Consider the following 40,630-nt stretch of genomic DNA (forward strand, 5'->3'; position numbering starts at 1 on the left):
AAACTCGACCCAAAAATATCGCTGGCGACGGTTTATCGGACGGTGAAACTGTTCGAGGATTTTGATCTTCTGGAAAAGCATGAATTTGGTGATGGGCGTGCGCGGTATGAATCTTCGGACCGCGACCATCATGATCATCTGATCGATATCAACTCAGGTCAGGTCATTGAGTTTGTGGACAAGGAAATCGAAGAATTACAGGAAAAGATAGCCCGCAAACTGGGTTATCGACTGAAAGGGCACCGGCTGGAACTGTTTGGTGTACCGCTTGAAAAGGACGAAAAATGAGCACTATCATCGACATTATTGGCCGTGAAATTCTGGACAGCCGGGGCAACCCTACGGTCGAGGTCGACGTACTGCTGGAAGACGGCACCATGGGCCGCGCCGCCGTGCCCTCGGGCGCCTCTACCGGTGCTCACGAGGCGGTGGAACGTCGCGACGGCGACAAGGACCGCTACCTTGGCAAAGGCGTGCTGGAAGCTGTTGCCGCCGTCAACGGTGAAATCGCCGAAGAGCTGGTTGGCTTTGACGCCACCGAGCAGGTTGCGGTTGACGGGGCGATGATTGAGCTGGACGGGACGCCAAACAAGGCGCGTCTGGGGGCGAATGCGATCCTCGGTGTTTCCATGGCCGTGGCCAAGGCCGCCGCTGATTTCACCACCCAGCCGCTGTTTCGCTATGTGGGGGGCACCTCTGCCCGTGTTCTGCCAGTGCCGATGATGAACATCATCAATGGTGGGGAACATGCCGACAACCCCATCGACATTCAGGAGTTCATGATCATGCCAGTGGCTGCGGACAATATCCGCGAGGCCGTGCGCATGGGCGCCGAGGTGTTCCACACCCTGAAGAAAGAGCTGTCCGCTGCAGGTCTGTCCACCGGAATCGGGGATGAGGGTGGCTTTGCCCCCAACATTGCTTCCACCCGTGAGGCGCTTGATTTTGTTCTGAAATCCATCGAAAAGGCAGGCTACCGCCCCGGCGAGGAAATCTATCTGGCGCTGGATTGCGCCGCCACTGAATACTATAAGGACGGCAAATATGTGTTGTCCGGTGAGGGCAAGGTTCTGTCCTCAGCCGAGAACGTCGACTATCTGGCGGCGCTGGTGAATGACTACCCGATCATCTCGATCGAGGATGGCATGGGCGAAGACGACTGGGACGGCTGGAAGGCGCTGACCGACGCCATCGGTGACAAGGTGCAGCTGGTTGGCGACGATCTTTTTGTCACCAACCCGGCGCGTCTGGCCGAAGGCATCCAGCGCGGCAGCGCCAACTCCATGCTGGTCAAAGTGAACCAGATCGGCACGCTGACCGAGACGCTGAAGGCTGTAGATATGGCCCACCGTGCAGGCTTCACCAATGTGATGTCCCACCGCTCGGGGGAGACCGAGGACGCCACCATTGCAGACCTCGCGGTTGCCACCAACTGTGGCCAGATCAAAACCGGCTCGCTGGCGCGTTCTGACCGGCTGGCGAAATACAACCAGCTGATCCGTATCGAAGAAGTGCTGGGCGAAGTGGCAGAATACGCAGGCCGCTCGATCCTGAAGGGGTGATTATTCTACGATCCGGCTAAAGCTTTCTGCATAGCCCGGCTGAGTTCAATGAAAATAGCCAAGCCCTGTGTCTCGTGACACAGGGCTTTTTTGTTGAGAAAGCTTCACGAAACTCGCCGCAGGTACTGGTGCGTTATGGCCGACATTTTGAATGCCAGGGGGCCGACGGCTAAGGATAAAACAAAGGCGATAGGCATTGCGGTCATGAATCGGTTCATCCAGAGCCCTATCCATCCAGAGGTAAAGTGCATTGGAAAGGCCGTGAAAATTCCGGTCATAAGGAGCGCCATCATAAAGGCGATAAAGAACTGCGCCAGAACTATGACGGACTTGGATTGGGGAGGCTGGGGCGATTGAAGTTGGCTCATGCTTGGCATTCCTGTTTTCTGTATAAAGCGGGATGCAACGGGATGGCCTTGGCGCAGTTCCGCAGCACCCCGAAGAGGGAGCTGCTGCGGGTTTGGGCCTATGGCCCAACTAACTCTGACATTGTTGGCCCTGTATAGACCCTATCAATGCAAGGGCTGGGATAACCGAACCAGCCACACGTTTTTCAGCCTGAGCTCGGTAACACTGGTCAAACGTCGGGGTCAACATACAATTCGTTTATGATTACAAGCACTTCCTGAAAGATTTTGCTCTGACAGATTTGCGCAGGGTCATAAGACCTTGGTCATCAACATGTATCTGTCACGGGGCTGGAACCGGGTGCGCTGGTACAGTCTCTGGGCCTGCTCATTCTCCCGGTCCACCTCCAGGTGCAACGCCTTGATCCCGGCCTGGGCCAGGGTCTTGGGCAGTTCGATCAGCACCTCAGAGGCGAGCCCCCGGCCGCGCACCGGCGGGCGGATATAGATCTCATCGACAAAGCCATCCATGCCACCAAACTCCACCGACCAGCCAAAGGTGACTACGATATAGCCGATGGGGGCACGGGTGGGGCCGATGATATAAACCGCACCATAGGGGATGCCCTCCAGCAGCGGTTCAATCCCGGCACGGCGCTGTTCTGGGCTGGTGTCCAGGCCTTCTTCCACATGGAAGGCCTCCACCATGGTGAGCAGCTTTTCCAGATGCTCAGGGCGGGCCAGATGCAGGGCGGCGCTCACAACCGGGCCAGACGGTCAGTGATGAGGGTAAAGAACCCTTCGGCGTCCAGATCACCGATGAACAGCGCATTGGGCGGGCGCGTGGTGACGCCCCACCAGTCGGCGACGGTCATACCAAGAGTGAGCTCTGACTGGGTTTCAATCTCGACGTTGATCTGGCGGCCTGAAAACAATTCGGGCTGGATCAGATAGGCAATCACGCAGGGGTCATGCAGCGGGCCACCGTCAGAGCCATATTTCTCCATGTCGAACCGCTCAAAGAAATCGAGCATTTCTGCAGTGAAAGACCCCGCACGATTACCCAGGGCCCGCAGCGCCTCAATACGGGGGCGGGTGGTCAGGGCCTTGTGGGTGACATCCAGTGGCATCATGGTGATTTGAATGCCGGATTTCAGCACAATGTCAGCAGCTTCCGGGTCGACATAGATGTTGAACTCAGCCGCGGGCGTGACATTGCCGACCTCAAAATAGGCGCCCCCCATCAGAACCACTTCTTGCACGCGCTCAATGATATCCGGCGCGGCCTGAAAGGCGGCGGCAATATTGCTGAGCGGTCCCAGCGGACAAAGCGTCACCGAGCCAGCCGGTTCACGTCGCAGGGTGTCGATGATGAATGCCACGCCATCCTGATCCTGCAGCGGCAGTGTTGGTTCAAACAGTTCGGGGCCATCCAGCCCTGTTTTGCCATGCACCTCTTCGGCGGTGACCAGGGGGCGCGACAGCGGCGCCGCACGACCGGCAAAGACCGGGACATCGGTGCGGCCTGCGACCTCGCAGATGATGCGGGCATTTTTATGGGTCAGCGGCAGCGGCACATTGCCGGCAACGCAGGTAATGCCCAGCACATTAACGTCATCAGGGCTGGCCAGGGCCAGCAGCAGCGCGACGGCATCGTCCTGTCCGGGGTCGGTGTCGATTATTACTTTGCGGGCAGTCATATGCGGGGTCCTGTGGTAAAAGGTGAGCGTTGCAGTGGCGACTGGAAATGTCCAGCCGCGCGCTGGTGAGGCGCGCGGATTTTGATTGTTTTGGGAAAGATGACGCGGCGGTCAGTCTGACGTTCTCTCGTCAGCCTTTACGGCATCCCACAGCGCATCCATTTCCGCCAGGTCGCTGTCTTCGGGGCGTTTTCCCAGTAGGGCCAGTTTGGCCTCGACGCCTTCAAAGCGGCGGATGAATTTGGCATTGGCTTTGCGCAGGGCTGCTTCGGGCTCAACCCCCAGGTGGCGGCCAAGATTGGCCATGACAAACATCAGATCGCCAAATTCCTCTTCGACCTCCACCTGGCTCAACTCGGCGCGGGCCTCAGCCAGTTCGCCGCTTTCTTCGGCGATTTTGGCGATGACCTGGTCAACCGCGGGCCAGTCAAAACCAACGCGGGCGGCGCGCTTTTGCAACTTGTAGGCCCGCAGCAGGGCCGGCAGACCCACGGCGACACCGTCCAAAGTGCCGGTTTCCTGCTTGCCTGCCCGTTCGGCCGCCTTGATGGCCTCCCAGTCGGCGGTTTGTTGGTCTGCGCTTTTGTCGCGGGTTTCATTGCCAAAGACATGCGGGTGCCGCGAAACCATTTTGTTGGACATGGTGGTGACCACATCCTGAAAGGTAAAATGCCCGGCCTCAGTAGCCATTTGGGCATGAAAGACGGATTGGAACAACAAATCGCCCAACTCGCCCTTCAGCTCATCCCAGGCCTGGCGCTCAATTGCGTCGGCGACCTCGTAGGCTTCCTCGATGGTATAGGGGGCGATGGAGGCAAAATCCTGCTCCAGATCCCAAGGGCAGCCGTGGCTGGGGTCGCGCAGGGCCTGCATGATTGCAAGCAGCCGCTCGATCCCAGCGGTTTTGTTTTGTATCAATGCCATGTCGAAAGGCGGTGGTGGCGGTGTTTCGGGCATTGCAGCCTCTCTTGTTCCTGTGTCAGATGCATCAATCCCGATCCTCGCACAGGAGTCCACCCCATGGCCGTCGTGAACCGCATTGCTGATTTTGCCCCCGAGATGAAGACCTGGCGTCAGCATCTGCATCAGATCCCCGAATTGGCGTTGGATCTGCCCAAGACAGCTGCCTATGTGGCGGAGCGTCTGCGCGAGATTGGCGTGGATGAGCTGCACGAAGGTATTGCCACCTCTGGCATGGTGGCCATCATCAATGGCCAGGGCAACACGGCGGGGCAGGGGCCGACAATTGGATTGCGCGCCGATATGGACGCGCTGCCCATCCCCGAAGAAACCGGCGTTGACTATGCTTCGCAGCATGCGGGCAACATGCATGCCTGTGGCCATGACGGTCATACGACCATGCTGCTGGGGGCGGCCAAATATCTGGCGGAGACGCGCAACTTCTCTGGCCGGGTGGCGTTGATTTTTCAACCCGCCGAAGAGGCCATTGGCGGCGCCCGGATCATGGTCGAGGAAGGCATCATGGAGCGCTTTGATATTGGCGAAGTCTATGCCCTGCACAATGCGCCGGGATTGCCTGTGGGCAGCTTTGTGACCACGCCCGGTGCGTTGATGGCGGCCGTGGATACGTTTCACATTCATATTCAAGGCGTTGGTGGCCACGGGGCGATGCCGCATGAGACCCGCGATCCGGTGATGGCGGCCTGTGGCATTGCCCAGGCGCTGCAAACCATCATCAGCCGCAACCATCACACGCTTGAGGATCTGGTGGTCTCGGTGACGCAAATTCATACCGGAACCGTGGACAATGTGATCCCGGATACCGCCTATATCAATGGCACGGTGCGCACTTTCAATCCGCAGGTGCAGGCCATGGTCATGCGCCGCATGGAGGAGATCGTTGCGGGGCAGGCGGCGAGCTATGGTGTGACAGCTGAATTGAACTATGAGGTCGGATATCCGGCGACCATCAATGACGCCGCCAAGGCGGGGTTTGCAGCCGAGGTCGCGGGGGAGGTATCAGGGCCAGAAAACGTTGAGGCTGATGGCGGCCGTGAAATGGGCGCCGAGGATTTCTCATATATGCTGAACGCGCGTCCCGGTGCCTATCTTTTCCTGGGCCAGGGCGAAAGCGCAGGCCTGCATCACCCGAAGTACAATTTCAACGATGATATCGCCCCAATTGGGGCCTCCTTCTTTGCACGTGTGGTGGAGCGGGCGCAGCCTCTGGGATAGGCGCAAAGCCGGTCCGTAGTTGGCTGGAGCCAGGCTTTGCGGCGGTCGGAGCAGGTGCTGAGGTGACAGGAGCTCTAAAAATGGCTATCCCGGCTTTGCAATATGATCAAAATTGACCGTTCTGGTCTGGGCGTCTCGGTTTCACTTGCTTGGCGCCGCCGGGGCGGGAAATGCAAAGGGGGTGGGTAAATGGCACTGGAAGATGCAAAAACACAGGTCGATCAGGCCTTCACGCGCGAGGAGCTGACGGGGCTTAGCTTTGAAAATACCTTTGGCGGGGCGCTGTCTTTTGCGCGTCGTCGCTATAGCAAAGACCTGAGTGTTGCGGATATCGCGGTAACCGGTGTGCCCTTTGATCAGGCCGTCACCAATCGCCCGGGCACCCGTTTGGGGCCACGGGCAATCCGCGAGGCGTCGGCATTGCAAAGCCCGGATGCCCCCTATGGCTGGGGCTATGATCCGCTGAGTGAACTGGCCATTGTCGACTATGGCGATCTGGCCTTTGACTATGCGAATGTGGCGGCTTTCCCGGATACGCTGCGCAATCACATGCGCGGTATTCTTGCGAGCGATACCGCCTCAGTGACGCTGGGCGGAGATCACTACATCAGTTTTCCGATCCTCAAGGCCTATGCCGAGAAATACGGCCCTATCTCTCTATTGCAGTTTGATGCCCATACAGACACCTGGCCGGATGATGATTTTACCCGCGTCGATCATGGCACCATGTTCTACAAGGCGGTGAAATCAGGCATCGTTGATCCGGCCACCTCGGTGCAGGTGGGCATCCGCACCACCAATGAGGACAGTCTGGGGGTCAATATCATTGATGCGGCAACCGTGCATGAAATTGGCCCGGTTGAAACCGCGGCCCGGATCAAAACCATCCTCGGGGATCGGCCCTGTTACCTCAGCTTTGATATCGACGGCTTGGACCCTGCCTATGCACCGGGCACTGGCACCCCTGTCTGGGGCGGTCTTACCTCTGCGCAGGCGGCTCGCATCTTGCGCGAGATCGCCGGGATCAATATCAAAGGCGGTGACGTGGTGGAGGTCTCGCCTCCGTTTGACACCACCGGGGCGACTGCAATTGCCGGGGCCCATGTTGCAATGGAAATTATCTGCCTCCTGGGCTGGAATATGAGAGAAAATGGCTGAGTTTAATCAACCGATTAGTGGCAATGATCTGGCGCGGTTTTCCGGGCCAAGCACCTTTATGCGCCTGCCGCAGGCGACCTCGCTCGAAGGTCTGGACGTGGCCTTTCTGGGGGTGCCGATGGATATCGGAACCTCCTGGCGGTCCGGCACCCGTTTTGGCCCCAAACAAATTCGCAGCGAGAGCGCCATGCTGCGTCCCTATAACATGGCCACAGGAGCGGCACCCTTTGACAGCCTGAATGCGGGGGACATTGGCGATCTGGCGATCAATACCTTTTCTCTGAAAGAATCCCTGCGCATCATCGAGGAAAGCTATCAGGCGATCCTGTCGGGCAGTGTGATTCCGATGGCGATGGGCGGCGATCATTCGATTACCCTGCCAATTCTGCGGGCGATTGCCGCCAAATATGGTCCTGTCGCGCTGGTCCATGTGGATGCCCATGCGGATGTGAATGATGATATGTTTGGCGAACGCGAAACCCACGGCACGGTGTTTCGTCGTGCCTATGAGGAAGGCTTGATCGTCGCAGATAAGACCTACCAGATTGGCATTCGTGGCACCGGCTACGGCGCGAATGACTTCACCGAGGCACAGGGCTGGGGCTTTCAACAGTTTCCCGCCCAGGAGCTCTGGGGGCGGCAACTGCACAATATGGGCGCTGAGATCCGCCGCGATATTGGCGCCCGCCCGGTTTATATCACCTATGACATCGACAGTCTGGACCCAGCCTATGCGCCTGGCACCGGCACACCGGAAATTGGCGGCTTGACCACTCCGCAGGCGCTGGAGTTGATCCGCGCCATGAAGGGGTTGAACATCGTGGGCTGTGATCTGGTGGAGGTTTCGCCGCCCTATGACACCTCAGGCAATACAGCCCTGACTGCGGCTAATTTGCTTTACGAGATGATGTGCGTTCTTCCAGGGGTCAAGTCGCGCTAAGCTCTTCTCTGACGATCTCTCACTTTGGGGGTAGGCGCAAAGAAGAGGGCGGGGCGACCATGGGAAAGATAATGATGTTGATTTGGATTGTGCTGGCAGCTGCCGTGGTGGTTGTCGGCTTTATCCGATTGGCACCGGTTGATCCCTTTGATTGGAACACCCAGCCGGAACTGTCAGAGGACAAGGAGTTTCGGGGCGGCGTTTTTAAGGTTGTGCGCACCGGGCCTGAGGGCCTGCACGACTTTGACCGCATCGCCAGCGCAGCCCCGCGGACAAAACTTTTGACAGGATCTGTCGAAGAAGGGATGGCCACCTATGTGACCCGCACCAAGGTCATTGGATTTCCCGATTACACCACCGCCCGTCAGGACGGTGATTTGCTAAAGGTCTACGCGCGCTTGCGGTTTGGTCGCTCTGACCTTGGTGCTAACAAGTCACGCATTGATGGCTGGTTATCGCTGATGCCCAGACCCCAGGACTAGCCCACAACGACAGCGAGGCCAGGGGCCATCCACACGATCATAGTGGGGCATGTCGCAAGTGCTAGATCAGAGATCAGGCAGCTGGGCCTGTGCCAGGGAATAGGACGTCGGCAAAGGCCTTTGCTGGTCAGGCTGCTGTAGTTTGGCTGACAGGCAATTGGCCTGCACTTCCCGCCACATCGGCACGTTGAGCGACATTTGGCATTGGGCCAGAAACTGCCGCCCATCGACATCCAGGCAGCGCATTTCACCCAGATCGACCCGCGCGCCGCTTTTGTCGGTGCAATAACAGTCGATCACCTTGCCGCCGGGACCAACCACATCTGCCAGTCCCGGGCTTGCCGCCAGGATTAGTGCGAATGTGATAAGGGCTCTGGCATGTTGCATGTAGCTAGCATATCACAGAAACAACAGGCTGCCAAAGCGGCAGCACAGCACCCCGAATGAGAATGAGGCACGGATGATCCCCGAAGAGCGGCTAGAGCAGATCCTGCAACGGTTTCAGTATCTTGAAGCCGCAATGGCAGAGGGTGTCAGCGGTGCTGAGATCGCAGATCTGGCGCGTGAGTATTCCGAGATCAAACCGGTTGCAGAACAAATTACCGCCTATCGCCAGCTGCTGACAGATCTGGATGATGCTGAGGCCATGCTGTCAGACCCGGATATGAAGGAGCTGGCGGAGGATGAAATCCCCCAGCTCAAGGCGGCTCTGCCCGTTGCGGAGGAGGCCTTGCAACTGGCGCTCCTGCCCAAAGATGCCGCAGATGCGCGCCCTGCGATGCTGGAGATCCGTCCCGGCACCGGCGGCGATGAGGCGGCGCTTTTTGCGGGCGACCTGCTGCGCATGTATCAGCGCTATGCCGAGGCGCGCGGCTGGAAGTTCGAGATCATTGAAGAACAGGCCACCGAGCTGGGCGGCATCAAAGAGGTCGTGGCGCATATCAAGGGCGAAAACGTCTTTGCGCGGATGAAATATGAAAGCGGCGTGCACCGGGTGCAACGTGTCCCAGTGACCGAAAGCGGTGGCCGTATCCACACCTCTGCGGCGACGGTGGCAGTGCTGCCGGAAGCGCAGGAGGTCGATGTGCAGATCGACCCAGGCGATATCCGCATTGATACCATGCGGGCCTCTGGTGCCGGTGGGCAGCACGTTAACACCACCGATTCCGCCGTGCGCATTACCCATATTCCCACCGGGGTCATGGTGGTCAGCGCCGAAAAATCGCAGCACCGAAACCGCGAGATTGCCATGCAGGTGCTGCGGGCGCGGCTTTATGATCTGGAACGTCAGCGCATAGATGGCGAACGCTCTGCGGATCGGGCCAGCCAGGTAGGGTCGGGGGATCGCTCGGAACGGATCCGCACCTATAATTTCCCACAGGGGCGCATGTCTGACCATCGTATCAACCTGACGCTTTATAAGCTGGATCAGATCCTGCAGGGGGATTTGGATGAAATCATCGACGCGCTTACCGCTGATAATCAGGCGCGTCTATTGGCTGAAATGGGACAGTGAATGAACAGGCCAGTTCAATGAGTTCGGTTCAGGTCCTGACGGCGGCTCAGGCCATGGCCTTTGCCGCAGCCCGGTTGCGGGCTGCTGGGGTCGATGATCCGGCCCGGGATGCGCGCCTTCTGCTGGCCCACGCCGCCCGGATCGAAGCCAGCCGGGTGACACTGATTGCCCCTGAAGAACTCGATCCCGATGTGGCAGAGCGCTACGAGCAGCTTATTGCGTTGCGGGCGGTCCGGGTGCCGGTGTCGCATTTGCTGGGCGAGCGGGAGTTCTACGGCCGCCGGTTCAAAGTCTCAAAGGATGTGCTGGACCCGCGCCCGGAAACCGAAACCCTGATCGAGGTCGCTCTGGCGCAGCCTTTTGAGCGGGTGCTGGATCTGGGGCTTGGCTCTGGCTGTATTCTGGTGACGCTGCTGGCAGAGACCCCGCAGGCCACCGGGCTGGGGGTAGACCTGAGCGAGGCCGCCTGCCTGCAGGCCAGTGCCAATGCGCTTCTGCACCGGGTCGAGGCCCGCATCGACATCCAACAATCGGACTGGTTTTCAAATGTCACCGGCAGCTTTGATTTGATCGTCTCGAACCCGCCCTATATCGCGCTGGATGAGATGGCAGATCTGTCGCCAGAGGTGCGCGAGCATGAGCCAGATCTTGCCCTGACGGATGGCGGTGACGGCTTGGCATCCTACCGCGCGCTTGCCGCTGGGGTGGGGGCACATCTGCGCCCCGGCGGGCGGTTGTGTTTGGAAATTGGCCCAACACAGGGGCCGGCCGTCGCCGCAATGCTGCAGCAGGCCGGATTGACGCATATCGCAATCCTCCCGGATCTTGACGGACGCGACCGGGTTGTTTTTGCCCGAAATGGAGCCTGATCTGGCTTTTTTGTGCGAAAATTTGTGTTTTTGAAAGAAACTTCACGAAATATGAGGTGCGCCCCTTGTCTGGGGCCATAGAAAGTGGTTACTCAAAGTGTCGCTCAAAAACGGTGAGGTTACTCTACCTCCCAGCGACACCAAGCCCAAAATAGTCGATCATCCGGCGTAATGAAGCGCTGAAGTAGATCCAGGACACATGTAATTTAAGGCTGACGTTAGGCATATGAGATCGTCAAAATCACGTTCGCGTTCCAAGTCGAACCGGAACCGCCCCAATGGGGTCAATGTTGTAAATCGCGTCTTCGACAGCTCCGGCCCAGAGGGCAAGGTGCGCGGGACTCCGCAGCAGATCATTGATAAATACAACCAGCTGACACGCGATGCGCAGCTCAGCAATGACCGGGTCGCCGCTGAGAACTTCCAGCAGCATGCGGAGCATTACCTGCGTCTTCTGAACGAAGCACAGCGCGAAATTGATGCCCGCCGGGAAGATCAGGAACGCCAGAACCGCGAACGGCAAGCTGACCGTGACCGCGAGCGGGCTGAACGGCTTGAGCGTCAGGAGCGGGAAGCAACCGCCAATCAGGCGCAACAGCAGCCCCAATCCCAGCCCCAATCCCAGCCCCAGTCTGCGCGTCATCAACAGCCTCAATCTGGTCAGCCCAGTGCTGAGAACCAGAGCGATGCCGCTACACGGCAGGATGCGCCCCGTCAGGATCCGGCCAATGCGCCGCAGCCTGATGTGATTGACCCGCGTGATGCGGGCGCAGGCAGCGGTCAGGACAGCGGCCTGGTGGACACACCAGAAAGCAAAGGGCAGTCGCCCGCTGACGCGCCGAAAAAACCAGCGCCCCGCAAGCCGCGCGGACGCAAACCAGCGGCTGCAAAACCCAGCGGTGATGCAACGGCAGCGCCAGCCGCCGAGGGCGAGGCCCCTGCTGCAGCAGAGACTGACAAAGAAGCCAAACCAAAGCGTGCACCCCGGGCCAGAAAGCCCAAGCCAAAGCCCGAGGATGCACCGGAAGCGGCCGAATAATTCCAGTTAATATTCTTGACCACTGGATCGAAATAAAAAACCGGCCTTCATCTGAAGGCCGGTTTTTTGTGAGCTATAAGAGCAGCTGTGGGGCAGTGGCCGTGCCGGTCAGTCCAGCGGTTTGATGCTGCGGGCCAGGGCGCAGAACTCTTCCAGGCTGACCTGTTCGGCCCGTTCGGTTGGGGCAATACCTGCGGCTTTTAGGTGGTCCTCAATTCCCGGTGCCACGCTTTTGAGGCTGGCGCGCAGCATTTTGCGGCGCTGATTAAAGCCCGCTGCGACTACCCGGGACAGGGTGGCGGCATCCGCAGGAAAGCGCGGCTGTTCCAGCGCGGTGAGATGCACAACCGCGCTATGGACCTTGGGAGGCGGGCTGAAGGCTTCGGGGGGCAGTGAGAGGACAATCTGCGCATCCGCGCGCCACTGCGCCAAGAGCGCCAGACGGCCATAGGCCTTGGTGCCGGGTTGGGCGACGATCCGTTCGGCGACCTCGCGTTGAAACATCAGGGTGAGGCTTTGCCAGAAGGGCGGCCAGTCCTTGGGGGTGAGCCAGCGCACCAGCAGTTCGGTGCCGACATTATAGGGAAGATTGGCTGCAATCCGAACCGGCGGGGTGAGATGCGCCAGCGGATCCACGTCAAGTGCGTCACCATTGATCAGCTCCAGCCTGCCTGGATAGGCCTCGGCTATTTCTGCCAGTGCAGGCATGCAACGGCTGTCTTTTTCTACCGCCAGAACCCGGCGGGCGCCTTCGGCAAGCAACCCACGGGTCAAGCCACCGGGACCGGGGCCAATCTCCAGCACGTCACATTCGCTGAGATCGCCGGCTTGGCGGGCGATTTTTGAGGTGAGGTTGAGATCCAGCAGAAAGTTCTGCCCCAGCGATTTACGCGCCAGCAGCTGATGGGTGTCGATGACCTCACGCAGGGGAGGCAGGGAGTCGATGGCGCTCATTGCGGTATGTCCAGGGCGCGCGGCCTTGCGGGGCGCCAGTCAAAGAAAGGGTGGGGGAGGGATAGGCAGTCGGCTGAGAGCCGTCAAGGGGATGACGCCTTTGTCACCCCCTGTTGGGTGCTGCGCTGTGCCATGCTCTGAGCCAGTTTCAGCGCCTCGATGAGACTGGATGGATTAGCCTGGCCCGTGCCTGCAATATCAAAGGCGGTGCCATGATCTGGTGAGGTACGGATAAAAGGCAGGCCCAGGGTGACATTGACGCCGCGATCAAAATCCAGCGTTTTGATCGGGATCAGCGCCTGATCGTGATACATGCAGATGGCCGCATCATAGCGGGCGCGGGCGCGGGCATGAAACAGGGTATCCGCCGGATGGGGCCCGGTAAGCGTAAGCTGATCCGAGTTCAATTCGCTGACAAGATCATTGATCCACGCCAGCTCTTCCTGGCCCATGGCGCCACCTTCACCCGCATGGGGGTTCAACCCCGCAACCGCAATTCGGGGATGGGCAATGCCAAACTGGGTTTGCAGGCCCTGGGCAGTGATAGCGATCACCTCACGCAGCAGCTCTGGGGTGAGGGTGCGTGGGACCTCGCTCAGGGCGATATGGATGGTGGCGGGAACCACCCGCAGGGCCGGGCTGGCCAGCATCATCACCACGCGGCTGCGGCCTGCCAGATGAGCCAGAAACTCGGTATGGCCGGGAAAGGCAAACTGCGCTCCATCAATCAGCGCCTTTTTGTGTATCGGCGCGGTACACAGCGCTGAGGCCGCACCCGATTGAACCAGTTCAACACCGCGTTCAATGGACTGCACCACCCCTGGCGCATTTTTGGGATCAGCTTCGCCCTTGGTGGCGGATCCTGCAAACTGCAAAGGCAAAACCGGTAGCGCCTGTGCGCAGAGGTCCGTGGCCTCATCAGGCGTTTTGATCAGCGCAACAGGGGTGTCGTCTGGCAGGTGGCGTGGATCCCCAATCCAAAAAAACGGGCAGCTCTTTTTCAAGAGCTGCCAGGCTTTAACGGTGATCTCAGGACCAATCCCGGCGGGCTCCCCGCAGCTGAGTGCGATTGGGCGCGGCAGGAGACCGGAACAGATCATTTTTCGATGATCAGGGCGTCCGCCCGAAGCTGTTCCAGAAAGCTGTCCGCCAAAGAGGTCAGCCGTTGGTTCGTCAGGGCGTTGGCGACGGTTTCACGAGATTCGCCTTCGCCCAGCTGTGCAGTGCGACCGCAAAGCATCAACAAAACCAGTGTTTGGCCCTGGTTGCGGGTGAGAGACAGGGAAATCTCATTTGGGTCCAGCTTGGCCAGCTCAATCCCGATATCCTGAGGAATTTCTGCGGGCACCAGGCTTTGGCGGTCCAGAACGCTCGGGTCCTGGTCCTTTGCGACGCCGTAAAGGTCCTCACAGGTGTCGAGGCTATCCGCAATCTTCTGGGCCTGGGCCAGGGTTTCGGCGTTGCGGCCACCGGGGAGGTAATAGCTGGCGTAGTCGATCGCAGAATAGGTCTGGCGACTGCCGGTCACTTCGCGCACGCCGCGCATCTGGAACATCGCCACGGCCCCCTGCAACGGCAGGGGCTCAGTGATCTCGCCTGGGTCAAGCGCAAGAACAACGGGTTGCAGCTGCGGTGGCAGTTTGGTCAAGTTCATCCAGGGCAAGCGGCCGCCATTGTTCCGGCTGTCTGAGGCCGAATATTGGGTAGCGGCCGAAGAAAAGGCCGCAAAACTGGTTATTTCCCCAACCTGATCGGTCAGGTTTTGGACCTGCTCCGCATTCTGTTCGTTGATTGGCACGATCAATTCGGAAAGCAGAACCTGCACCCCACCTGATCCGGCCTGGCCCATCGCACGGTCAATTTCCACCTCTGTGGGACGTGCCCGGGATAGGAACCGTCCGCTCACATATTCGCGCCAGCCTATGCCCACCTTGGTAGAATCGCGTACTGTCTCTGGCTCAATCCCGGACTGTTTGAGAACGGTCAGGAATTCATTGAGTGACAAATTAGCCCGCCCGGCAAGTTCCGTCATGCCTGCGGTAATGTCTTCCTCTGATGGAGAAATGCCAACCCGGTCAAGTTCAGCCATCTTGAGCCGGTCTTTGATAAGCTCTTCGCGGGCCATGATCTCTGGGTTGCCAGGCGTCCGCAAAACGCCCATGAACAACGCGCGCTGTTGCAATTCGTACTGCGTAATCACTGCGCTGTCGACGGTCACTGCGGGCGAAAATAGCCCCTGGGCAGCCACTGGGGCCGCTGTTGAAGAGAGCGCCAGGCCTAAAGTAAGAGCCACCGTCGCTTTGGAAAGGCTTCGGATCAAGGACGCCGAGAAGGCCTGGGTCAAGATTGTCTGCATGATCGCCTGTACTGTTTGCTACTGTTATTGACTGAGAATCCGTTCATGGAAATTGAAAACCCAAAATCCGTTGAGGGATCTACGCTTGTTGTCGAGGTATAGCGACGGTTTACTGAAAGGTCGACCGTTACGCACTCGTTGCTGTAGGCTAGGCCAAGTCCTGCCCGCGTGGCCCGCGCATCGGAAATATCATAGCGCAGGCTGGCGCTGGCTTTCCAGCTGGTCGAGACCTCATAAGAGCCATCAAACCAGATCTCAGAGGTTTCGGTAATCCGGTTTTCATTTGGGTCGCTGCCAAGCCAGAGATAGCTGCCTGAAATGGCCAGCGCATCGCGGTACCAATCCCCACGCAGCTCCGCTTTGGAAAAGTTCAGGGAATCATTCAGCAAGCCACGCGCCGTGAGGGCGATGCCGTCGTTGAATTTCAATTGCCCCGCCAACAGCAGGTCCGAGGTGGTGCCCCCCAGTCCGGAGGTTTTGGTAAAACGGGTGTCAGCGTCCTGGCGGATGACTTGGCCCACAGTTGCATAGGACTGCCAACCACTGGTGGCAAAGCGCGCCCAGTTGAAGCCATAGGCGAGAGCCAGCCCGTCTTCACGCGCGTCTGAGGCCGGGAACCGCGACAGGGACAACAGATTGGCCTGGTCAAATTCCACATAGTTGCTTTCGTCCTGGGCAACGCTGTCACCGATCACATTGCTCCAGCCCAGTTGCACAATGGGTTCAAAGAACTGGGCAGCGCCGCTGGCGTCCGTTTTGGACATGGGCAGGCGCAGGGTGAGCGCGGATCTGGGGGTAAGGCGCGAACTGTGTTCGGAAAAGTAGGAATCGTCATAGGTGGTAAACCCATCAATTGCCGATCCGATCTCCCATTCCAGCAGAACCCCACCGGCCAATTGCCAACTGCGGCGCCAATCGAGGTCTGCGGTGACACGCCCGTGGTCGCGTCCGTTGGTGGTGGTCAGGTTGCCTTCCTGATCTGAGGTGCGGTTGTGACCGTGGGCTTCGAGTGTGAGCCGGGTTTCACCGCCAATGGAGGTCGGGAAATAGCGCTTTTGAAAATAAACCTCGCCGATGGACGACGGGATGAGATCCTGATCTTCGCTGTCGCGCAGGGTTTTAAAGTTGGTCAGCGCCGCGTGCAGCAGGCGGTCCCGGGTGGATCGTGTCAGGGTGACTTCGGAGCGCAGGCGGTCAAGGTCGGGCAGGCTGTAATCCGCAATATAGGCGTCATCCGAAACCGTCTTGAGGTCAAACTCCAGCTGGAAATCCCGTGGCAGCTCAAACAGGCCCGTCGCAAAAAGATACCCGCGGTCTTCGCCTCGCTGCAGGTCATCGCGGGTATAGGCCCCTTCGAGCTCTATAGTGCCATGCCGAAAGGCCTGGCGATAACGGGCCTCCAGGGTTCTGGTGCTGCCGGAAAGATAGGGCGACAGGGTCAGATCTCGGCTGTCGCCCAGCGTGAAGAAATAAGGAACTTTGATCCCGGTCCCGAGGTTCGAGGTGGTCCGGGTTGAGGGCACCAGAAAACCGCTGGTGCGCTTTAGGTTGGGATCCGGCAGACGCACGGCGGGGAAGTAAAACACCGGAACATCCAGAATTCTGACCTGGGCGTTTTCAAAATAGAGCTGCTGTTCAACCTGGTCATGGATGACCCGTCCGGCGCGGATCTGCCAAAGCGGCGGCTTGCCATCTTCGCAGACATGGCACGAGGTCACCGAGGTTTTGTAGAGCTGCGTATAGCGACCGCCCACGCGTGTCATTTGCAGGGATGCCAGCTGCAACTGCTGCTTAAAGATCATCCGCGCCCCGGTCAAAAGCCCGTCGCGCAGGCTCCGGTCCAGTTCGGCGGCATTGGCGAGAATGGTCACATCGCCGCCCTGATCGATGCGGATCGGGCCTTCGATTTGCAGGGTGCCAGAGCTCTCTTCAAAGATGACCCGTTGCGCCTGTAGCCGGACATCGCCTTGGAACGCCTCGACATTTCCTTTTGCGATCAATTGCCGATCGGGGGTGATAAACAACTGATCCGCAACCAGTATGGCAGGCTGCGCCGCCGCAGGCGCAGGTCCGTTTTGCTGCGCTGCCGCAGGAGAGGTGATGGCCAGCCAGGGCAAGACCACCGAGAGCAATAGGGCGCGGCGCATATTATCCGTCCTCAGCATGTAATAGTAGTCCCATCGTCAGCAGTATTGAGGCAACCGGCGGAGCCCAGGCGGCCAGGGCCACCGGAATCTGGCCATTCTCACCCAGAATCTGCGCAAAATTTCGTATAAAGTACAGTCCAAAGCCTAATAACACAGCAGTGAGCACGGCAAGGCCGGTTCCGCCAAACCGGGTGTGGCGCATGGTAAAGGCGGCACCAACCAGTACCATCGCAATCAGGAACAGGGGCCGGGCCAGTTCTACCTGGTACCAGACTTGATAGCGTTTGGTGGCAAAGCCAGCTTCGGCGAGATCGCGAATGGTGGTTGGCAGATCATAGACCGAAATGCCATCCGCCGATCCCAGCGTGTCGCGAATGCGGTCCTGCGTCAACGAGGTCGGTATCCGCAGGGTATCATGGGTGGCGGCAGATCTTTCAGGGTTGAGACCTGCCGTCATATGCCAGGCCTTGGCCTTGTGCAGCAGCCATTCATCTCCGTCCAGCCGGGCGGTTTCGGCAATGATTTGCCGGATTGGGCCACCACGGGGCGCATAGGCAAGGATGGTGACATCATAGAGCACAATGTCGTCGCGCCCGCCGCCGTAAGAGCTGGCATGGATTACGGACTGACCGTTGCCCCCCCCCTGGCGTAGCCACAGCCCCTCTCCAGAAAGCGACAGGGCCGAGGGGCCGCCGGTGCGATAGGTGTCGGCCAGGCTTTTGGATAGGTTGGTGGTCGCTGCAACAATCGGGTTCAGGGTGCTCACCGCCAGTAGCCCCAGCAACCCGGCCACCAGAACCGGCGCCGCCAGCGCACGAATGCCTGAACGGCCAATCGCCCGTGTCACCACCAACTCGCTGCTGCGGGCAAGACCGACAAACAACACAATGGTGGTCAGGATCATAATCAGCGGCAGGAACTCGCTGAGCGCTGCAGGGGCATTGAGAAGCGTAAGGCCGACAATTTTTCCAGCGCTCACATCATAGGCATCAAACCGGCGGATTTGTTCATTCAGGTCGATGAGAATAACCAGGGTCATCAACACGCCACAGATCACTGCAAACCATTGCAAGAACCGTCGGGCATAATACAGATCCAGCTTCATGATCCGGTCTCCTGGCGGCCAGTTTGTAGGGGCGCTACGGTCCGGCGCGCCCGGCGACGCGTGGCCAGTGGATGCGCTGCCAGTTGCAGAAAACCAACTGCAATCACCAGGCCAATCAGGGCAGGCAGGTAAATGAGCGGCCACAGATCGGGATTCGTTCGCACCGGCTCCGACACAACCCCCCGCAGGCCTTCGACGATGATCAACAACAAAAAGGCCAGCAGCGCCTGCCGCCAAACGCCAAACCGGGAGTGTGACCCGATCATCAGCGCAGAGAATCCAATCAGTGCCACCGCGATACAGATCAATGCGCGGGCAAAGCGCAGGTGGAATTCCTCTGCCAGTGCGCCCAGGCTGTAGCCTTCAGAGAGGTTGATGTCCTCCCGGTTTCGCAGCAGTTCCCAACTGGAAATCTCGCGGATATTGCGCTGTGTTATCGTGCTTTTGTTGACTAGGGAGCTGATGTCATAGGAGAAGTCAGAAAAATTGGTGGTGGACATCTGCTTTGTTCGATTGTCGAGGCGCTGCGCCATTCCGTTGACCATGATCAGGTGGGTTTTGCCCTCGTCACGCACCAGAAAAGCACGCGCACCGGTATAGGTCATGCTTTGATTTGGATCGCGGCGGTCAGACAGAAAGACGTCATTGAGTGTCCCATTGGAATCGATCTGCCGGATGTAGAAGGTCACGCCCTTGGCCGGGTGCAGAAAATGCCCCTCAGTCAATAGTTTGGCGGTAACATTTCGCGAAATCTCCTGCTCGCGCAGTGCCAGTTGGCCGATCGAGCTGGGCAGCAGGAAATGGGTCAGAACAGACATCATCAGCGCTGTGATCAACCCAAAACCCAGGGCCGGCCGTGCCATTTGCCAGGGGCTAGTGCCGGTGGCCTGCAGAACGGTCAGCTCACTTTCGCTTTGCAGCCGGTTGGTCACCCAGACCGCAGCGGCAAAGACCGCCACAGGCAGCACCATGCGGATCAGGTTGGGCAGGGTGAGGGCGGTGAATTCCAAAAAGACAATTGCCGTCTGGCCGTCACCAATCAGCCGGTCAAACAGCACAACGGCCCGGTTGACCCAGAAGACCGCAACAAGAATGAGCGCAAAAAAGCTGAAAAACAGCAGGTATTGCGACAGGACATATCTGTCAAAGCGTGACATTCGATCCCCCCAGACCCTGCCAGTATCGTTTTGCGGAACCTTAGAGGAATTGTTTCACGGGGAAAACTGCTAACTGCGTAATTTTGTCGGCCTATCATCGGTTGGCGGAGGTTTGCAAAGCAGGGTGGCTGGGGTTCCCCTTTCCGCTGGCCCGGTCGGCCGCTTGGGGGCTGGCTATTGCACAGAGCCGCGGTTACGTATTGTCTCATCAAAACAAGACCACATTCCGACAGGAGCCCCAAGATTATGCGCACATTGCCCGCTATCCGTTTTGCCGATTATGACCCAAAGGCCCTTTCAGGGATGACCGGCCATGTTGTGGTTCTGGTCACCCCCGAAGGGGTGATGGATCAGGCCGCGCGCAGTGCCAACCGCCTGACCAAAGGCGCCCTTGCACGGCTGATAGCGGCGCCGGAGTTTGCAGACCACAAACCGGGCAAAGTGATTTCCCTGGCCTGGCCGACAGGCATGGCGGCAGAAGCGCTGCATGTTCTGGTCTTGCCGCGGCGCATCACCCCAATCGAGGCGCGCCAGGCCGGCGCCAAGCTGATCGTTGCGGCGCCACAGAAAACCATGACGGTGATGGCGGGTTCGATTCCAAAGGCCGCCGAGCTGGCGATGGGGATGGCGCTGCGCAGCTATGGATTTGACCGGCACAAGGCCGCGCAAGAGCCAAAATCCGCCCCCGAGATCACCATTGCGCACAAGGCCCATGACGAAATGGCAGCCGCCTATGCCCCATTGGCCGCAGTCGCGGAGGGCGTTCACATGACCCGCGATCTGGTCAATGAGCCCGCCAATGTGTTGACCACCAGCGAATTCGCCCGCCGGATCGAAGACATGTCTGAGATTGGGCTTGAGGTCGAAATCCTGGATGAATCGCAGCTGCAAGAGCTTGGCATGGGGGCACTGCTGTGTGTCGGGCAGGGCTCGGACAGCCCCTCCAAGGTTGCAATCATGAACTGGAAAGGCGGGGCCAAAGGCGAGGCACCACTGGCCTTGGTCGGGAAGGGCGTGGTGTTTGACACTGGTGGAATCTCGCTCAAGCCCGCCGCAGGCATGGAAGACATGACCATGGACATGGGCGGCGCCGGTGTGGTTGTCGGCACCATGAAGGCGCTGGCCCTGCGCAAGGCCCGCGCCAATGTGGTGGGGCTGGTTGGTCTGGTGGAAAACATGCCTTCGGGCAATGCCACCCGTCCCGGCGATGTGGTGAAATCCATGAAGGGCGACACGGTAGAGGTGATCAATACCGATGCCGAGGGGCGCTTGGTGCTCTGTGATGTGCTGTGGTACGCGCAGGAGCGGTTCAAACCCTGTGGCGTCATCGATCTGGCCACCCTGACCGGCGCGGTGATCATTGGCTTGGGCCATGAAAACGCGGGTGTTTTTTCAAATGACGATCCCCTGTGCAACGGCTTCCTAAAGGCGGCCAAAGCCAGTGATGAAGGCGCCTGGCGCCTGCCGCTTGGGCAGGGCTATGACGATCAGCTGAAATCGCGGATTGCCGATATGAAAAACGTGGGTGGCCGCCCTGCAGGCTCGATCACTGCGGCGCAGTTCCTCAAACGCTTTATCAAGGAAGATATGCCCTGGATTCACTTGGATATTGCCGGTGTTGCCTCGGTGACATCTGCGACAAGTTACGCGCCCAAAGGTGCCACAGGCTGGGGTGTCATGGCCTTGGACCGCCTGGTGCATGATAAGTTCGAAGCGGAATAGGCCGACCATGGGCGCTGCCTATTTCTATCACCTGACCCGCCGCCCCTTGCAGGAAACCCTTCCGGTTTTGCTGCAAAAGGCGCGCGGTGCAGGCTGGCGCATCGCGGTACGGGGCCAGCAGGCAGACCGGATGAGCTGGCTGGATGACACCCTCTGGCAGGGCAGTGCCGATAGTTTTCTGGCGCACGGCCTGGCGGGCGGCCCCCATGATGCGCTGCAGCCCATTTTGCTGACCACTACAACCGAAAGCGCTAATGCGCCGGACTGTTTGATGACCGTCGATGGCGCGGCGGTGACCCCTGAGGAGGTGCAAGCGCTGGAACGTGTCTGCATTCTGTTTGACGGCACCGACCCGGATGCGGTTCAGCAGGCGCGCGGACAATGGAAGAACCTGACAGGCGCGGGGTGTTCTGCCCAATATTGGTCCGAAGAATCAGGGCGTTGGGAAAAGAAAGCAGAGGCTTGAGGCGGCAAGTGTCACCAGCCCTGCGGCGGATCAGCGGGTAAGCACCAGCGCCCCATTGCGGATCTCAATGCTGGACCATCGCTGTAAATAGGTCATACCCAGCAGGGATTTATCCATTTCCCCCCGGGTAACAGAGACCCGCAGATTGCGATCTCGGATCTCGCCCAGGGCCAGCTCATCAACCCGGACAGATGCGGTCTGCACAATGCCATTTGCCGTACTGGCGCGCCCCAAATAGGCCAGCTTTTCTGGATCAAATCCTGCCCGGCGCGCGTCCTGGGTGCTGAGCACGACTTCGCTTGCGCCGGTATCCACCAGAAACTCCACCCTGGCCCCGTTCACCATCAGCGTGAGGTAGTAATGACCATCCTGAGAACGCGGCACGGTGACGCGTCCGGCCTCGCTCATCACCGATTGTTGCGGCCGTACGGTTTGGCGAATGTCGTCCCAAAGCCCGTAACCGGCGATAACCCCCAGAAAGATAAAGACCCAAATCGCCATCTGTTGCAGCGTTGTACTGAGGTTTTGTCGCGTTTGCACAAAGACCCAGGAGCCAACCGCACAGAGCAGTAACAAAAGATAGAGCAGGCGCCCATAATCTAGGTCTTCCATGGATCTCGCGTGCCTTCCTTTTGTGGCGCAAACGTCGGTCTAGCTGGCAAAGCCAAAATCACGCAGACCATCCAGCACAAACTGCACCGACAGGGCAGCGAGCAGCATCCCCAGCAGACGGGTCACCACATTGATGCCGGTCTTGCCAAGGGCACGCTCAAACAGGCCAGAGGCCAAAAACATGGTCAACATCACGGTCAGCACTGCAAAGACCACAGCCATCACCAGGGCAAAGCCTTCAAGCCCCGGTTTTTGCCCGGCCAGCAGGATCACCGTTGCGATGGATCCAGGGCCCGCGATTAGCGGGATCGACAGGGGGAAAACGGAGGGATCATCGGCCTCAACAGCCTCTTCTCCCTGATTTTCCCGCCGCTTGGTGCGGCGCTCGAACAACATGTCCAACGCGGTAAGAAACAGCAAAACGCCGCCAGCCACTCGGAATGCAGCCATGGAAATGCCTGCAAACCCCAAGACCGCCTCGCCAAAGGCGGTAAAGAGCGCCAGCAGGCACATCGCCGTCAGGGCGGCGCGCAGCGCAATGGAGCGCCGCTCGTGCGGGGTTGCCCCCTGGGTAAGTGCCAAAAAGATCGGTGTGAGCCCAATAGGATCAATGATCACAAAGAGCGTCACAAAAGAGGTGATCAAAAAGGCAGTGTCGATCATAGAGCCTCAGCTTTTTCAAGTTTTTCCAGGGCGCGCATCCATAGCAGCTCCGCCCGTTCCAGCGCGGTGATGACCTCGGCATGTTTACCCTGCCAAACCCGAGCCTCGTCTTTTTTCTCGGGTTCGTAAAGCTCTGGGTCTGCCAGCTTGGTATCCAGCTTGTCTTTCATCTGGGTCAGCTTGGTGACACGCTCTTCGGATTTGCGCGCTTCCTTGCGCAGCGCCAGGATTGCATCCCGCGAGGGGCGTGCTGGCTTTGGCTTTTCCTTCTTGACCGGCTTGTCTTTGGGGGCTGGTTTGTCTTTTTCCAGCAACAAGGACCGATAAGAGGCGAGATCGCCCTCATAGGGTTTCACTGTACCCTTTGACACCAGCCACAGCCGGTCTGCTACCAGGCTGAGCAGGTGCATATCGTGGCTGACCAGGATCACCGCACCAGTATAGGCGGTCAGGGCCTCAACCAGGGCCTCGCGGCTTTCGATGTCCAGGTGGTTGGTCGGCTCATCGAGGATCAAAAGATGTGGGGCATCCAATGTCGCCAACAGCAAGGACAGACGCGCCTTTTGCCCCCCAGACAGGCGGCCCACAGCGGTGTCAGCCTGATCGGCGCCCAGCCCGAATCCGGCCAGCCGCGCCCGCAGACGTGGTTGGCCCTCAGTGGGGCGCTCGCGGATCAGGTGCTGCAACGGTGTCTCATCAATATAGAGCTCATCCACCTGATGCTGAGCAAAAAAGCCGATGCGCAATTTGCTCGATTGCGCCATCTTGCCGCCCATAGGGGCCAGCCGCGCCGAGAGCATTTTGGACAGGGTGGATTTGCCCTCACCGTTCTTGCCCAGCAGGGCAATGCGGTCGTCCTGATCGATGCGCAGGTCCAGCTTGCTCAGGATCGCCTTGCCGTCATAGCCAACCGAGACGCCTTCGGTGGCAATAATGGGCGGCGACAGTTCTTCTGGCGTCGGGAAGGTGAAAACGGTGCGGGCGGCATCTTCGGGCGCGCGGATGGTTTCCATCTTTTCCAGCATTTTCACCCGGCTCTGCGCCTGTTTGGCCTTGCTGGCCTTGGCCTTGAAGCGATCAACAAAGCTCTGCAGGTGGGCGCGCCGTGCGTCTTGTTTCTTGGCCTGGGCGGCCTGATTGGCCCGGTTGGCGGCGCGCTGGCGGGCGAACTGGTCGTAGTTGCCGCCGTAATAGGTCAGTTGGCGATCCTCCAGATGCAGAATGCCGCCCACCGACCGGTTCAGCAGCTCACGGTCGTGGCTGATGATGATCACGGTATGGGGATATTTGACCAGATAGGCCTCAAGCCACAGCGCCCCCTCAAGGTCAAGGTAGTTGGTGGGTTCATCCAGCAGCAACAGATCAGGCTCGGAAAACAGCACCGCCGCCAGGGCGACCCGCATGCGCCAGCCGCCCGAAAAATCAGAGCAGGGCCGCTGCTGCGCCTCTTCGTCAAAACCCAGACCTTTGAGGATCGAGGCGGCGCGGGCCTCGGCGGACCAGGCATCAATATCTGCCAAACGGGTCTGCACCTCGGCAATGCGTGTCGGATCGGTGGCGGTCTCGGCCTCTGCCATCAGTGCGGCGCGTTCGGTAGCGGCTGCCAGCACGGTGTCGATCAGCGACACATTGGAAGAGGGCGCCTCTTGGGCGATGCCGCCAATCTGCGCCTTTGACGGCAGGGTTATGGCACCGGTTTCAAGCGCCAACTCGCCGCGAATAAGGCGAAACAGGGTTGTTTTGCCGGTGCCGTTGCGCCCCACAAGACCAACTTTATGGCCATTGGGAATGGTGGCACTGGCCTCTTCGAACAGAGGGCGGCCTTCAACCGAATAGGTGATATCGCGAATACTTAGCATGGGCTCATCCACTGTCGCAGTCACCGCGCCTTGTCAATGCGTATCCGTGCTGTTGTGGGCCATCTCAGCGGCGGCGATCTGGCGCCCACAGCAGATCAGACCTCTAAGCGCCCCGCGTCTCAAACACTCGTCGCCGGTATATGGGAGTGGGCAAGTGCGCTTTGTATCTGGTCTTTTACCCAGGAATGCTGGAAGTTTCGATGCAGACCATTTGCGCAGAAGCCGTTATTGGCTATTTCTCAGTCTAAACTACAGTATTCAGGTGATTTTATGCGGGCCGCAGAGAAAGATCCCCATCTCATAACATTGATTTTTGCCACCGCCCTGGCGGTATTGTCACTGAACATGTTTCTGCCCTCGCTGGCGCGGATCACTGAAGATTTTGACAGCAGCTACGGCGTGGTGAACCTGGCCCTGGCAGGTTATCTGGGCATCTCCGCGGTTCTGCAGCTGCTCATGGGGCCGCTGTCTGACCGTTTTGGGCGACGTCCCATTTTGCTGGGCTCGATGTTGATTTTTACGCTGGCCTCGATTGGCTGCGTGCTAGCACAATCTGTTTGGGTGTTCCTTGGGTTTCGCATGATACAGGGCGCGGTGGTTGCCGGGCAGGTTTTGTCACGCGCCACCATTCGCGATATGCATTCGACATCCGAGGCCGCCAGCAAGCTTGGCTATGTCACCATGGCCATGGCTTTGGCGCCGATGTTTGGACCGATGCTGGGCGGGGCATTGGACATGCTGTTTGGCTGGCGCTCCAGTTTTGTGCTTTATGCTATTTTGGGGTTTGGCGTGTTGGCGCTCAGCTGGTGCGATTGGGGGGAGACCAACCATCAGCGCTCTACCACCTTTGGCGCGCAGATGCGCAGCTACCCAGAGCTTTTGGCCTCGCGCCGCTTTTGGGGATATAGCTTCTGCCTCGCCTTCTCCATCGGTGGTTTTTACGCCTTTATCACCGGCGCCCCCCTGGTGGCAGCGGCCTGGTTTGATCTGAACCCGGCACAGTTGGGGCTGGGTATCGGTATCATCACCGGGGGCTTCATGGTCGGAAATTTTGCCACCGGCGCGTTGGCCAACCGGGTGCCGTTGATCACATTGGTGCTGGCGGGGCGGTTTGCAGCCGTAATCGGACCACTGATTGGCCTGGCCCTGTTTCTGACGGGGCTGGGGACGATCCCGGTGTTTTTTGGCGCCGCGATTGCGGTTGGATTTGGCAACGGGCTGACAGTGGCCAATGCCAGTGCCGGATTGATGTCGGTGCGGCCTCACCTGGCGGGCAGTGCCTCTGGCCTGTCGGGGGCCATTACGGTGGGGCTGGGGGCGGTGATGACAACCGTGACAGGCGTTCTGGTGACGCCGTCGAACGCGCCCTTCATGGTGCTGTCGATCATTTTACTGTCGAGTATCTGCGCTTTGGCCGCAGGGCTTTATGTGCGGCGGCTCGATATTCACGAGCCACTGGCCGAGGCCCCCTGAAATCCGTCTGCAATTTTGTGTTCGGCGTAACTCACCTCTTCCCATAGGTCCGCTGGCGTGTTAGGCGGCGCGCAATAATACGGCGCATATTTTTGCCGCCAATCTTTCAAATGGAGAACGCCCAATGGCTCTGCAACGCACTTTCTCGATCATCAAACCCGATGCCACTCGTCGCAACCTGACCGGTGCGATCAACGCCAAATTCGAAGAAGCTGGCCTGCGCATCGTTGCACAAAAGCGCATCCACCTGACCAAAGCTCAGGCTGGCAAGTTCTATGAAGTGCACGCTGAGCGTCCCTTCTACGACGAGCTGTGTGAATTCATGTCCTCCGAGCCAATCGTTTGCCAGGTTCTGGAAGGCGAAAACGCAATCGCGAAAAACCGCGAAATCATGGGCGCAACCAACCCAGCCGACGCCGCAGCCGGCACCATCCGCGCTGAGTTTGCTGAATCGGTTGGCGAAAACTCGGTTCACGGTTCCGACGCTCCTGAAACAGCAGCTGTTGAAATCGCTTACTTCTTCTCCGGTCTTGAGCTGGTTGGCTAAGCCACCTCTCTGATCAGAGAATGAGATTTTGGGGCCGCTGCGGAGAAATCCACGGCGGCCTTTTTCTATGAGAGTTGCGGCTGAGGGGGCTCCAGCGGCTGTGGCAGGGGGAGGCGGCGCTACCGGCGCGCTGATCTGTCGATAACGCCAATCTGGTCGAGAATCCTCTCAAACTCACCAAGATCTTTGTCATAGCTCTGGGTCTTGATGGCGTCGAACCGCTTGCGAAGGGCCTTCTTTTCCGCGCCTTTGCAATCATACCAGGGGCGTCCCTGCAGGGCCATGACCAGGACGTAATACGCGATGAAATGGGGTTTGCTGCCACTGGCCAGCAGGCGCCCATAGGCAACATCCGCCCCGAGGGCGCGCAACTCTTCTGCACTGTGAATACCCGCGCGTTTACAGGAGTCTTCGTAGGCGGGGCCAAGGTTGCGAATGGTGGAAATAGCGGTGGACATATGGCGAACATAGGCAGAATTTTTGCCCCTGTCACCCGTCCTTTTGCATCAAAGGGCAGGCGGCGCGCATGATCCCATGTTATTGACAGCATGGCGCTTTCATCGGATCCTGAGAGCAAATTTCAGGAGTAAATCATTTGTCAGCCCCCGCTGCATCGCCGATGGCAGATATTCAACATTTTGATTTAACCAACCCGCCCGCTGGGTTTGTTGAAGATCCCTTTCCCATTTATGACGCGCTGCTGTCGCAGGCCCCAGTATTGCCGCAGCCGGATGGGTCCTTTCTCATCAGTCGGTATGGGGATCTGGATCGTATCTACCGGGACACCGCGTTGTATTCTTCCGACAAAAAGGCGGTCTTTTCCCCCAAATTTGGCCCGGATTCGCCGCTGTTTGAACATCACACCACCTCGCTGGTGTTTTCGGATCCGCCGCTGCACACGCGGGTGCGCCGGATTATGAGTTCGGCGCTGACGCCGCGGGCGATTGCCCGCATGGAACCAGGATTGATCGCCACCGTTGATGATCTGCTGGACGGGCTTCAGGGGAAGTCTTCGGTGGATCTGATCGCGGATTTTGCCTCCTGTATTCCCATTCAGGTCATCGGCAACCTGCTGGATGTCCCGCTGGAGGAGCGCGGCCCCTTGCGGGACTGGTCGCTGGCAATCTTGGGGGCGCTGGAGCCGTCTTTGACCGAGGCGGAGCTGGCCTTGGGGCATCGGGCGGTCGAAGAGTTCAAGGCCTACCTGCAAGATCTTATTGCCCGGCGCAGGGCAGCGCCGGGGGATCCGGAAACCGATGTCCTGACCCGGCTCATTGGCGATGAAAAAAGCGAGGCCGTGGGCGAGCGGTTAAGCGAGATCGAGCTGATCCAAAACTGTATTTTCATTTTGAATGCGGGGCATGAGACTACCACAAACTTGATTGGCAACGCCCTGGCACTGCTGCATGATTTCCCGGAACAACGCATCCGGCTTCTGGCGCAGCCGGATCTGATCAAGACGACCATAGAGGAGGTGCTGCGCTTTCGCTCGCCCAATCAGCTGGGCAACCGCGAAACCACGGCCATGGTTGAAATCGGTGGTGTCGTCATTCCACGTGGCAGCAATCTGCATCTTCTCATTGGTGCGGCCAATCGCGACCCAGAGATCTTTGCCGATCCGCAGGCGTTTGACATTGGGCGTAAACCCAACCGTCACCTTGCCTTTGCTGGCGGTCCACATGTTTGTGTGGGGCTGACCCTGGCGCGGCTGGAAGGAAAAATTGCCCTCGAGCGGTTTTTGGCGCGCTTTCCCACCTATCAGATCCTAGCGGGGCGACGGGATGGTGGGCGTATGCGTTTTCGCGGCTACGCGGCCTTGCCTGCCAAGGTGTCGTAGGGCACCGGCGGAGGTGCTGTAAAACGGCTGCGACTGGTTTGGCTTCTTTGGGCCTGCGCGGGCTTTGGAAATGCGTTTAGTACAGGCCTGCTTCTTTAGCGATCATTGCAGCCTGGGTGCGGTTTTTTGCGTCCAGCTTGCGGCACAGCGTCCGGACATGCAGCTTGATCGTGACTTCCTGCAGATCAAGGTCACGGGCGATCTCTTTGTTGGATTGGCCTTTGCACAGCCCGGAGAGGACCTCATTTTCGCGCGGGCTGAGCTTTTCCGCCAGAGGATGTGCAGGGGCTGCGGGTTCTGGGCGCATCAGGTCTACGGGAACGTAGATCTCTCCTGCGGCCATAAAGCGGACCGCATTGAGCAGCGACTGGGCGCCCATGGTTTTGGGAATAAAGCCAATTGCCCCCAGTTTGAGCGCGTCCTGGGCGGTTTGCGCTGGGGCATTGCCGGACAGAATTGCAACGCCCTTGCCGCCATTGGCAGCGATCGCCTGGGTCAGCCCTGCAAGCCCATGCATGCCGGGCATTTGGTAATCCAACAAGACAAGATCAAAGGGGCCATCCCTGTTGATTTGGTCCAGAGCACCAGCCAGATCTGTCGCCAAAAACACGGCGGCATCGCCTTTGCTTTCGAGGTAGGCAGAGATGGTTTCACGGACCATATCGTGATCGTCTGCTAACAAAATACGCATGAAAACCTTAACCAAGTTCGAGTTGTCTTAGGTAAGCTTACAATTGGAAGTGTTTCAAATCCATCAAGATTTTGGATCAATTTGAGAGAAGATTTTCCAGCGCGTCGGCGGCGATGTTGTGAAGGAGCCTATTTTTCTGGCTGACGCCCCAAGGCCCAGAAGGAACGGTTCTTATAGATGAAAAAAGGCTCAATAATGCGGCGTTTGCCGGCTGCTCTTTTGCCCTGAATAGGGCCCTCAAGGGGCGGGATTCTAGACCCTTGGATATCCCACCTATACGGAAGGATAGGGCACTATCCGCAGGCGTAGATAGTCCCAAGGCGGAGATATGTTAGGCTTTTTTCAATCGCAGATAGCGTAGACAGCACAGAGGGTGCTGACTGTTGGGAAACCCCAGAACGCATTTTGTACCGGTATTGGAGAGATAGATGATGATAGGCGGTAAGAAGTTGTTGTCCCTGGCCTTTAGTGGGGCGCTTGCAGCACTTGTGGGCCTGTTTGGGGCTAGTACAGCCTTGGCAGGTACGGCAACCGAAGATGCGGCCCCAGCGCATCAGGGTGAGGTTTTGCTCACCGTTTCGATCGAAGGCGACGGGGCGCGGGAAGAGCACCTGACACTGCAAGACTTGCAGGCCTTTACCGCAGAGCACTTTGAAACCTCCACCATTTGGACAACTGGGCCGCAAAGCTTCACCGGTGTGCCCCTGGCCGATCTGCTGGCGCATTTCAATGTGACGGCGCAGACAGCGGGTGTCACCATCGAGGCGCGCGCCGTCAATGATTATATGGTTGAGGTGCCGCTGTCTGATGCAGTCGCTGGCGGGCCAATTGTTGCCTATCTGCGCAATGGCAAAACCATGTCGCTGCGGGGCAAGGGGCCGCTGTGGCTGATTTACCCCTATGACCAGAACCTGTCCTACCGCACCGAGGCGGTCTATTCGCGCAGCATTTGGCAACTGAGCCACCTGACATTGGGGCAAAAATCTGAATGACACAGACAGCCGGGCAGATCCGAAACCAAAAGAACGCTCGTCCCAAGGCCGCCTTCCCCAGGAAGGCGGCTGGAGCGTTCTCTTGGGGCAGGCTTGGCCCCGGAAACTGGCCGCGGGTGACAAAGATCCTGCTCCTCATGGCGCTGATGGTGCTGCCGCTGCTGACCCTGCAGTCGATGCGTCTTGGCCATGAGGTTGTGCAGCGCCTGGAGGGGCTGTCGACGGCGGCAACCGACAATATGCAGTGGGTCCTGTCCCAGGCCGAAGTCGACCATCTGAAGCTGCAAGCGGCCGTTGACGCGGCGGCAGAGCCCGGAGGTATCACCGCTCTGCGGCGTCAATTTGACGTCTATTACAGTCGCATAGCCACCTTTGTTGAAGGTCCGCTTTTTGCTGATCTGCGCAATTCGCCAGCAGGTGGTAAGCTGCTCGGTCGGTTGCAGGGACGCCTGGAGTCCCTTGTCGAGTTGATTGACGTGCCAGATCAGCAGCTGATGCAGAACCGCCATCTGATCGCGATGCACCTGCTACACAATGGCGATGACGTGCGCGAACTGGCGCTTTTTGGCGTGGTCATCCAGGTCGAAGATACCGAAAGCAAGCGTTTGCAGTTGTTTGCGATCATGTGGCGGTTGGCGGTGGTGCTTTTGGCCCTGATCATAGCGTTGGCGGTCACTGCCTTGCTGTCTGGGTGGATGTATCGCCGGGGGCGCAGACTGGCGGAAGAGCGCAGTAAGGCCTCGTCTCGTATGGAGGCGATGATTTCGTCTTCGCTTGATGCCATTTTGATGATTGACCAAGAGAGCCGCATCCTTGCCTTTAACGGTGCCGCCGAAGCGATTTTTGGCTACCGGCGCGAGGAGGTCATGGGGGCGAAAATGGATGAGTTGATCATTCCTCCACATCTGCGCGAGGTCCATCGCGTGGGAATGAAACGTTTGGAAAAAAAACTCAGTCCCCGGGTGGCGGGTCGGGGGCGGGTCCAGCTGCAGGCGCAAAGAAAGTCAGGCGAGATCTTCCCGATGGAGATGTCGCTTTCCGTCAGTCGCAGTGAAACCGACCAAGCCTATGTTGGCTATATTCGTGATATTTCCGATCGCATTGCCGTAGAGGAAGAGCTGCGCCGGGCCCGTGATGATGCCTTGGCGGGAGAGCGTGCCAAGGCCAATTTGCTAACGGTGATGAGCCATGAAATGCGCACGCCCCTGACCGGGATCCTGAGTTCCATTGAACTGCTGAAGCAAATGGGGCCAGACAGCGAGCAACGCCGTTACCTGGATGCGATGTTGGTGTCCGGCGAGTTGCTGCTTCATCACGTCAATGATGTCTTGCAGTTGTCGAGCCTGGAAGCCGGTATCGAAACGGAGACTGAAAGCGTCTTTAATCTGCGCGAATTGGTGGAAGGTCTGGTGGAAAGTCAAAAGGCCCCAGCGCGTTCAAATGGCAATGATTTGACCCTGAGCTATGGCATCGACGACGGGGCGGAAATGGTGACCGGGCGGCCGCGGGCGCTGCAACAGGCTCTGCTTAATCTGATTGGCAATGCGATCAAATTCACGCGTGATGGTGGGGTTATGATTGATGTCCATCCCAACGCCACAGCAGGCCAGATCGAGTTTCACGTTGCTGATACCGGCGAGGGCATTGCCAAGAATAACCTCAACCGGATTTTTGAAGACTTTATCACCTTGGATTCCAGTTATCAGCGTAGCAGCGAAGGCACTGGCCTGGGCTTGGCAATCACCCGCCGTATCGTCGAGGCAATGGGGGGGACCATCACCTGTGAAAGCGAATTGGGCGAGGGCAGTTTGTTCTCTCTCGTCCTGCCGCTGCCCACAGCCCAGTCGCTGCCCGTCGCCGATCCCGCCATCGAACAGGCCCAGGAGCATTCTGCCAAGATCTTGGTGGTGGAAGACAATGACATCAATCGCGAGCTGTTTCAGCGGATGCTTGAGAAACAGGGGCATCAGGTCACGGTCGCGTCAGGCGGGGCTGCTGCGGTAGAAACATGTCGGCAGCAGCGGTTTGACCTTGTTTTGATGGATATCAGTATGCCCGAGGTGGATGGCATCGAAGCAATCCGCCGGATACGCGGTGAAAACCTTGCTCAGGATGTGGAGATTGTCGCCCTGACCGCCCATACGGCCCCGGAAGACCATGCGCGCATTCTCAAGGCGGGCTTTGCCGAAGTGGCGACAAAACCGGTCAGCAATAAGGACCTTTCAGTTCTGGTTGCGCGATATACAGCTCCGGCCCAAGCTGGCGAAGCCGATCAAGACCAATCCGATATCGCGCAATTCTTTGACGCCCTTGGGGCTGAGCGGGCAACGGGTTTTCTGAATACCTTTATCGCAGAGGTCGACAGCTTTTTGGATGTGCTGGCTGGCGTGTCTCAACTGCTTGATACCCATCGCAAAGAGGCCCATCGCCTGGCTGGATCTGCAGCGGTTCTAGGTCAGCTGGATCTGCGTGGTGCTCTGATTGAAATTGAGGTGCAGCAAACCGATCAAAAACCGCCGCTGGCCAAGCTGCAGGAGACCTGGGGCAGGGTGAAAACCGGCCTGCAAGGCCATCTTACCCAATTTGAACAGGTTTGAGCCGCTGCGATGCAGCGTGAAAACCTGTTCTTTGCTGTTGGTCTGGTCGGTAGGGAAAAAATGTTGCTGTAAAGAATGAAGGAGGGCCGGGCACCAGGATGGGGCGCTCCCCAAGCCGTCATGGGGCGGCGTTTTTGAGGGTTGCCATCAGACTGTGAAATTTCTCTCCCTGGATCGCCACATGACCACGCAGCGCGTCAGCTGCTGCCTCAGAGTCGCCCTGTTCCAAGGCTTCCAGGATGATCTTATGCTCGCTCATGGATTGCACCATGCGGCCGCGTAGTCTCAGCTGTTGACGCCGGAAGGGCTGGAGGCGTCGATGCAGAAGTCCAGTCTCTGATTCCAGGAAGCCGTTGCCTGACTCCCGGTATATAATTTTATGGAATCGCTCGTTCTCGCTGTAGTAGGTGTCGGGGTCTTGTGCCTCAACGGCCGCTTGGCACCTGTCATTTGCATCATGCAAATCTGCCAGAGCTTCGTCAGAAATGCGTTTGGCGGCAAGACGCCCACAGACAGCTTCGACTTCCGCCATGACTTCAAACATTTCCAAGAGTTCAACCGGGCCAGGCTGACGAACGAAAGCGCCGCGCCGGGGAACCAATTCTACCAACCCAGAGCGTGCAAGCCGTTGTAATGCTTCCCTCAAAGGTGTTCTGGACACGCCGAACTGTTCGGCAATACGAACTTCGTCCAGCCGATCTCCGTCCGTATAGGTTCCATCAAAAATGCGCTCTTCGAGCTGCTCTGCGATGATATCGGCACGACGTTTTTCCATATAATTGCATTACCAAACATGAAATTGAAGCTCAAGATTGTTGTTATTGTATACAAGATACTTGACTTAAAAAACACACCCCACCTATCGTTAGGGCCAACCTGGTGTATTCCGGGTTGGATTCTTGGAGGAGGATAACATGAAACCCATTCTGAACACCGCTGTCGCCGCCCTGGCGCTTGCTTCCATGGGCACATTGGCAGGAGCAACTGAGCTTCGCCTGTCGCACCAATGGTCAAGCAAAGACATCCGTCATCAGGTCGCGCAGATCGTTGCCGACGAAGTCGCGGCAGCCGGGGTCGATCTCGAAATCAAAATCTTCGGGTCTAAGTCGCTGTTCAAGCCGCGCGAGCAGTACAAGCCGCTCAGCCGAGGCCAGTTGGACATGACAGTTCTGCCGCTGTCCTACGCCGGTGGTCAACAGCCCGCCTACAATTTGACCCTGATGCCCGGCCTGGTGAAAAACCATGATCACGCAGCGCGCTTGTCGCATTCTCCCTTTATGGAAGCGTTGGAAGCCAAGATGGCGGAAGATGACGTGATGGTTTTGGTTCACGGTTATCTGGCAGGTGGCTTTGCCGGCAAGGACAAGTGCATCACCAAACCCGAAGACGTCAAAGGCCTGCAGACCCGCGCGGCTGGCAAGTCGTTTGAACAAATGTTAGCCGGTGCCGATGCATCCATCGCGTCGATGGCGTCGTCCGAGATCTACAATGCGATGCAGACGGGTGTTCTGCAGGCTGCAAACACCTCTTCGTCGTCTTTCGTCAGCTACCGCATCTACGAGCAGGTCAGCTGTTACACGCCGGCGGGCGATGTGGCGCTTTGGTTCATGTATCAGCCACTCTTGATGAACAAGCGCACGTTTGATGGCCTGAGCGAAGCGCAACAAAACGCGCTGATCGCCGCCGCCGAAAAGGCTGAGGCCTTCTATATGGAAGAGGCCAAGAGCCAGGATGCTGCCTCGGCCAAGGTCTTCCGTGAGGCCGGCGTCGAGATTGCCGAGATGAGTGTCGAGGATTTTGATGCCTGGCGTGCGCTGGCGATGGAAACCTCCTACGCAAAATTTGTCGAAGAAGTCGCGGATGGGCAGGCATTGCTCGACCTGGCACTGGCTGTCGAATGACCGCCACTCGGGGTGGATGAAAATCCGCCCCGCTTTTCATTTATTTACCGTTCCAATAACATCAGGAGGTGCACATGGCTGGTCATGGCTCCGCCGTTGCTTCCCATACGGGGAACAATCTTTTCCTTCGCGTCGTCGCGGCGCTTTCAACATTGGCTGGCTGGTGTTCGGCGGGCATGATTGTCTCTGCCGTCGCCATCACCTGCCAAATGATCATCGTGCGCTTTGTTCTGAACGGGTCGACCATATGGCAAACCGAAGCCGTTATTTATCTGGTCATAGCCGCAACATTGGTCGGTTTGCCCTATGTGCAGCGGTTGCGCGGACACGTGAATGTCGACCTTATTCCGCTCGCGCTGCCGCCGCGCCCACGGTTTTTCATGGCCATTCTCACGTCGGTCCTGTCGATCAGCATCGTCTCGATCATGCTGTTTTACGGCTATGATTACTGGCATTTTGCCTGGGACCGCGGCTGGCGTTCCGACACTGTCTGGGGGGTGCGCCTGTGGATCCCCTACCTGGCGCTGCCAGTGGGCTTTGGCCTGCTGCTTTTGCAATTGATCGCTGACCTGGTGGCGGTTTTGACCGGCGTCGACAAACCCTTTGGACTGGAGGACACCTAATGGATCCGCTTTTGCTTGGGGCAATCGTGGCGATTGTCACCATCCTCGTACTTTTCTCTGGCGTTTCCGTGGCCATTGGCCTGCTGATCGTCTCCGCTGGTTTCCTGCTGGTTTTTGATGGCGCGCGCTCTCTCGAACTGATGCCCGAACTGTTGTTTGGCAAACTTGACAACTTTGCGCTCCTGTCGATCCCCATGTTCATCATCATGGGGGCGTCCATCGCATCGACCCGGGCAGGGGCCGATCTGTACGAAGCACTGGAGCGCTGGCTGACCCGTGTCCCCGGCGGCCTGGTTGTATCGAACCTGGGGGCCTGTGCGTTGTTTGCTGCCATGTCTGGCTCTTCGCCTGCGACCTGTGCCGCTATCGGCAAGATGGGCATCCCGGAAATGCGCAAGCGCGGCTATCCTGATGGCGTCGCGGCAGGCTCGATCGCAGCGGGCGGTACGCTGGGCATTCTCATCCCCCCTTCGGTCACGATGATTGTCTACGGCATTGCCACCGAAACCTCGATTGGCCGCCTGTTCCTGGCCGGTGTGATCCCCGGTCTGTTGCTGGTGACCTTGTTCATGGCCTGGTCGCTTTACTCCACCTGGAAATCCGGCGAGGCATCGCGCCTGGGCGCAGGCAGCTACACCTGGGCCGAACGGTTCGAAATCCTGCCCCGTGTTCTGCCGTTCCTCGGCATCATTATCGGCGTGCTCTATGCCATGTATGGCGGCATCGCCACGCCATCGGAAACCGCCGCCGTTGGCGCGCTGCTTTGCCTGCTGATCGCCATGATCATCTATAAGCTCTGGAACCCCAAAGATCTTTGGGTTGTGCTGCGGGACAGCACCAAGGAAAGCGTGATGATCCTCTTTATCATCGCGGCTGCTGGTGTGTTCTCCTACATGCTCAGCTCACTTTTCATCACCCAGTCGATCGCCGAATGGATCGGCACACTGGATGTGAACCGCTGGGTTCTGATGGGGGTTGTGAATGTATTCCTGCTGATTGCTGGCTTCTTCCTGCCCCCGGTTGCTGTCATTCTGATGGCTGCCCCAATCCTGCTGCCGATTATTGACACCGCAGGTTTTGACCCGATCTGGTTTGCGGTTGTGCTGACGATCAACATGGAAATCGGCCTGATCTCGCCGCCGGTTGGTCTGAACCTTTATGTGATCAATGGCATTGCACCTGATATCTCGCTTAAGACCATTCTGACCGGTTCGCTGCCTTTTGTGGCCTGTATGGTCCTGGCAATCATCCTGCTGTGCCTGTTCCCAGGTCTCGCGACCTGGCTGCCGAACGTCGTCATGGGGGTTGCACTATGAGCCTTCTTGCCGATCTTCTGTCCACGGTCTTTGAGCGGCGTTATCGCCGCGAAGCGCCGGGGGCAACCGAGGACGGTCGCCCGCTGACCGAAATGGCCACTGCGCTGGTTGGATCTGCGGGCGAGACCTCGGGGCTGGCACTGGCCCGGGAAATTCTGTCGCGGTTTGCCGAGCTGGAGGACGCGGACAAGCTCGCGTTCTTTCAGGATATCGCATCCACGATGAATATTGACCCGGAAGCGGTCCGCACCACGCTCGACGACTACGAGCGAAGCCCATCAAAGGCCAGCTATCAGGCCTTTGCCGACGCTGCCGAACCTGCCCGCCAGGAATTTGTCCGCCGCCTGAACCGGGTGCCGGGGGCCACTGGGGCGCTAGTGAAGATGCGCGCCGATCTGTTGCGGCTGGGGGGCAAACAGCCGGAACTGCAGGCGCTGGATCTGGATTTTCGCCATCTCTTTGCCTCCTGGTTCAATCGCGGGTTCCTTGTCTTGCGCCCGATCAGCTGGGAAAGCCCTGCCCATATCCTGCAAAAGATCATTGCCTATGAAGCGGTGCACGCCATCCACAGCTGGGACGATCTGCGCCGTCGCCTGGAACCAACGGATCGTCGCTGTTTTGCGTTCTTCCACCCGTCGATGCCCGATGAGCCGCTGATTTTTGTCGAGGTCGCCCTGACCAAGGGCACTCCCGGGTCGGTGCAGGCACTTTTGGTTGAAGACCGAACTGCATTGCCTGCGGAAGAGGCGGACACTGCCGTGTTCTACTCGATCTCCAACTGCCAGGCCGGGCTCGCCAGTATTTCCTTTGGAAATTCGCTGATCAAACAGGTCGCAGCAGACTTGTCGGCGGAACTGTCCGGTCTTGACACCTTTGTCACCCTGTCGCCCATTCCCGGCCTGACCAAATGGCTGACACAGGTGGGGCTGACCTGGACCACCGATGATCCGGAAAACATGCAGGCGTTGGCCGCGCACTACCTGTTGAACGCAAAATCCAGTGGCGGGCTGCCGTTTGATCCGGTGGCTCGGTTCCATCTTGGCAACGGGGCGATTGTTCACGCGGTGCATGCCGATGGCGATATTTCGGACAAAGGCCGGGCTCAGTCGGGCGGCACAATGGTGAACTATCTCTACGACCTGGCTCGGGTCGCGCAGAACCATGAAAACTTTGCCAACACACGCGAAGTCGTAGCAACGGCCGAGGTCCAAGCTTTGGCCGGACCAGTCGCACTTCCCAAGACCGAAGAAAGGTAACCCCATGGCAAATCCTCTCTATGACGGTCTTTTCGGTATCCACGCCGGAAAGACCACGCCCTTCCTGCGTCTGCTCGACGGTCAGGTGATCACCCACCAGTACTTCCTTGCGACCAGCGCTCAGATTGCCAATGTGACAGCTCAAATTGGGCTGAAGCCCGGAGACCGGGTCGCCGTTCAGGTCGAGAAATCCCCGCAAGCACTGGCGCTATATGCCGCTTGTGCACAGGCAGGGCTGGTCTTTCTGCCACTCAACACGGCGTATACGGTCGATGAACTCAGCTACTTCATCGAAAACAGCGGTGCGGCGCTGATTGTCTGCGACGGTAGAAACGAAGACCAGTTGGGTGTGGTGGCCGAGCGGCTCAGTGCGCAGATCGAAACCCTCAATGCCGATGGCGGCGGAACCCTGATGGCGCAGGCGCAGGTCATGCCGATGAGTTTTGCCCCCGTTGAGCGCACCGGGGATGACTTGGCAGCCTTCCTCTACACCTCCGGTACGACCGGTCGTTCCAAGGGCGCAATGCTGACACAGGACAATCTGCTTTCGAATGCCCGCACCCTGGTCAGCGAGTGGCGTTTCACCTCGGATGATGTCCTCTTGCATGCTCTACCGATTTTTCACACGCACGGGCTGTTTGTGGCCACCAATGTCACGCTCGCTGCGGGCAGCAGTATGGTTTTCATGCCGAAGTTCGATCTGGACCAGATCATTGCAAGCATGCCTGAGGCCACCACCATGATGGGGGTTCCTACCTTCTACACGCGTCTGTTGGACGATGAGCGCTTCACAAAAGACCTGGCGGCGCATATGCGCCTGTTCGTGTCCGGCTCGGCGCCGCTTTTGGCCGAAACCCATTCCCAGTTCGAAGAGCGCACAGGCCACCGGATCCTAGAGCGCTACGGCATGACCGAAACAAACATGAATACCTCCAACCCCTATGACGGCGAACGCCGCGCGGGGACAGTGGGCTTTCCCTTGCCTGGGGTTGAGCTCAAGATTACCAACCCTGACACTGGTGCCTCCCTTGCAACAGGCGAGGTGGGCCAGATCGAAGTGCGTGGGCCGAATATCTTTAAAGGCTACTGGCAGATGCCGGAAAAGACGGCTGCGGAACTGCGCCAAGACGGCTTCTTCCTCACCGGGGACTTGGGCAAGATAGACGACGATGGCTATGTCCACATTGTTGGTCGCAACAAGGATTTGATCATCTCGGGGGGGTACAACATCTACCCCAAGGAAATTGAACTGGTTCTGGACGACCAGCCTGGCGTTCTAGAAAGCGCGGTGGTTGGCGTGCCCCATCCTGATTTTGGTGAAACAGTGTTGGGGGTGATCGTCCCAGAAAAAGGCGCCACGCCGGATACGGATGCAATGATGGAGGCCGTGCATCACTCTCTGGCCCGGTTCAAACACCCCCGCAAACTGGTCGTTCTTGCAGAATTGCCGCGCAACACGATGGGCAAGGTTCAAAAGAACATCCTGCGGGAGCAGTTCCAGGATATGTTCGCTTTCTGACGACCTTCGCTGGCGGGCGCGTGTCTCCCCTGACGCCCGCCCGCAACCCCGTGGCCATTGACGTTACCCTCATGAGCCAGCCCTTCACAGGCTTCCGCCACCGCAGGTACAAGGGGAACCGTCAGCGTATCGTGGTCACAAGCTCGGCCACCGTTTGGCATCGGAGTTGCTCGCGCAGAAGCCATCCTATTGTGCGATGCCGAATTTCAGTCGGGTTGCCCCGGCGCCGATTTCCCTGAAGAGACCCCGCCCGGCGGCGCTCAGTGGGTTCGGTAACTCCATCACACACCATCGCGAGGGATCGAACACGAAGGGAACATACAGAATGCGATACTTCCGGGTGGCATCCAACAGGGCGCCTACGTCCGCCTTGGCGAGATGCTCGAGTTCCAGGACCCATTCCTCCTGGAACTCGAGGAAGTCTAAGTCACGCATCGAGACGTAGCTGTCGAGCGATCGTCCGGCTTCGAAGTCGGACCAGAAGTGCCGTCGGATGCGCTCGAGTGCCTTGCTGGACAGCTCTTTTTTCCAGGTGTCGAACAGGCGCCTGAGTTCGTCCGCGTTGCTCAGCACGGGTCGGCCGAGCTTGACGAGTATCGGCAGGCCGACTTCGGCACTGCTATCCGTCCTCAAGATGTCCACTATCAATGGTGGACACTTATCAACTCACTCTATGGCGCGTCAGAGCAGCCAAGCCGGACGCTAACGGCGCAAGTTTTGCCAGACGAATCTTTCTGGCAGAATAATCGTCATAGAAGCTATCGCGTCCTCAGAGGGATGCTTACCCGACCGAGTGACCTGAGCCCCTGAATTTCCTCCATTTTTGTGTAGAGTCCGCCCAACCGAAAGGCGGACAAATGAAGACGAGATTCACGGACGAACAGATCATCCAAATGATCAAGGAGCAGGAAGCTGGCGAGAAGACGGCTGACGTTTGCAGGCGCTATGGGATCAGCCAAGGCACCTTCTACAAATACAAGAGTAAGTATGGCGGGATGGAACCGTCGGATGCCAAGAAGCTGCGGGCA

The 40,630-nt window shown here is 58.5% G+C and carries 40 protein-coding genes; 22 read left to right on the forward strand and 18 right to left on the reverse strand.

The window, feature by feature from the left end; translation table 11 throughout:
• Window positions 1–288: transcriptional repressor (locus tag QZ268_RS15580; RefSeq protein ID WP_295454474.1), on the forward strand; the 288-nt coding region annotated here is incomplete at its 5' end.
• Window positions 285–1,562 (forward strand): phosphopyruvate hydratase, encoded by a 1,278-nt coding sequence (gene eno / locus QZ268_RS15585; protein ID WP_295454476.1) that lies wholly within the window; start codon window positions 285–287, stop codon window positions 1,560–1,562. The genes QZ268_RS15580 and eno, both read left to right, overlap by 4 nt.
• A 104-nt stretch (window positions 1,563–1,666) precedes the next feature.
• On the opposite strand, the gene QZ268_RS15590 is transcribed toward eno, so the two are convergent.
• From QZ268_RS15590 to mazG, 4 genes are all read right to left on the reverse strand, one after another.
• Entirely contained in the window at window positions 1,667–1,930 is a 264-nt protein-coding gene (locus QZ268_RS15590) for a DUF2798 domain-containing protein (RefSeq protein ID WP_295454478.1), read from the reverse strand.
• Window positions 1,931–2,221: 291 nt separating this feature from the next.
• Complete coding sequence (locus tag QZ268_RS15595; protein ID WP_295454479.1) at window positions 2,222–2,671, reverse strand: GNAT family N-acetyltransferase; 450 nt, start codon at window positions 2,669–2,671, stop codon at window positions 2,222–2,224.
• The gene (locus tag QZ268_RS15600) at window positions 2,668–3,609 is read right to left on the reverse strand and encodes a nucleoside hydrolase (protein WP_295454481.1); all 942 of its coding nucleotides are present in this window, start codon (window positions 3,607–3,609) and stop codon (window positions 2,668–2,670) included. Before QZ268_RS15600 ends, QZ268_RS15595 begins: the two co-directional genes overlap by 4 nt.
• A 111-nt stretch (window positions 3,610–3,720) precedes the next feature.
• The gene (gene mazG / locus QZ268_RS15605) at window positions 3,721–4,566 is read right to left on the reverse strand and encodes a nucleoside triphosphate pyrophosphohydrolase (RefSeq protein ID WP_295454483.1); all 846 of its coding nucleotides are present in this window, start codon (window positions 4,564–4,566) and stop codon (window positions 3,721–3,723) included.
• 63 nt (window positions 4,567–4,629) lie between these two features.
• Here mazG and QZ268_RS15610 point away from each other — a divergent pair, with 63 nt between their 5' ends.
• The 4 genes from QZ268_RS15610 to QZ268_RS15625 all read left to right on the forward strand — a co-directional run bounded on the left by QZ268_RS15610 (window position 4,630) and on the right by QZ268_RS15625 (window position 8,385).
• Entirely contained in the window at window positions 4,630–5,805 is a 1,176-nt protein-coding gene (locus QZ268_RS15610; RefSeq protein WP_295454485.1) for a M20 aminoacylase family protein, read from the forward strand.
• A 189-nt stretch (window positions 5,806–5,994) separates the two neighbouring features.
• Complete coding sequence (gene speB / locus QZ268_RS15615) at window positions 5,995–6,963, forward strand: agmatinase (RefSeq protein ID WP_295454487.1); 969 nt, start codon at window positions 5,995–5,997, stop codon at window positions 6,961–6,963.
• On the forward strand, window positions 6,956–7,903 hold the full coding sequence (speB, locus tag QZ268_RS15620) for an agmatinase (protein WP_295454489.1): 948 nt from the start codon (window positions 6,956–6,958) through the stop codon (window positions 7,901–7,903). The genes speB (QZ268_RS15615) and speB (QZ268_RS15620) overlap by 8 nt, the downstream gene beginning before the upstream one ends.
• A gap of 59 nt (window positions 7,904–7,962) precedes the next feature.
• A complete protein-coding gene (locus tag QZ268_RS15625; protein WP_295454491.1) occupies window positions 7,963–8,385 on the forward strand; it encodes a DUF1499 domain-containing protein in 423 nt (140 codons plus the stop codon).
• Window positions 8,386–8,451: 66 nt separating this feature from the next.
• Here QZ268_RS15625 and QZ268_RS15630 read toward each other — a convergent pair whose 3' ends face one another.
• Window positions 8,452–8,772 (reverse strand): hypothetical protein, encoded by a 321-nt coding sequence (locus QZ268_RS15630; RefSeq protein WP_295454492.1) that lies wholly within the window; start codon window positions 8,770–8,772, stop codon window positions 8,452–8,454.
• Between the two features lie 73 nt (window positions 8,773–8,845).
• On the opposite strand from QZ268_RS15630, the gene prfA reads away from it, so the two are divergent.
• The 3 genes from prfA (at window position 8,846) to QZ268_RS15645 (ending at window position 11,809) form a co-directional block, all read left to right on the forward strand.
• Window positions 8,846–9,901 (forward strand): peptide chain release factor 1, encoded by a 1,056-nt coding sequence (gene prfA, locus QZ268_RS15635; protein WP_295454494.1) that lies wholly within the window; start codon window positions 8,846–8,848, stop codon window positions 9,899–9,901.
• Between the two features lie 17 nt (window positions 9,902–9,918).
• The gene (gene prmC, locus QZ268_RS15640; RefSeq protein ID WP_295454496.1) at window positions 9,919–10,770 is read left to right on the forward strand and encodes a peptide chain release factor N(5)-glutamine methyltransferase; all 852 of its coding nucleotides are present in this window, start codon (window positions 9,919–9,921) and stop codon (window positions 10,768–10,770) included.
• 226 nt (window positions 10,771–10,996) lie between these two features.
• Window positions 10,997–11,809, forward strand: a complete 813-nt coding sequence (locus QZ268_RS15645) for a DUF4167 domain-containing protein (protein ID WP_295454498.1) — start codon at window positions 10,997–10,999, stop codon at window positions 11,807–11,809.
• Window positions 11,810–11,917: 108 nt separating this feature from the next.
• Here the strand turns inward: QZ268_RS15645 and rsmA are convergent, their stop codons facing one another.
• The 6 genes from rsmA to lptF form a co-directional block, all read right to left on the reverse strand.
• Window positions 11,918–12,763 carry a 16S rRNA (adenine(1518)-N(6)/adenine(1519)-N(6))-dimethyltransferase RsmA gene (gene rsmA / locus QZ268_RS15650; protein ID WP_295454499.1) on the reverse strand — a complete coding sequence of 282 codons (846 nt, stop codon included), beginning with the start codon at window positions 12,761–12,763 and terminating at the stop codon, window positions 11,918–11,920.
• A gap of 83 nt (window positions 12,764–12,846) precedes the next feature.
• Window positions 12,847–13,863, reverse strand: a complete 1,017-nt coding sequence (gene pdxA / locus QZ268_RS15655; RefSeq protein WP_295454501.1) for a 4-hydroxythreonine-4-phosphate dehydrogenase PdxA — start codon at window positions 13,861–13,863, stop codon at window positions 12,847–12,849.
• Window positions 13,860–15,119, reverse strand: a complete 1,260-nt coding sequence (locus QZ268_RS15660; RefSeq protein ID WP_295454503.1) for a peptidylprolyl isomerase — start codon at window positions 15,117–15,119, stop codon at window positions 13,860–13,862. The genes pdxA and QZ268_RS15660 overlap by 4 nt, the downstream gene beginning before the upstream one ends.
• Window positions 15,104–17,266, reverse strand: coding sequence for an LPS assembly protein LptD (gene lptD / locus QZ268_RS15665; RefSeq protein WP_295454505.1), 2,163 nt, complete (start codon window positions 17,264–17,266; stop codon window positions 15,104–15,106). The genes QZ268_RS15660 and lptD overlap by 16 nt, the downstream gene beginning before the upstream one ends.
• Window position 17,267: 1 nt before the next feature.
• Window positions 17,268–18,371, reverse strand: coding sequence for an LPS export ABC transporter permease LptG (gene lptG, locus QZ268_RS15670; RefSeq protein ID WP_295454506.1), 1,104 nt, complete (start codon window positions 18,369–18,371; stop codon window positions 17,268–17,270).
• Window positions 18,368–19,528: an LPS export ABC transporter permease LptF gene (lptF, locus tag QZ268_RS15675; RefSeq protein ID WP_295454508.1), complete on the reverse strand. Its 1,161-nt coding sequence runs from the start codon at window positions 19,526–19,528 to the stop codon at window positions 18,368–18,370. The genes lptG and lptF overlap by 4 nt, the downstream gene beginning before the upstream one ends.
• Before the next feature lie 246 nt (window positions 19,529–19,774).
• Here lptF and QZ268_RS15680 point away from each other — a divergent pair, with 246 nt between their 5' ends.
• Both QZ268_RS15680 and QZ268_RS15685 read left to right on the forward strand, forming a co-directional pair.
• Window positions 19,775–21,250 (forward strand): leucyl aminopeptidase, encoded by a 1,476-nt coding sequence (locus QZ268_RS15680; protein ID WP_295454510.1) that lies wholly within the window; start codon window positions 19,775–19,777, stop codon window positions 21,248–21,250.
• A 7-nt stretch (window positions 21,251–21,257) separates the two neighbouring features.
• Entirely contained in the window at window positions 21,258–21,716 is a 459-nt protein-coding gene (locus QZ268_RS15685) for a DNA polymerase III subunit chi (protein ID WP_295454512.1), read from the forward strand.
• 30 nt (window positions 21,717–21,746) lie between these two features.
• Here QZ268_RS15685 and QZ268_RS15690 read toward each other — a convergent pair whose 3' ends face one another.
• From QZ268_RS15690 to QZ268_RS15700, 3 genes are read right to left on the reverse strand one after another with little or no spacing between them, the layout of a single operon-like run.
• The gene (locus QZ268_RS15690; protein WP_295454513.1) at window positions 21,747–22,328 is read right to left on the reverse strand and encodes a TIGR02281 family clan AA aspartic protease; all 582 of its coding nucleotides are present in this window, start codon (window positions 22,326–22,328) and stop codon (window positions 21,747–21,749) included.
• A gap of 39 nt (window positions 22,329–22,367) precedes the next feature.
• Window positions 22,368–22,991 (reverse strand): MarC family protein, encoded by a 624-nt coding sequence (locus tag QZ268_RS15695; RefSeq protein WP_295454515.1) that lies wholly within the window; start codon window positions 22,989–22,991, stop codon window positions 22,368–22,370.
• Window positions 22,988–24,850 carry an ABC-F family ATP-binding cassette domain-containing protein gene (locus QZ268_RS15700; protein ID WP_295454516.1) on the reverse strand — a complete coding sequence of 621 codons (1,863 nt, stop codon included), beginning with the start codon at window positions 24,848–24,850 and terminating at the stop codon, window positions 22,988–22,990. The genes QZ268_RS15695 and QZ268_RS15700 overlap by 4 nt, the downstream gene beginning before the upstream one ends.
• Window positions 24,851–25,120: 270 nt before the next feature.
• Here QZ268_RS15700 and QZ268_RS15705 point away from each other — a divergent pair, with 270 nt between their 5' ends.
• Entirely contained in the window at window positions 25,121–26,323 is a 1,203-nt protein-coding gene (locus tag QZ268_RS15705) for a multidrug effflux MFS transporter (protein ID WP_295454518.1), read from the forward strand.
• Window positions 26,324–26,447: 124 nt separating this feature from the next.
• A complete protein-coding gene (ndk, locus tag QZ268_RS15710) occupies window positions 26,448–26,870 on the forward strand; it encodes a nucleoside-diphosphate kinase (protein WP_009812004.1) in 423 nt (140 codons plus the stop codon).
• A gap of 119 nt (window positions 26,871–26,989) precedes the next feature.
• On the opposite strand, the gene QZ268_RS15715 is transcribed toward ndk, so the two are convergent.
• Window positions 26,990–27,328 carry a TfoX/Sxy family protein gene (locus QZ268_RS15715; protein WP_295454520.1) on the reverse strand — a complete coding sequence of 113 codons (339 nt, stop codon included), beginning with the start codon at window positions 27,326–27,328 and terminating at the stop codon, window positions 26,990–26,992.
• A gap of 161 nt (window positions 27,329–27,489) precedes the next feature.
• Between QZ268_RS15715 and QZ268_RS15720 the strand changes: the two genes are divergently transcribed.
• Window positions 27,490–28,707, forward strand: a complete 1,218-nt coding sequence (locus tag QZ268_RS15720; RefSeq protein WP_295454539.1) for a cytochrome P450 — start codon at window positions 27,490–27,492, stop codon at window positions 28,705–28,707.
• A gap of 76 nt (window positions 28,708–28,783) precedes the next feature.
• On the opposite strand, the gene QZ268_RS15725 is transcribed toward QZ268_RS15720, so the two are convergent.
• A complete protein-coding gene (locus QZ268_RS15725; protein ID WP_295454522.1) occupies window positions 28,784–29,398 on the reverse strand; it encodes a response regulator transcription factor in 615 nt (204 codons plus the stop codon).
• 428 nt (window positions 29,399–29,826) lie between these two features.
• Between QZ268_RS15725 and QZ268_RS15730 the strand changes: the two genes are divergently transcribed.
• Window positions 29,827–30,390, forward strand: coding sequence for a molybdopterin-dependent oxidoreductase (locus QZ268_RS15730; RefSeq protein ID WP_295454523.1), 564 nt, complete (start codon window positions 29,827–29,829; stop codon window positions 30,388–30,390).
• Entirely contained in the window at window positions 30,387–32,987 is a 2,601-nt protein-coding gene (locus QZ268_RS15735) for a PAS domain-containing hybrid sensor histidine kinase/response regulator (protein ID WP_295454525.1), read from the forward strand. The genes QZ268_RS15730 and QZ268_RS15735 overlap by 4 nt, the downstream gene beginning before the upstream one ends.
• A 118-nt stretch (window positions 32,988–33,105) precedes the next feature.
• Here QZ268_RS15735 and QZ268_RS15740 read toward each other — a convergent pair whose 3' ends face one another.
• Complete coding sequence (locus tag QZ268_RS15740; protein WP_295454526.1) at window positions 33,106–33,762, reverse strand: GntR family transcriptional regulator; 657 nt, start codon at window positions 33,760–33,762, stop codon at window positions 33,106–33,108.
• 139 nt (window positions 33,763–33,901) lie between these two features.
• On the opposite strand from QZ268_RS15740, the gene dctP reads away from it, so the two are divergent.
• From dctP to QZ268_RS15765, 5 genes are all read left to right on the forward strand, one after another.
• Window positions 33,902–34,888, forward strand: a complete 987-nt coding sequence (gene dctP / locus QZ268_RS15745; RefSeq protein ID WP_295454528.1) for a TRAP transporter substrate-binding protein DctP — start codon at window positions 33,902–33,904, stop codon at window positions 34,886–34,888.
• Between the two features lie 74 nt (window positions 34,889–34,962).
• Window positions 34,963–35,511, forward strand: a complete 549-nt coding sequence (locus tag QZ268_RS15750) for a TRAP transporter small permease (protein WP_295454530.1) — start codon at window positions 34,963–34,965, stop codon at window positions 35,509–35,511.
• Window positions 35,511–36,827, forward strand: a complete 1,317-nt coding sequence (locus tag QZ268_RS15755; RefSeq protein ID WP_295454532.1) for a TRAP transporter large permease — start codon at window positions 35,511–35,513, stop codon at window positions 36,825–36,827. The genes QZ268_RS15750 and QZ268_RS15755 overlap by 1 nt, the downstream gene beginning before the upstream one ends.
• Window positions 36,824–38,083 carry a malonyl-CoA decarboxylase gene (locus QZ268_RS15760; RefSeq protein ID WP_295454534.1) on the forward strand — a complete coding sequence of 420 codons (1,260 nt, stop codon included), beginning with the start codon at window positions 36,824–36,826 and terminating at the stop codon, window positions 38,081–38,083. Before QZ268_RS15755 ends, QZ268_RS15760 begins: the two co-directional genes overlap by 4 nt.
• A 4-nt stretch (window positions 38,084–38,087) precedes the next feature.
• Window positions 38,088–39,602, forward strand: a complete 1,515-nt coding sequence (locus QZ268_RS15765) for a malonyl-CoA synthase (RefSeq protein WP_295454535.1) — start codon at window positions 38,088–38,090, stop codon at window positions 39,600–39,602.
• 186 nt (window positions 39,603–39,788) lie between these two features.
• Here the strand turns inward: QZ268_RS15765 and QZ268_RS15770 are convergent, their stop codons facing one another.
• Window positions 39,789–40,250 carry a hypothetical protein gene (locus tag QZ268_RS15770; protein ID WP_295454537.1) on the reverse strand — a complete coding sequence of 154 codons (462 nt, stop codon included), beginning with the start codon at window positions 40,248–40,250 and terminating at the stop codon, window positions 39,789–39,791.
• A gap of 209 nt (window positions 40,251–40,459) precedes the next feature.
• On the opposite strand from QZ268_RS15770, the gene QZ268_RS15775 reads away from it, so the two are divergent.
• A partial coding sequence (locus QZ268_RS15775; RefSeq protein WP_295454541.1) for a transposase occupies window positions 40,460–40,630 on the forward strand: 171 nt, incomplete at its 3' end.

It is taken from the genome of uncultured Pseudophaeobacter sp. (assembly GCA_905479575.1).
In the GTDB taxonomy this organism is placed as follows: Bacteria; Pseudomonadota; Alphaproteobacteria; order Rhodobacterales; family Rhodobacteraceae; genus Pseudophaeobacter.

Excerpts from the sequence above, each read along its gene's own strand:
- QZ268_RS15705 (WP_295454518.1), top strand. The coding sequence starts at position 25,121 with ATGCGGGCCGCAGAGAAAGATCCCCATCTCATAACATTGATTTTTGCC.
- QZ268_RS15765 (WP_295454535.1), top strand. The coding sequence starts at position 38,088 with ATGGCAAATCCTCTCTATGACGGTCTTTTCGGTATCCACGCCGGAAAG.
- QZ268_RS15600 (WP_295454481.1), bottom strand. The coding sequence starts at position 3,609 with ATGACTGCCCGCAAAGTAATAATCGACACCGACCCCGGACAGGACGAT.
- QZ268_RS15660 (WP_295454503.1), bottom strand. The coding sequence starts at position 15,119 with ATGCAGACAATCTTGACCCAGGCCTTCTCGGCGTCCTTGATCCGAAGC.
- QZ268_RS15625 (WP_295454491.1), top strand. The coding sequence starts at position 7,963 with ATGGGAAAGATAATGATGTTGATTTGGATTGTGCTGGCAGCTGCCGTG.
- QZ268_RS15750 (WP_295454530.1), top strand. The coding sequence starts at position 34,963 with ATGGCTGGTCATGGCTCCGCCGTTGCTTCCCATACGGGGAACAATCTT.
- pdxA (WP_295454501.1), bottom strand. The coding sequence starts at position 13,863 with ATGATCTGTTCCGGTCTCCTGCCGCGCCCAATCGCACTCAGCTGCGGG.
- QZ268_RS15690 (WP_295454513.1), bottom strand. The coding sequence starts at position 22,328 with ATGGAAGACCTAGATTATGGGCGCCTGCTCTATCTTTTGTTACTGCTC.
- QZ268_RS15740 (WP_295454526.1), bottom strand. The coding sequence starts at position 33,762 with ATGGAAAAACGTCGTGCCGATATCATCGCAGAGCAGCTCGAAGAGCGC.
- QZ268_RS15700 (WP_295454516.1), bottom strand. The coding sequence starts at position 24,850 with ATGCTAAGTATTCGCGATATCACCTATTCGGTTGAAGGCCGCCCTCTG.
- QZ268_RS15720 (WP_295454539.1), top strand. The coding sequence starts at position 27,490 with ATGGCAGATATTCAACATTTTGATTTAACCAACCCGCCCGCTGGGTTT.
- QZ268_RS15755 (WP_295454532.1), top strand. The coding sequence starts at position 35,511 with ATGGATCCGCTTTTGCTTGGGGCAATCGTGGCGATTGTCACCATCCTC.
- mazG (WP_295454483.1), bottom strand. The coding sequence starts at position 4,566 with ATGCCCGAAACACCGCCACCACCGCCTTTCGACATGGCATTGATACAA.
- QZ268_RS15610 (WP_295454485.1), top strand. The coding sequence starts at position 4,630 with ATGGCCGTCGTGAACCGCATTGCTGATTTTGCCCCCGAGATGAAGACC.
- dctP (WP_295454528.1), top strand. The coding sequence starts at position 33,902 with ATGAAACCCATTCTGAACACCGCTGTCGCCGCCCTGGCGCTTGCTTCC.
- rsmA (WP_295454499.1), bottom strand. The coding sequence starts at position 12,763 with ATGAGCGCCATCGACTCCCTGCCTCCCCTGCGTGAGGTCATCGACACC.
- speB (WP_295454487.1), top strand. The coding sequence starts at position 5,995 with ATGGCACTGGAAGATGCAAAAACACAGGTCGATCAGGCCTTCACGCGC.
- QZ268_RS15715 (WP_295454520.1), bottom strand. The coding sequence starts at position 27,328 with ATGTCCACCGCTATTTCCACCATTCGCAACCTTGGCCCCGCCTACGAA.
- QZ268_RS15630 (WP_295454492.1), bottom strand. The coding sequence starts at position 8,772 with ATGCAACATGCCAGAGCCCTTATCACATTCGCACTAATCCTGGCGGCA.
- QZ268_RS15735 (WP_295454525.1), top strand. The coding sequence starts at position 30,387 with ATGACACAGACAGCCGGGCAGATCCGAAACCAAAAGAACGCTCGTCCC.
- QZ268_RS15760 (WP_295454534.1), top strand. The coding sequence starts at position 36,824 with ATGAGCCTTCTTGCCGATCTTCTGTCCACGGTCTTTGAGCGGCGTTAT.
- QZ268_RS15730 (WP_295454523.1), top strand. The coding sequence starts at position 29,827 with ATGATGATAGGCGGTAAGAAGTTGTTGTCCCTGGCCTTTAGTGGGGCG.
- lptD (WP_295454505.1), bottom strand. The coding sequence starts at position 17,266 with ATGCGCCGCGCCCTATTGCTCTCGGTGGTCTTGCCCTGGCTGGCCATC.
- QZ268_RS15685 (WP_295454512.1), top strand. The coding sequence starts at position 21,258 with ATGGGCGCTGCCTATTTCTATCACCTGACCCGCCGCCCCTTGCAGGAA.
- QZ268_RS15725 (WP_295454522.1), bottom strand. The coding sequence starts at position 29,398 with ATGCGTATTTTGTTAGCAGACGATCACGATATGGTCCGTGAAACCATC.
- prfA (WP_295454494.1), top strand. The coding sequence starts at position 8,846 with ATGATCCCCGAAGAGCGGCTAGAGCAGATCCTGCAACGGTTTCAGTAT.
- lptG (WP_295454506.1), bottom strand. The coding sequence starts at position 18,371 with ATGAAGCTGGATCTGTATTATGCCCGACGGTTCTTGCAATGGTTTGCA.
- eno (WP_295454476.1), top strand. The coding sequence starts at position 285 with ATGAGCACTATCATCGACATTATTGGCCGTGAAATTCTGGACAGCCGG.
- QZ268_RS15680 (WP_295454510.1), top strand. The coding sequence starts at position 19,775 with ATGCGCACATTGCCCGCTATCCGTTTTGCCGATTATGACCCAAAGGCC.
- QZ268_RS15695 (WP_295454515.1), bottom strand. The coding sequence starts at position 22,991 with ATGATCGACACTGCCTTTTTGATCACCTCTTTTGTGACGCTCTTTGTG.
- prmC (WP_295454496.1), top strand. The coding sequence starts at position 9,919 with ATGAGTTCGGTTCAGGTCCTGACGGCGGCTCAGGCCATGGCCTTTGCC.
- speB (WP_295454489.1), top strand. The coding sequence starts at position 6,956 with ATGGCTGAGTTTAATCAACCGATTAGTGGCAATGATCTGGCGCGGTTT.
- lptF (WP_295454508.1), bottom strand. The coding sequence starts at position 19,528 with ATGTCACGCTTTGACAGATATGTCCTGTCGCAATACCTGCTGTTTTTC.
- ndk (WP_009812004.1), top strand. The coding sequence starts at position 26,448 with ATGGCTCTGCAACGCACTTTCTCGATCATCAAACCCGATGCCACTCGT.
- QZ268_RS15645 (WP_295454498.1), top strand. The coding sequence starts at position 10,997 with ATGAGATCGTCAAAATCACGTTCGCGTTCCAAGTCGAACCGGAACCGC.
- QZ268_RS15590 (WP_295454478.1), bottom strand. The coding sequence starts at position 1,930 with ATGAGCCAACTTCAATCGCCCCAGCCTCCCCAATCCAAGTCCGTCATA.